This window comes from Consotaella aegiceratis, from assembly GCF_036541425.1.
Classification (GTDB): domain Bacteria; phylum Pseudomonadota; class Alphaproteobacteria; order Rhizobiales; family Rhizobiaceae; genus Consotaella; species Consotaella aegiceratis.
Map to the genome: position 1 here is coordinate 1 of NZ_JAZHFT010000019.1, position 57,671 is coordinate 57,671.

Below are 57,671 nucleotides of genomic sequence, written 5' to 3' on the forward strand. Positions count from 1 at the left end.
CAGTCGGCCATCGACCCGCAGACGACGAGGAGCAGGATCTCCGGCAATGGATGATAAATCCGCCGGACGTCGCGCGGATCCTCGATCTCGCCGAAATGCTCCAGCAGAACAGCCAGACGCGACTTGGCGCCCAGGGCATCGGCAGTAGGCGACATGGCGGCGGCTCCTCGAATCAACCGCCGCCATGGAATCAGTCTCTGCGCAACCCGTCACCCAATGTCATTTGAGTTCGGAGCCCTGGTGGTAACGATGCACAACTTGATTCAGCAAACCGTTTGAGTATTGTATAGCCAATGTTAAAGAGTGGCGGTTGAGGGGCCGCTGCTGATTTTGATGTGCAGCTTTTGGGGGACAGCGATGAGTGGCAGAACACTCACACGGGCCGATCTCGCGGAAGCGGTATTCCGCAAGATTGGATTGTCGCGGACCGAGTCCGCTCATCTCGTCGAAACCGTTCTCGAGGAGATCTGCGGGACGATCGCTCGCGGCGAATCCGTGAAGATCTCGTCGTTCGGCTCCTTCGTCGTGCGCGACAAGAACGAGCGGATCGGCCGCAATCCGAAGACTGGCGAGGAGGTCCCGATCTCCCCCCGGCGCGTAGCGGTGTTCAAGCCGTCCAACGTGATGAAAGAGCGGATCCTCTCGGCGCATTGCCGGCGCCAGCCCACGCAGAGCGCGCAGGCCGAGCCGCTGGAAACCATGAAGGCGGCGGCCGAATAGGCCGCTCGTCGTTTCCAGCCCATGGCCGATAAAAGCGTCGACGCGTTTCGCACCATCAGCGAAGTAGCAGAGAGTCTGGAGCTCCCGCAGCACGTCCTGCGGTTCTGGGAAACGCGCTTCCAGCAGATTCGTCCTCTGAAGCGGGGCGGGGGCCGCCGCTACTATCGGCCCGAGGATGTCGAACTTCTGAAGGGCATCCAATACCTGCTCTACGACAAGGGCTTCACGATTCGCGGCGTACAGCGGATCCTGCGTGAAAACGGCAATCGTTTCGTCATGGCGATCGGATCGGGTGATCTGAGCGGTCTTGATTCGGCCCAGGGCGAACCCTCGCCGGCGACACCACCGCCGCCGGAAGCGGACGACACGCACGTCGAGGACATCGACCTGATCGTCGGGGAGACGCCCGTTTCGCGTCCCGCCTCCGCCGCGCCTCGGGCGCGCGAACCGCGAGTCGGCGATGACATCGGTCCTTTGTCGCGCGAGGAGACGGCAAGTCTCAACGACGTGGTTCTGGAGCTTCTCGAGTGCAAGCGCCTGCTCGATCAGGTGCGATAGCGTCGGAACGATCGCGGCTGTGGCTCAAGGCGATCCCTGCGATGATGTCGGCATAACCGCGTTCGCCGCAGCGAGGTCGGATTGGCCGAACAGATGCTGGGCGAGTTCCAGGCTTTCGAACCTCGGCCGATAGAGGGCGATGGTCGAAGGTCTATCGAACGAATCCCACTCTTCTTACAAATCTGACAAATCTGACAAACTGCGCACCGTCCATCACCTTTCGAGCGCCGAATCATTTCGGCGCTCGACGTTCATGGCAGTTGCCGGCTCGTCAAAACCGTTTGGACAGCTTGGCGGCGAAGGATTGGTCGTGTGAATCGCCGTCCAACCCAAGACCCGGCCGATAGTCGAAACCGATGTTCCAGCCGTTGTCGAACTGGGCGTCCAAACCGAGCCCGACGCTGAGTCGATCCCGGCTATAGGCGTCCTCGTCAACGCTGAAGGGGAGGCTGCCGGTATCGGCGTAGCCCGCCGGAACGGAACTCGAGCCTTCGAAGTCGTGGCTAAATTCCAGCTGGCCGTGTGGGGTCAACACCCCGCCGTCGAATGCGAAATCGGATTCCATTCGCATGCCCAACAGGCCCGCGAAGGTCTCAACGGACGCCTCTCCGAACGAGAGATTGTCGCTGCCGCCATGGGTTTCCGTGAAGCTGTCGAGCCTGGTGTAGGAGCCTTCCAGGCCGAAATACGACGCAAACAGAAAAGTATCGGTGCGATGCTCGTAAGTCGCGGTCAGGGAGCCGAAGACCTGATCGCCCGGACGACGCCCCTTGGCAAAATCGCCGGTTCCGGTGATGAAGCGGCGGCTTTCGAAATCGAGAGCGCTGTAGCCGACGAGGCCGTCGATGAACAGGCTGGCGACCGGTTGATAGCTGGCATAAAGCGCGCCGCTGTAGGCCGTGGCTCGGCTTCAAGTGCCGTTATCCTTGATGTCGGCGCGGTCGCGCCCGTAGCCAAAGCCGATACCGTCGACGAATTGCGGCGAGAAGCGATAGTCCACGCCCAAGCTGACGCCGACCATGGTCTGTTCGAGATCGATGCGGCCCGAATCGTTGTTGCCGAAATTGACGAAACCACCCGCCCAGAACACGGCGGTGCTGGCGGGGCACAGTCCCGGCGCGACCATCGGTATAAATGGGGCGCCATCGGTTGGATAACAGAAGGCAGCGAGACCGGCGGCGGGGATCGGCGCGTCTTCCAGGAAGGCCAACGGGTCCGTCGGCGCGTCCGGGACACCGATCGAGATGTCCGTTGAGTTTCCTTGACGCGTTGCTTCGTCGTGCGTGCGTTGCAGACGATCGCGGAAATTGCGCTCGACCGTTTGGATTACTCCGCGCCGCGGCAATCGCCCCGCTGCCGGCGAGCTTCGCTGAGGACGTCGTGCAATCGGCCCCGCAAAGTCTCGACGTGCTGCATGTTGTCGATCGGCGTGATCGACCGCTCAACCTCGCGGATAGCGGGCAGCGGTACGTCCGCCCCGTAGTGCGCATAATGCGAAACGACAGACTCGAGCAGCCCATCGAAATCGGTGGGTGTCACCCGAAGATGCAGCGTTGGGTTTGTCCGGAAAAAGCCGCGTAGTTCCTGATTGATCCGGTCGACAATCGGCAGGAGCCGTTCGTCCTGCTCGAGCCTCACTTCCGGCGCGCGCAGACGGTCGCGCTCGGCAAGAACTGATTCCGAAGGCTGTCCGTCGACGGCGGCGACAACGCGTCGGAAGAGCTCGGAGCCGAAGGACACTGTCCGGTCCCAGGTCCGGGCGGCAGGCACGAAGAAGAAGCCGAGTTCGCGGATCAGACGAGCGGGAAGCGGAGTCGCCGTCTTCAGTCGCGGCGCCTTGATTCCAGAAGCTCGAGGTTCGCCGCCACCCAAGCAAGGTACTCGCGGATGGCATCCTCGTTCCTGGTGCAATGGCCCCACTTTCCGATCCGCGTGACGGTCAGAAAACCCGCTTGTCGTAGGATGTCGATGTGACGGCTCGCTGTCGGTGGCTTCACGTCGATGGCCCGCGCGATGAGAGACATGCAGACGCCCTCCGTGCCGGGGTCCGCCGACCACTGGTCCGGAAAGTTCGCATCCGGGTCGGCCAGCAGACGCAGGATGGTCATCCGAACCGGGCTCGACAGCGCCCTGATCTGCGCCTCTCTGTCCATTGCAAGGGTCTGTTTGTCCATGAGGCTTCTCGGCGACGGCTCCATATGGACGACACATAGCACATTGACGAAGCGTGCGGCTCGATTCTACATTTAGCGAAATGACTATTTGTTGTGACGCGTTCAATCGCTGGAGGCCCCGTGCGAACCAAACTGGAAGAGCCGAAATTCCTACCGATACTAGCGCTCGTTGGAGCGGCCTTTATCGGTGCGATCATGGGCGTCTTCGCCAGGGAACTGGCCCAGGGCCTTACCGTGGTCGAGCAGGTCGCGCTTCGCTCGCTCCTGGGAGCGGCGGTCCTGCTCTGCATCTGCTGGCGGGTCATCGACCTTGGCAAAATCCGCACGGCACCGCGCCAGGACCTGTATCTGACCACTGCCCGCGCCGTGGCGATGTTCGTCGTGGCGATCTCGCTCGGCACGATCGCCTTTGTGGAGGGCAACTATGCCTCGGTCGCGATCGTCATGGCCCTGCCGACCCCTGCCGTTCTGAGCATCGTCATGTTCGGCGAGCGGATGTCGGTGCGCGATAGCATGTTTGTCGCTCTCGCCTTCACGGGCGCGGCCCTGACGATTCTGGCCGGAACTGGACTCGGAACGGGGATCGGTCTGACGCTCGACGGGCCGCTACTCTGTGCGCTGGTAGCGACATTGTTCATGTCCTGGGGCATCCTGTCGCGAAAATGGCAGTCGCCCCATCTGACGAATTACGAGACGACCTTTCTCATGCTCCTCGTGGCAGGGCTCGTCATGGCGATCGCGGCTGCCGGGTGGTGCCTATGGACGGGGCGCGTGCCAGGTCTGTCGCTCTACTTGCTCGGCGTCGGGACGGTCGCGGGGCTGGCCAATATCGGTTTCCTTCTCGCCACGAATTACGCGATCCCGCAACTGAGAGGTGTCGTCACGAACAATTTGCTCGCCCTTCAACCCGTGTTCGGGGCCGTCGTCGGTGTCATAATGTTCGGAGAGGTTCCGACAGCTTTCGGCCTCGTCGGTTGCCTGTTCATCCTCGTCGCTGTCCTGGCCATCGCCAATCCGACGCTTCTGTCCCGCCGAGGCGCAGTCGCGAATATGACGGGTCGCTGATCTATGTCGACAAAAAATACATGGAGATTCGCGACCTATGTCCGATCAGGAACCGGGCAAGCGAAATCGAACAGAAAGGCTTGAAAGCATGATCATCTCCTATGGCACGCATCATCCGACGATCGATCCGGATGCCTGGGTGGCGCCAGACGCGACGGTATCTGGAAACGTCACGATCAGCGCCATGCTGAAAGGGCTTGCGCAGAAAGCCCATATTCTCTAGGGAAATCTCCTGTCGGAGCGTGGCGCAGCCTGGTAGCGCACCTGAATGGGGTTCAGGGGGTCGGAGGTTCGAATCCTCTCGCTCCGACCATTTTCACCCAATATCTTAGAGCGGTTTCTTGCGATCCTGCATGAGCGGGCCGCATTCTGTTCGCCGGGGGGCGACGCGCTTCCGGCCGCTTCGGGGGCTCCGTTCGGCGAACGATCGGTGCCCCGGTCATTTCGCACTACTATTGCCCGGGCCTTATCGAGAACAACGGATGGAGCGCTGCTCGGTGTACCGACGGGGCCGGAGATCGCATCAGTTTTCCGGAAGGCCGGTGCGCGTCTTTCGTCCGAAGCTAATCCCTCGGCCAGATCTTCGGCGCATCGAGGTGGTGAGCGTCGGCTTGCGTGCGGCCTTCGATTCGCCCGACGATGGTTTCCGCAAGCCAACGCCCGGCAAACCGGAAATCCTCATGCGCGGTGTCGATGGCCGGCCGGAACTTGCGAATGAGGTCGGAGGATTCCTTGACCACGACATCAAAGTCGCGGCTCAGTTCATAACCGGCGCTTTCCGCTCCCGCGCTGACGGAAAGGGCCGCGGTCGCGCCGGCACAGACGAAGCCGTCGGGGCGCCGGCGCGAGCCCATCATCCGACAAATCTCGTCCTGGATCTGCTCGTGCGGGCTGTCTGCGTGGATCCGCCGCACCGGGACGTCGACCAGGTCGTGGCGCTCGATCGCCCTGGCAAAGCCCGTCGTCAGGTGCTGGGCGTAGGTGAGGTTCATCGGCGGCGCGAGCAGCGCCAGTCGATGCCGCCCCAGCGAAACGAGACGCTCCACCGCGTTTTCTGCATAGCGCTCGTTGTCGAAGTCGAAATAGGGATGGGTGATACCCAGGTTTGTCCGGCCATGAGTGGCGAAGGGAAAACCGCGCTCCTCCAGATAGCGGGCGCGAGTGTCCTGCAATTCGGTGCTGTTGAAGATGATGCCGTCGGCCGAGCCGGTCTCGACCACGGTTCGCACCGGAAGGAGCAGGTCGCTGTGCGCCTCGTAAGGCATGACGATCAGCTGGTAGGCCGTTGCGGACAGATATTCGGAGACGCCCGATATGAGCTGGGAGTTGATGCCCATCTCCTCCGTCTCCAGCGACAGGATCAACGCCACGACATGCGTTCGCCCGGTGCGCAGGCGCACGCCGGCGCGGTTCGGCCGATAGCCGATCTGTTCGGCGACCAGCCGGACGCGGTCCTTGGTCGCCTGTCCGATATCGGGCGCGTCGTGCAGGGCACGCGAGACCGTCGTCACGCCGAGACCGGTGAGCTGAGCGATGGTTTTCAGGGTCGGCCGCGCCTTCGGATCGGCACCACCGCCTGATTGTACCCGTCGTCGGGGGCGACGTGCCGTTCTGCGTCCTAATGTCTCGGTCATGAGCCACCTATATCGAAACAGATGGCGAAAATTCCAAAGGAAAACGGTCTTGGATCGCGACCTCCTTCATACAGCCACTGCTGCACGCTCTGACTCGCCGTCGCTCATGGCAGAATCTTTGATGGTGCAATGAACATATTGTTCTAATCATTTGTGAAAAAATCATTTTTCCAAATTCTGCCGATCTCTTTGAAGCGCATCGCGCAACTCTAGACGGTTTCCCCGAAGAACTGAACGAGCTCTTGCGAATTTCATTTGGCTCCGTTAGCTTCTCACCTGTAACGATTTAGTTTTTAAGGGGCTTTGTCAATCGGACGAGCCTGTGGACGGCGATGCCGCCACACACCATGGTTGAGATAGCGTGTGCTCGTGACCGTAACGTTCCGAGCTTGTGATTGTTTGGTCGCGGCGAAGGGGGCGTCCGGTCGAGAGACAGAGACGGGTGGCTTGGTCGCCCTCATGACGAGCGGCTTCAGGAGGAAGCCGTCTGCGACGCGTGACGCGGACAACAACGGGATGGGCTCGCCGAACTTGACTGGTGTCGGCGGACGGGCAGGGCGACCTCTTCGTGGGGAAGGGTGCCCTGGCAACGGGAGAAAAGGAGGATTCCAGGTGTCATCGATGCAAGCTTCGCGCGGCCGCAGAGCCGTACGAGCCGCCGGTTTGATCACGGCGACCGCGGTGATCGCGGCGACGGCCTTGGTCGCCATGGCGCAGACAGGCGGCTATCCGCGGAACGAAACGCTCTATTCCAGCGGGACGCAGTGGGGCAACATCGTCGGGTTCAACCCCTATGTCAGCAACTACGCCGCCGGAACGATCGGGCTCATCAACGAGACCCTCTTCCGCTACGACCCGGTCAAGGACGAGTATATTCCCTGGCTGGCCACCAGCGGTGAATGGACCAGTTCGAACGTCTACAAGCTGACGATCCGGGACGGCGTGAAATGGAGCGACGGCTCCGACTTCACCGCCGAGGACGTGAAATGGAACATCGATCTCGGCCGCTTCCCCACCATCTGGTGGAGCAACCTCTATGACAGCGCCGAAAGCGTCGAGACGGACGGCAACACCGTCACGGTGACGTTCAAGGACACGCCGGCCTACCAGGAATGGCAGAACGCCGTCTGGAACATGCCGATGGTGCAGCCCGCGCAGTGGAAAGACCACGCCACGGAGCAGGAGGTCGCCTCGTGGTCGCCGGAGGCCCCGATCGGCACCGGCCCCTACGTGCTCGACGAGAATGGATACGACCCGACGACGCGCGTCGTGTGGAAGAAGACTCCGGACGGCTGGTGGGCGTCGGAGGCCGGGCTCATCCCCGATCCCGAGCCGAACTATATCATCGACCTGGTGAACAGTTCGAACAACGTGGCGCTCGGCCTGCTGCTCGCCGGCCAGGAGGATCTCAACAACAACTTCCTGCCCGGCGTTGCCACGCTGGTGAAGGGCGGTTACGGGCTCAAGACCTATTACGACGAGCCGCCCTACATGCTGTCGGCGAACACCGCCTGGCTGGTCCCCAACATGACCAAGGCCCCGACCAACGACGTCGCCTTCCGCCGGGCGCTCGCCTATGCGATCAACATCGATCAGATCGTGCAGGTCGACTACGGCAACCTCGTCCTGCCGGCCAATCCTACCGGCCTTCTGCCGACCTGGGACAAGTATATCGACCAGGACGCGGTCGAGAAGTACGGCTTCAGCTATGATCCCGAACAGGCCGAGCAGATCCTGAAGGATGCCGGCTACACCAAGGGGGCGGACGGCTTCTATCAAACGCCTGACGGCAAGCCGATCGATCTCGAGCTCATCGTGCCCTCGGGCTGGTCGGACTGGATGCAGGCGTCGCAGATGATCGCGGCCGACGCCAAGGCCGTCGGCATCAAGATCACGCCGCGCTCTCCCGACTTCAACACCTACCAGTCGCATCGCAATACGGGCGAATACGATCTGGTGATCGACAACGCTGCCCAGATCAGCGATACGCCGTACACCTACTATCGCTACCTCTATAAGCAGCCCATCCTGGACGCGCAGACCAATTACAACTTCTCGCGCGTCAAGGACGACGAGGCCTGGGGGCTTGTCCGGGAGCTCAACCAGACGCCGCGTGACGACGCCGAAAAGATGCAGGAACTCGTCGGCCAGCTGCAGACGAGCTTCATGCAGGAGCTGCCGCAGATTCCGCTCTGGTACAACGGTATCTGGGCCCAGATGGGCACCACCACCTGGACCGGCTGGCCCGCCGACGGCGGCGACCAGCAGTTCATCCCCTGCATGTGGGGCGGCTACCTGCAGATGACGGGCATCGACACGATCGCCCACGTCGCGCCGATCTCCGGCCAATAACGATCTCCGGCGCCTGCGCTCGTCCTGCGGGGCGAGCGCCGGCTACCCGCCCATGCAGATGCTGCCGGAGGCTCGCCCATGCTGCGTTATCTCGCCCGCAAGCTCCTCACTTATCTTCTGACCTTCATTTTCGCCGTCACCATCGATTGGGCGATCCCGCGCTTCATGCCGGGCAATCCGATCGACGCGCTAGTTTCGCGGATCGCCGTAAAGCCCGAGGCCAGCCAGGCGCTTACGTCCTTCTACATGGAGGCGTTCAACCTCGATGCTCCGTGGTGGGAGCAGTATCTCAGTTTCTGGGGCGCGCTGTTACACGGCGATCTGGGGCGGTCCATCATGCTGTTTCCGACCCCCGTCGCGACGCTGATCGGCCGCGCCATGCCCTACACGCTCGGCCTTCTGCTGCCGGCGATCCTGCTGTCCTGGTATGCCGGCAACCACGTCGGGGCGCTGGCGGCGCGGCGCAAGATCCTCGACAACACGGTGCTGCCGACCGGGTACGCGCTGACGGCCACGCCGTACATGTGGCTCGGGATCCTTCTCGCCTGGCTGTTCGGTTCGGTCTGGAGCATCTTCCCGCTTGCCTTCGGCTATGACCCGTCGCTGCGTGTCGGCTGGACCTGGGAGTTCGTCGGCAGCGTGATCATCCATTGGGTGCTGCCCTTCGCATCGCTCTTCATCGTCGCCTTCGGCGGCTGGGCGATCGGCATGCGCAACATGATCATCTACGAGCTGGAATCCGACTACGCCAACTATCTGGAGGCGCTTGGCGCGCCGCAGCGGCTGGTCCGCAAATACGCCTTCCGCAATGCCATGCTGCCGCAGATCACCGGCCTGGCGCTGCAATTGGGCGCCGTGGTCGGCGGCGCGCTGGTGACCGAGATCGTGTTCTCCTATCCGGGTCTCGGCTGGCTGGTGCTCAGCGCCATCCAGAACGAGGACTACTTCCTGATCCAAGGCATCTTCCTGTTCATCATCGTCGGCGTGCTGCTCGCCAATCTGATCGTCGACATCGTCTACGTCATCGTCGATCCGCGCACCCGTATCGGCCTCCAAGGAGAAGCCTGATGACCAGCGCCGACCAGCCGCACCACGGCGCGACCTACGAGATCCTCTATTTCGCGCTGCGCAATCGCAAGCTGATGATTGGCATGAGCATCTTCCTGCTGCTCTTGCTGGTCGCCATCGTCGGCCCGGGCTTGGCGAAGTTCGAGCCCTTGGCTTATGGCGCCGTGCCGGGCCAGCCGCCGACGCAGGAGCATTGGTTCGGCACCACGCTGTTCGGCCAGGACGTGTTCTCGCAGTTCGTCTACGGGCTCCGGGCGAGCTTTATCGTCGGCGTGCTCGGCGGCGCGACGGCGGCGATCGCCGGCATGTTCGTCGGCTTCGTGGCCGGCTATCGCGGCGGCCTCGTCGACGACGTTCTCAACATGCTGACCAACATCGTCCTGGTCATTCCCACCTTCGCCGTGCTGCTGGTGGTAGCCGCCTATCTGACGGTGAGAGGCCTCGGCACCGAGGCGCTGTTCATCGGCCTGACCTCGTGGCCGTGGGCGGCCCGTGCCATTCGCGCCCAGACCTTCTCGCTGACCTCGCGCGAGTTCGTCAACATGGCCAAGCTGAACGGGCAGGGGAGCCTCAAGATCATCTTCGGCGAGATCGCGCCGAACATGAGTTCCTACCTGGTGATGACCTTCATCCTGTTGTTCGGCAACGCCATCCTGATCGCGGCGACGCTCGACTTCATCGGCCTGGGGCCCACCGACACCATCTCGCTCGGTCTGATGATGAACTATTCGGTGATGAACGCCGCTCTGCAGCTCGGCCTGTGGTGGTGGTTCGTGCCGCCAGGCCTGGCGATCACGGCGGTGGTCGGTTCGCTCTACGTCATGAATGTCGGCCTCGACGAGGTGTTCAATCCGAAATTGAGGGAGCTCTAGGCCGATGCTGTCCGTTTCCGACCTGACCATTCACTACCGCTCCCTGGCCGGCCCGGTCCAAGCGCTCGACGGCGTCACCTTCCAGGTCGCCGACGGCGAGATCATGGGGCTCGCCGGCGAGTCCGGCTGCGGCAAGTCGACCCTCGGCAAGAGCCTGATCCGTCTCGACGAGCGCATGGAGTACGTTACCGGCAGCGTGTCGCTGGACGGCTCCGCCATGCCGGTGTGGGACGACGCGGCGATGGTGCCGTTCCGCTTCCACGACGTGTCGATCGTTCCGCAATACGCCATGAGCGCGATGAACCCGACGCGCAAGATCGGCCGGATGATCCACGAACTGCTGGAATCGCGGGGTGTCAGCTATGCCGAACTGCGTCCGGAACTGGAGCGTCGGCTGGGCCTTTTGGGGCTCGCCCCCGACGTCCTCGGCATGTACCCGATCGAGCTGTCCGGCGGCATGAAGCAGCGGGTGGTGATGGTTTTGTCGACGCTGCTCGATCCGTCGTTGCTGATCGCCGACGAGGTGACGTCGGCGCTCGACGTCGCCTCGCAGAAGAAGGTTGCCGGCGCTTTGGTCGAGTTTCGCGACCGGGGCTACGTGAAAAGCATGATCGTGGTGACGCACGATCTCGCCATTCTGGCGCAGATCGCCGACTCGATCCTGATCATGTACGCCGGCAAACTCGCCGAGAAGGCGCCGACCCGGACGATCGTCGAGAGACCCGCGCACCCTTACACCAAGCTGCTGCTTGGTTCGCTGCCCGAGGTGGGCATCCGGTTTGAGGAACAGCGGCTTCCGGGGATCGCCGGCCGGCCGCCTTCGCTGCTCAACCCGCCGACCGGCTGCCGCTTTCGCGACCGCTGCCCGCTGGCTTTCGACAAGTGCCTCGAAGAGCCGCCCTTCGCCGAAATCGGGCCGAACCACTGGGCCGCATGCTGGAAGGCGGATCGCCATGCTGAAGCTTGAAAACGTCTCCAAGATCTTCTGGACCGGCGCGTTCGGCGGCAAGAAGCTCAAGGCGGTGCGCGACGTGACCTTCGACGTGCGGCCCGGCGAGGTGATCTCGCTGATCGGCGAAAGCGGCAGCGGCAAGACGACCGTGGGACGCATGATCCTGCGGCTGAGCGCGGTCAGCGAGGGCCGGATCACCTTCGATGACACCGACATCTCGACGCTGCACGGCAGCGCCGTGAAGGACTATTACCGCAAGGTGCAGGGGGTCTTTCAGGACCCGTTCAGCTCGTTCAACCCGATCTTCAAGGTCGGCCGGCAGTTCCGCACGGTCCGAGCCGAGTATTTTCCTAAGCTGGACGACAGGGCCTGGCAGGACAAGCTGCGGACCTCGCTGAACGCCGTCGGCCTGGAGCCGGACGCACTGCGCAAATATCCGCATCAACTGAGCGGAGGACAGCTCCAGCGGCTGTTGATCGCCCGCGCGCTTCTGCTCGACATCAAGCTTTTGGTGGCCGACGAGATCATCTCGATGCTGGACGCCTCGACCCGCATCGACGTGCTCAACCTGCTCGGCGACCTCAAGTCGCGCGGACTGAGCATCGTCTTCGTCACCCACGATCTGGCGCTCGGCAACTATATCAGCGATACGATCGTCATTCTGCGGCGCGGCGCGGTGGTCGAGATGGGAGCGACCGACAAGGTGTTCGGCGATCCGCGTCATCCCTATACGCAAATGCTGCTCGACTCGGTGCCGCAGCTGCATGAGCGCTGGGACACGGAGGATCTCAAGCGGGGTCCGGCCGAGACCGACGGCGATGATGCGGAAACCGGCGGCGACGAGCTTGTCATGATCGAGGAAGGGCATTTCGCGGCCGTGCACTGACGGGCGACGGCGCCTGGCGGCGCATCGTCGGTGCGCCATCGGCTCCGCCAAGTCGGCGCCGCCAGCGAGCGGGTCCGCTGGCGGATCGGTCACCGAACTGTCCGATCGAACAATTGTCTTTTTGGGGGAATTTCATGCTCGATCTCTTAGGCGACTGGACGCTCGCCGACGCCGATGGCGAATTCCGCGTGCCGATGCAGCTGCCCGGCGACGTGCATTCCGCCCTGCTGGAAGCGGGCGTCCTTCCGGATCCTTTTCAGGGCCGCAACGAGTACGATGCGCGCTGGGTGTCGGAGCGGGACTGGACGCTGTCGCGCACCTTCACGCTGGGCGATGGCGAGGAGCCCGGGCTCCTCGCCATCGACGGGCTCGACACAGTAGCGGAAGTCCGGATCAACGGCCAGGTCGTCCTTAAGGCAGCCTCGAGCTTCCGCGAGCACGTCGCCGCCGTCGCCGATGCGCTCCAGGCCGGCGAAAACCGGATCGAGATCGTGCTGAAATCGGTGGTCCGGTCTGGCGCGGAACTGCGTGCGGCCCAGCCCTATCCGGTGCCCTTTCACGCCCGCAACTCGCCGATCGCCAACGGCAACATGCTGCGCAAGCCGCAATGCGATTTCGGCTGGGACTGGAACATCGCTCTGGCGCCGGTTGGCGTCTACGGACGCGTGGCGCTGGTCGGCGAAGAAGGCGAGATCGGCACGGTCATGGTCCGACAGAACCATGAGGGGGCAGGCGTCAGGCTTTCGATCGACGCGTCGTTGCGCGGCTTTGCCGCCGAGGTCGCCGATTATGACATCGAGATCGCCGGCACGCGGACGAACGGCTGGGTGGACCTTTCAGCCGGTGAGGGCCGGCTGACGGCGGCGCTGGAGATCGAGGCTCCGGAGTTGTGGTGGCCCAACGGCTCGGGGCCGCAGACGCTGCATGAGTTGCGGGTGAGGGTGGGCAAGGCTGTCTGGACGCAGCGTATCGCCTTGCGCGACCTGAAACTGGTGAGCGAGCCCGACGATGTCGGTCGCAGCTTCGGTTTTCGTATCAACGGCAGCGACGTCTTCGCGCGCGGCGCCAACTGGATTCCCGCCGACGCTTTGCCGGGCCGCATCTCGCCGGAAAAGACGCGCGCGCTGCTTCAGTCGGCCGCCGACGCCAACATGAACATGATCCGGGTCTGGGGCGGCGGGCGCTACGAGCCCGACTGGTTCTACGAGATCTGCGACGAACTCGGCCTGATGGTTTGGCAGGACTTCATGTTCGCCTGCAACCTCTATCCGTCGACCCCGGATTTTCTGGCCGAGGTGGCGCGCGAGGCCGAGTACCAGGCGGCGCGGCTTGCCCATCGCGTAGCCTTGTGGTGCGGCGACAACGAGCTCATCGGGGCGCTGACCTGGTTTCCGGAATCGATCGAGAACCGCGACCGTTATCTGGTGGCCTACGATCGGCTGAACCGGACCCTGGAAACCGCACTGCTGAAGACGCTGCCGGAGGCCAATTGGTGGCCATCCAGCCCATCGCCGGGGCCGATGAGCTTCGGCGATGCCTGGCACGATGATTCGTCCGGCGACATGCATTTCTGGTCGGTGTGGCATGAGGGGCGCGACTTCGAGCACTATCGCGACGTGAAGCCGCGCTTCTGCTCCGAGTTCGGCTTCCAGTCCTACACCTCGATGAATGCGATCCGATCCTTTGCCGACGAGGAGGACATGAACATCGCCTCGCCGGTGATGGAGAGCCATCAGAAGAACCAGGGCGGCAATGCGCGGATCGTCGAGACCATGTTCCGCTACTTCCGCTTTCCCAAGGACTTCGAGACCTTCGTCTGGCTCAGCCAGGTGCAGCAGGGCGTGGCGATCAAGACCGCGGTCGAATACTGGCGCAGCCTGAAGCCGCACTGCATGGGCGCGCTCTATTGGCAGCTCAACGACACCTGGCCGGTGGCGAGCTGGTCGAGCCTCGACTATGGCGGTGGCTGGAAGGTGCTGCACTATCTGGCGAAGCGCTTCTTCGAGCCCGTCGCCGTGATGGCGATCCCCGGCAGTGACGGCACGCTCCGTTTCTCTGCGGTCAACGACACGCGCGAGGCCGTCTCGCTCGATTTGGATCTGCTGGCCGTCGCCCTCGATGGCACCAGCCGGTCGCTGCCGTCCGCCCAGGGCGACGTCGGGCCTGACGCGGCGGTGACGCTCGCCGAGCATCCGGCCGGGTTGCTTCAACCGGGCGAGGTTCTGATCTATCGCTGGCGTGCCTCGAACGGCACGAGCGGCAGCGAGCATTATGCGCCGCAGCGCTACAAGGAGCTGAAGCTGCTGCCGCCGAAGCTTCGGATGACGACGGCCGTCGTCGGCGACTCTCTCCAGGCCACCGTCAGCGCCGAAGCGCTGGCGTTTTTCGTCACCCTGGAGGCAAACCGGCCGGGCCGGTTTTCCGATAACGCGGTCACGGTCCGTCCCGGCGAGGACGTCACGCTGACCTTCACTCCGATCGATGGCGACACGGCCGGGATCGAACTCACGGTGCGCGACCTTTATTCGAGCTTCGCGACGGCTGGATAAGGGCGCGTCGGCCCGCTATGGCAAAGACGATGGCAGCAAAACAGACTTCGGCCGACTGATTGATTTGATCGGTGCTGTTAGGTTGCGTTAGGTGCGTTGGAGGCAAGGATGAGCACACTCAAATTTCCCGACGGCTTTCGATGGGGGACGTCGACGGCCAGCTACCAGATCGAGGGTGGGGCGCCCGACGACGGGCGCGGAGCGAGCATCTGGGATACGTTCTGTGCGGTTCCCGGCAAGGTCGAGAACGGGGACAACGGATCGGTCGCCTGCGATCACTATCACCGCTACGAGGAAGACCTGGATCTGATGAAGGGGCTCGGCGTCGGGATCTATCGCTTCTCGATCATGTGGCCGCGCGTGCTCCCGGACGGTGTCGGCGCCACCAATCCCAAGGGGCTCGATTTCTACGACCGCTTGGTCGACGGACTGCTGGCGCGCGGCATCGAACCGTGGCCTTGCCTCTATCATTGGGATCTGCCGCAGGCGTTGCAGGACAAGGGCGGTTGGATGAACCGCGACGTCGTCGGCTGGTTCACCGACTATGCCGAACTGATGGCCAAGGCAATCGGCGACCGGGCCAAGAATTGGGTAACCTTCAACGAGCCGAACGTCGTCGCTTATGTGGGCCACGAGGACGGCCGCCACGCTCCGGGGATCACGGATCCGCGCGCGGCGATGCGTGTGGTCCATCATCTCAACATGGCGCACGGCAGCGCGGTTCGCGTGTTCCGGGCCGCGACGCCGAATGCGGGTGCCGGCTTCGTGCTGCCGGTGCACGTCGCACGGCCGCTGCCGCAGTATCGGGAGCGCGACGCCCATCTGGCCCCGTTGTTCGAGGACAAGTGGAACGGCGCTTTCCTCGATCCGGTGTTCAAGGGCCGCTATCCGGCTTCGCTGGAAGATCGGCTGGCGCCGCATGTGCAGCCGGGCGACATGGAGATCATCCATCAGCCGGTCGACTTCCAGGGCGTCAACCACTACTTCCCGTCCTACATTCAGCAGGCGGAGGGACCATCGGCCTGGCCGTTCCGGCATGCCGCGCCGCCGACCTGGTTCCGTCGCACCGAGATGGGGTGGCCGATCGACGGCGAGGCCTTCCGGCAGGCTCTGATGATCATCAAGGAGCGCTGCGGCAATCCGCCGGTCTACGTGACCGAGAACGGCGGTGCCTTCATCGATATCGCCGATGCCGACGGCACCGTGAACGACCAGGATCGGATCGCCTACTACCACGAATATCTGAGCGCGCTGATCCGGGCGGCGAACGACGGTGCCAATGTCCGCGGCTTCATGCCGTGGTCACTGCTCGACAATTTCGAATGGGCGCTGGGCTATGGCAAGCGGTTCGGGTTGGTGCGGGTCGACTACGAGACCCAGAAGCGCACGCCGAAGGCATCCTATACGTTCTTCCGTGACGTGGTCACCTCCGGGCGCTTGCCGGAACTGGCACCGGCCTCATAGGCGGCCGTGCGAGGCAGGCGGGCCATTCGATCGATCCCTTGCCGGCGAGAATTGTCGGCGAGGGGTAAAACCCACGGTCTCAACCCATGCTCAACGGCCCGTTGAGACTGTTCTGGCTGTCGATTTGATCGGGCCAACGCTTCGACCGCTATTTGCCTCCCGGCATTCCTTCAATTCGAAGGCGATTATCGGGGAGAGCCGGGCGCGAGCGAATTTGCTTCTGTCGAAGGGGATTCCCTCACACGACCGCAGCGGTGGCATCCAGCCGTTTGGCTGGTTGCGGGGCAGGGCCGGCGGACTGCCGTTCCACGATATGGGACGTCAGGTGAAGACGCATCGGGGTGCTGGGCCTGCCCGAGGATTCCACGCGGTCGCGGAGAAGATGCACGCTCATGGCGCCGATATCGAAGCCCGGCATCTTCACCGTGGTCAATTGCGGCAGGATCTGCTGGGCGGCCGAAAAATCGCCGAAACCAACGACAGACGCATCCTCCGGAATGCGGTAGCCGCGCGCCCTCAATTCAGAGATGACGGTCACCGCAATTCCATCATGGGCGCAGAAAAACGCCGTCGGAAACGCGTCTGCGGTCCCGAGCCGGTCGAGCGCCTGGGCGAAGCTTTGGTCGTCCGGCCACGTCATGTCGCGCAGCCGCACGTCGTCGAGCATTTCCATCACCTCGCGTAGTCCATAGAGGCGCTCCATCCGGCCCCGATAGCGCGTGTCGCCGTGGACATAGGCGATGTCGCGATGGCCGAGGCGAAGCAGGTATTTCGCGACGGCCGATCCGGCTTCGCAGTCGGTGCCGCCGATCTGGTCCACCGGCTCCAGAGGTTCGAGCCAGCCGTTGCGAACCAGAGGCTTTCCGGAGGCGCGAGCACGCGCAACGGCGCGGGGGTCGTGCGGCCCGACCATCAGCAGGCCGGCGCTATCGTGGATGAAGGCGTCCAGTTCGTCCGGATCGTGGGTCCAGTGGATCCGCACCGATAGCCCCAGACGCTGCGCCTCGCGTTGGGCGCCGCTCTGGATCTGCATGTAGAGTTCACTGTTGATGGCCTCGGTGTCGTCGAACACGATGCCGAAGGTGGTGCGCCCGGCCGGTGCCGGCTTCTTGTAGCCGAGCCGGGCGGCGGCTTCGCTGACGCGGACGCGCGTCTCTTCGCTGACACCGCTTTTGCCGGCGAGCGCGCGGGACACCGCGAATTTCGACAGTCCGGTTTCCGCCGCAATGGACTTGAGCGTTACGCGACTCACCCTGGTCTCCTTAGAAGCGACGGCCGCACGCATCCACCGATGGGTCGGGACAATGGTCGATCAGCCGCTCGCAGATCGACGATCGGATCCCGCGAAATAGTTCGACAATAACGCTTTATCTAACAAAACTGATATTACAAGCCTATTGTATGCCGAATGGGATGGGAACGATATTTCGGCATTTTGGGAGGAATGCATGATCAACAGAAGAACTCTGTTGGTGTCGAGCTCTGCCTTGGCCGGCACCTACGTTCTATCCGGCTTGCCGGCGTTTGCTGTCGAGCCGAAGGAAAGCACGTCGCTGAAGGCCAAGGTCGATTCCGGCGAACTGCCGCCGATCAACGAGCGTCTGCCGGAAAAGCCGTTGGTGATCACGCCGACCGATCGGCCGGGCCAGCAGGGCGGCGTGTGGAAGCATGCGCTCGTCGGCGGTGGCTCGCTGTCGATGCTGTTTCGCTACCAGGCCTACGAGCCGCTGGTCCGCTTCACGCCGGACTGGTCCGGCGTCGAGGCGAACGTTGCCGAATCCTACGAGGTGAGCGCGGATTCGACCGTCTACACCTTCACGCTGCGCAAAGGGATGAAATGGTCCGACGGCGAGCCCTATACCACTGAGGACGTCCGGTTCTGGTATGAGGACGTGTTCCTGGATCCCGATGCCGGGCTCGGCGGGAGCGGGCAGACCTTCTGGTATGCGGGAGGCGCAGTCGGCGAACTCGAAATCGTCGACGAGCAGGTCTTCAAGGTCCATTTCAAGGAGCCGAACGGCTTCTTTGCACAGCAGCTCGCCTGGGCCAACCAGGACCAGGTCACCCGTACGCCGGCGCATTACCTCAAGCGCTTCCACATCAAGTACAATCCGGACGCCGACACGCTGGCTCGCGAACAGGGCGTCGACAGCTGGGTGGCGCTGTTCCAGCGCGAATGCGGCGTGTCCGAGGACAACGTCTACTTCCAGAACTCGAAGCGTCCGACGCTCAACGCCTGGCAGTTCACCGTCGCGCCGGGTGAAAGCACCCAGCAGGCGATCGCCGAGCGCAATCCCTACTACTTCAAGGTCGACACCGAAGGGACGCAGCTCCCCTATTTCGACCGCATCGTCTACCAGATGGTGGCCGACCCTCAGGTCCTGCTTTTGAAGACGCTGCAGGGCGAAATCGACATGATGGACCAGTACATTGCGACGCCGGCCAACAAGCCGGTGCTCTACGACGGCCAGGAAACCGGCAACTTTCATTTCTATACGCTCAAGGAGACCGCGGCCAACGTCATGGTCTTCCAGCTCAATCTCAACCATGACGATCCAGTGAAGAACGAGCTGTTCAACAATCGCGAGTTCCGGCAGGCGCTGTCGATCGCGGTGGATCGCCAGGCTCTCATCGACGCGGTGTTCGTGGGGCAGGGGGTGCCGGCCCAGCCGTCGATCCGCGAGGACGATCCGCTCTATCTGGAGCGGCTGGCCAAGCAGCACACCGAATACGATCCAGAGGGCGCCAAGGCGATCCTCGACAAGATCCTTCCGGAGATGGACGGCGACGGCTATCGCCTCGACAAGACCGGCAAGCGGCTGACGATCATCTTCGAGATCGACCAGGCGCGGCCCACCTTCCTCGACATGTTTCAGCTGATCATCCCAATGTTCCAGCAGATCGGCATCGATGCGCAGATGCGCACGATGGACCGTTCGTTGTGGGAGACGCGGGTGCGCAACGGCCGCGACTTCGATGCGACCGCCCATCAGTTCGGCGCCAACAGCGGCATCGCGGCGATGCTCGATCCCCGCTATTTCGTGCCGTTCAACAGCAACTCGATCTACGCCCCGGGCTGGGCGCTCTACTTCATCGATCCGGCCAACGAGAACGCCATCGAGCCGCCGGAGGACGTTAAGGCCCAGCAGCAGCTGTACAAGATGCTTCTAGCAACCGGCGATCCGGCCCAGCAGCAGGATCTGATGCGCCAGATCCTCGAGAAGGCGGCCGACCAGTTCCTGGTGTTCGGTGTGAGTCTGCCGCCGGACGGCTACGGCGTGGTGAAGAACGACATGGTCAACACCATGGACGTCATGCCGAATTCCTTCGGCTGGCCGACCCCGGCGCCGTCGCGGCCCGAGCAGTTCTTCAAGGCCTGATCCCAGCCTTCGCCGACAACAATCCTCTCCCGTGTCGGTTCGCTTCGGCGAGCCGGCATCGGGAGCGTGCGACCTCAACTCAAGAGACCCGGACATGCCCGACGCCAATGTGGACCACGCCCTCAACCTGCGGACACCCGAGTGGTACCGATCGGCCACCCGCTGGACGCAGCTGACCCTGGCCGAGGACGATCCGGTCAAGTTCGATCCGGGCTTCTGGATCGACGTATTCAAGCGCACTGGTTCGAATGCGACCTGCCTCTCGGCGGGCGGTTACATCGCCTATTATCCGAGCAAGGTGCCGCTGCACTATGTGAGCAAGTTCATCGGCGACAGCGATCCGTTCGGAGCGCTGGTCGACGGGGCGCGCGCGCTCGACATGCATGTGATGGCCCGCGTTGACCCGCATGCCATCCATCAGGACGCCGCCGACGCGCATCCGGAATGGATCGCCGTCGACAAGGACGGCCACCCGCGCCGGCACTGGGCGTTTCCGGACGTCTGGGTGACGTGCGCTTATGGCGACTACAACAACGTCTTCATGCCGGAGATCGTCAAGGAGATCGTCCGCGACTACGACGTTGACGCGGTCTTCGCCAACCGCTGGCAGGGCCACGGCGTCTGCTACTGCGAGTCCTGCAAGACGCGCTTCAAGGCGGCGACCGGCTATGAGCTGCCGCGCGAAGCCAACGCGCATGATCCTGTCTGGCAGGCCTGGGCCGGCTGGCGGCGCGGCGTGCTCACCAAGATGGTCATCGACTGGGACGACGCGGTCAAGGCGATCAAGCCGCATGCGAGCTTCATTCCGAACATGGGCGGCGCCTCGCTGATGGAGTTCGACATCTCGCTGATCGAGCGCCACTGCCCGTTCCTGGTGGTCGACCACCAGGGCCGACGGGGTGTCGAGCCGGTCTGGATGGCGGGGCGCAACGGCAAGCGCATGCGCGCCACCTTTCCGGAACGGCCGGTGATCCTGATCACGTCGATCGGGCCGGAGGAAGAGTATCGCTGGAAGGATTCCGTTACCACCGGCGCCGAGATCGAGACATGGATGGGCAACGGCACGGCGCACGGCCTGTTGCCCTGGTTCACCAAGTTCAACGGCGTCGTCCCGGACGAGCGCTGGGTGCAGCCGATCGCCAACGGCTTCCACCTTCACGCCCGGCTCGAAGCGATGCTGGGCCAGACCCAGGCGACGGCCGAGATCGCCATCATCGATCCCACCACGACCCTGCGTCATTGGTCTTCGGAGTCCCGCCAGAAGGCCGAAGCCGACGATTTCGGCTTCTATCACGCGTTGGTCGAGGCCCGGCTGCCCTTCGAGTTCCTGTCCGACCAGACGATGACGCCAGAAGCCCTGGATCGCTTCAAGCTGGTCGTTCTGGCCAATGCCGCTTGCCTGTCGGACGAACAATGCCAGGCGCTGCGCGACTACGTGGCGCGGGGCGGCAGCGTCGTCGCCGCCTATGCGACGTCGACCTGCAACGAGAACGGCGAGCCGCGCGAGGATCTCGGCTTGGCCGACGTGTTCGGAGCCAAACTCCTGGCGCCCGTGCGCGGCCCGGTGAAGAACACCTATGTGGCGCTCAACGGCCGTCATCCGGTCAACGAGGGCTACGACGGCGCCCGCCGCATCATCGGCGGCACGCATCTCCTCAGCGTCGAGGCGGCGCCGGGCGTCGAGGCGCCCTTCCAGTTCGTTCCCGACTTTCCCGACCTGCCGATGGAAGAGGTCTATCCGCGCGAGGAGCCGCGCGGCGCGGCCGTGCTCGCCCGCCAGACGCAGGCCGGCGGCCGCGTCGTCTACATCCCCTGGGATGTCGGCGGCGTCTTCTGGGAAGTGCTCACCTCCGACCATCAAAGACTGATCGCCAACGCGGTGCGCTGGGCGCTGGGCAAACCGCCGAGCGTCGAGGTGACGGGGCGCGGCGTGCTCGACATCGCGCTACGCGAGAACGCCGACGGGCTCGCCGTTCTGATGTTCAATCTCAGCAACCCGATGATGCTGAAGGGACCGACGCGGGAATTCTATCCGGTCGGACAACAGACCGTCTCGGTCAGGCTGCCGCAAGGCAAACGCGTGTGCTCGGCGCGGCTGCTGGTCGGCGGGCAGGACCTTCCCGTCGAGATCAAGGACGGGACGGCGACCGTCGAAATACCGTCGATCGATCTCCTCGAAGCAGTTCAGTTCGAATGGGAAGACGATCTCTGACGAGATCGCCGGGAGGACCCCATGATCAGATATATCGTCAAACGGCTGATCTACATGATCCCGACGCTGTTCGGGATCTCGCTGATCTCGTTCTTCATCATCCAGTTGCCGCCCGGCGACTATCTGACCTCGATGATCGCCCGGATGCAGGACACCGGGCAGGTCGTCGATCCGGTGGAGATCGCGCGGCTGCGCGAGATCTACGGCCTCGATGACCCGATCATCGTCCAATACTGGAAATGGATCACCGGCATCCTGCTGCACGGCGACTTCGGCTATTCGTTCGACTGGAATAGGCCCGTTTCGGAGCTGATCTGGGAGCGCATGGGCTCGACGCTTGCCGTCTCGATCTGCGCGCTCCTGTTCGTCTGGGCGGTGTCCTTGCCGATCGGCATCTATTCGGCCGTGCGCCGGCATTCGATCGGCGACCATGTGTTCACGTTCTTCGGCTTTCTCGGTCTCGCCATCCCGAACTTCATCCTGGCGCTGACGCTGATGTACGTGTCCTACAAGTATTTCGGCCAGAGCGTCGGCGGGCTCTTTTCACCGGACTATGTCGACGCGCCCTGGTCCTTCGCCCGGTTCGGCGACCTGCTGGCCCATCTTTGGATCCCGGTGATCGTGATCGGCACGGCCGGCACGGCATCGCTCATCCGCATCCTGCGCGCCAACCTCACGGACGAACTGAACAAGCCCTATGTGGTGACGGCCCGGGCCAAGGGTCTGCCGGAACATCAGGTGATCCTGCGCTATCCGGTGCGGATCGCGCTCAACCCCTTCGTCTCGGCGCTCGGCTGGGTGTTGCCGCATCTCATCTCGGGCGTCACCATCACCGCGATCGTGCTCAATCTGCCGACGGCGGGGCCGCTGCTGCTGCGCGCCCTGGTCTCCCAGGACATGTACCTGGCGGGCAGTTTCATCCTGCTGATGGGCGCCCTGACACTGGTCGGCATGCTGATCTCCGATCTGCTCCTCGCGCTTCTCGATCCTCGCATCCGGTTCAACTGAGATGACGGTAGAGCCTTTCATCGACAGTCCCGTCGAAGACAAGCCGGCGATCAGCCCGCTCGAGCAAGGCCAGGCGGTGCGCGCCGCCGCGGTTGCCGGCCAGTGGACGCTGATCTGGCACAAGTTCTCGCGCGACAAGGTCGCCATCTTTGCCGGATGCGTCATCGCTTTCTTCTATTTCGTCGGCGCCTTCGCGGAGTTTCTGGCGCCCGGCCTGCCGCAGGAAGCGCGACCGCAATACACCTATGCGCCGCCGCAGAGTGTCGCCCTGTTCGCGCCCGGACCCGACGGGGACGAGGTCTTCCTGCCGCACGTCAAAGGCTACTCGGTGGAGGTCGATCCGGTGGCGCTGCGCCGCACCTTCGTGGTCGACGACACCAAGGTGATCCCGATCGGATTCTTCGTGCGAGGCCCGGCCTATGATTTCTGGGGGCTGTTCCGCACCGATGTCCACCTGATCGGGCCGCTCGATCCGAACCAGCGGATCTTCCTTCTCGGCACCGACAAGCTCGGCCGCGACCTGCTCACCCGCCTGATCTACGGCACGCGCGTATCGATGTCGATCGGCCTCTTCGGCGTCACGCTGAGCCTGATCATCGGCGTCGTTCTCGGCAGTCTGTCCGGGTTCTACGGCGGCTGGGTCGATCTGCTGATCCAGCGTATCATCGAGGTGGTCAGCGCCATGCCGACCATCCCGCTCTGGCTGGGTCTTGCCGCCGCCGTGCCGCTCACCTGGTCGCCGCTGCAGGTCTATCTGATCATCACCATCATCGTGTCGCTGCTCGGCTGGACGGGGCTGGCGCGCGAGGTGCGCGGACGCTTCTTTGCCCTGCGCGGCGAGGATTTCGTTACCGCGGCCCGGCTCGACGGGTCCAGCGAGCGGCGGATCATCTTCCGCCACGTCCTGCCGTCGCTCACCAGCCACGTTCTGGCCGTGGTGACGCTGGCGCTGCCGACGATGATCGTCGCCGAGACCGCGCTGTCCTTCCTCGGCGTCGGCCTGAAGCCGCCGGTGGTCTCCTGGGGCGTGCTGCTGCAGGACGCGCAGAACATCCGCACGGTCGCCACGGCGCCCTGGCTACTGATCTGGCCGGGCGGGGCGGTCGTCATGGCGGTTCTCGCCTTCAACTTCCTCGGTGACGGACTGCGCGATGCAGCCGACCCCTATGAGCAATGAGGAGGCCGCGATGACGCAAACCTTCGAAACCACGGCCGAGCCGATGGCGAGCTCCAGCGAACCGGTGCTGAGGGTCGAGAATCTCAGCATCGACTTCCACCTGCGCACGCACATCCTGCACGCGGTCCGCAACGTTTCCTTCGACCTCTATCCCGGCCGCACTCTTTGTCTGGTCGGCGAAAGCGGCTCCGGCAAGTCGGTGACGGCGCGGGCGCTCTTGCGCATCATCGACAAGCAGGCGGTGGTCAGCAGCGGGCGCATCCAGCTCAACACCCGAGGGCAATCGATCGAGATCAGCGAGCTCGGCACCAACAGTCGCGAGATCCGTGCGGTCCGCGGCGGCCGGATCGGCCTGATCTTTCAGGAGCCGATGAGCTCGCTCTCGCCGGTGCGCACCATCGGGGCGCAGATCATCGAGGCGCTGCGGCTGCACCGCAAGCTCGACAAGCGCGCGGCGAGACAGGAGGCGATCGAGCTCCTGCGCCAGGTCGAGATCATCAATCCCGAGCAGATGGTCGACCGCTACACCTTCGAGTTCTCCGGCGGAATGCGGCAGCGAGCGATGATCGCGATGGCGCTCGCCTGCGATCCCGACATCCTGATCGCCGACGAGCCGACGACGGCGCTCGACGTCACCACCCAGGCTGAGATCATGGATCTCGTCAAGCGCCTGCAGGCGTCGCGCGGCATGGCGATGCTGCTGATCACCCACGATCTCGGGATCGTCGCCGAGGTGGCCGACGAGGTGGCCGTGATGCGCTTCGGCCGGATCGTCGAACATGGGACGGTCGACGACATTTTCTACAATGCGAAGAACCCCTATACGCGGCAGCTTCTGAACTCGACCGTCAAGCTGGGGCAGGGTGGGCGATCCGCCGCCGCGCTGCAACCGGAACGCCGAGCCATCCTGTCGGTGCGCGACCTCACCAAGGTCTATGGCGCCGCGTGCAGTTGGCTTGGAAAGCACGACGACCAACTGACGGCCGTGGCGGCGGCGAATTTCGACCTTCTGGAAGGCGAGAACCTCGGCATCGTCGGCGAAAGCGGTTCGGGCAAGACGACGCTCGGCCGCCTAGTACTGCGCGTCGTCGAGCCGACCGCCGGCCGCGTCGTCTTCCGCCCGGAGCCGGAGCGCGACGAAGACGTCACCGCGATGACGAAACGTCGGTTGATGGATTACCGCCGGCAGGTCCGGCTGGTGTTTCAGGATCCGTTCGCCTCGCTCAATCCGCGCATGACGGTCAAGCAGATCGTCGGCGATCCGATCTTCGTCTCGGGCCTCGCCCGCGGCCGCGTGCTGGAAGAGAAGGTGGCCGATCTGATGGAACTCGTCGGCCTCGATCCGGCGACCATGGAACGCTATCCGCATGCCTTTTCCGGCGGCCAGCGCCAGCGTATCGGCATCGCCCGTGCGCTCGCGCTCGACCCGAAGATCATCATCGCCGACGAGGCGACCTCGGCACTCGACGTTTCGATCCGGGCGCAGATCCTGGACCTGCTGCTGGATGTCCAGAAGCGCCTCAACCTGAGCTGCATCTTCATCTCGCACGACATTTCGGTCGTTCGGTACTTCTGCGACCGGGTGGCCGTCATGCATCGCGGCAAGATCGTCGAGTTGGGGAGCGTCCAACAGATCTGCGACCACCCGCAGGAGCCTTACACGCAGAGCCTGATCTCGGCCGTCCCCCATGCCGATCCGCGCAACAAGCGCATGCTGCACCGTACGAAATTCGTTGCCTGAGGAGGGGTCTGGTGCCCAAATTCGCCGCCAATCTGTCGATGCTCTACACCGAGTTCGCCTTCATCGACCGCTTCGCGGCTGCCGCCGGGGGCGGCTTTCCGGCCGTCGAATATGTCAGCCCCTACGAACAGTCGGCCGAGGATGTCGCCGAGGCGCTGCGGGCGAACGGTCTCGTCCAGGCGCTGTTCAATCTGCCCGCCGGCGACTGGGCCGGCGGAGAGCGGGGTATCGGCTGCCTGCCGGACCGCGTGGATGAATTTCGTGACGGTGTCGGAAGGGCGATCGCCTATGGCAAGGCGCTGGGCTGCGCCAAGATCAACTGTCTGGCGGGGATCACGCCGAAGGACAGCGATCCGAAGAAGCTCGAAGAGGTTCTCGTCGCCAATTTGAAGTTCGCGGCGCCTCGGCTGGCGCAGGCCGGGATCAAACTGCTGCTCGAACCGATCAACCTGCGCGACATCCCCGGCTTTTTCGTCTCGCATACCGACCATGCGGAAGCGATCCTGGAGGCGTGCGGCTCGGACAATCTGTTCATCCAATACGACATCTACCACACCCAGGTGATGCAGGGCGATCTGATCCCGACCTTCCAGCGGCTGCAGAACCGGATTGCGCACATCCAGCTCGCCGACAACCCGGGCCGGCACGAGCCAGGCACGGGCGAGATCAACTACCCCTTCGTCTTCGCCGAGCTCGACCGGCTCGGCTACGACGGCTTCATCGGTTGCGAATACAAGCCCGCCGGCACGACCACGGCCGGAGTCGGCTGGATGAAACCTTATCACTGAGCGACGCCGATCAGCCGGACCGCGTCTCTCCGGCCGAAGCATCGCCACGCCAACGACGATTTAGGACCGGGCCGCACGGTCGGCACGGGGCAAGCAAGGCTGTGCCGAGGAGCACGACAGGACCATGAGCAAGACCGAACTCCAGGTGCCTTTCGGCGCGGTCTATTTCCGCAAGTCAAATCCGCCGCGAGAGGACTGGGAGCGCGACTACGGCATCGCCGCTGAGGACGGGCTCAACGTCTTTCGCCACTGGTTCATGTGGAGCGCCATCGAGCGGGCGCCGGGCGTCTATGACTGGGAGGAGTACGACCGTCAGCTCGATCTCGCCGCCGCCAACGGTATCAAGACGATCGTCGCGGAGCTAACCCATACGGCGCCCGACTGGGCTTTGCGCAAGTTCGCACAGGCGCGGCAGCGGTATGCGGATGGCCGACCGGCGGCCTCGATCATGGGCGTGTCGGCCGCAACCGGCGGCTTTTCCGAAAGCGGCGGCGGGGGGCTTCTCACCTTCAACTGTCCGGAGGCTTGGGAGGCGGCGAAAACCTTTCTGACGACGATGGCGGAGCGCTACAAGGGCCATCCCGGCCTGCTCGGCTACGACGTCTGGAACGAGTGCAACTACTCGCCCCGCATCGACTACAGCGCCTTTACCGCGGCGGCGTTCCGCGACTGGCTCAAGGCGAAATACGGCTCGCTCGAGACCTTGGCTAAGGCCTGGTATCGCTATTCCTATGCCGAGTGGGAGGATATCGAGCCGCCGCACCAGACCGCGCCCTATCCGGAATGTCTCGACTGGCTGCAGTTCAAGCGCGACAACTTCTATGACCAGATGCAATGGCGGATCGACGCGATCCGGGCGGTGGATCCGGATTGCCTGATCGCCGCCCACGGCGTCGGCGGCGCCATTCCGGATATGGCGGCACGCGGCTGCGACGACTGGCGCGCCGCCTCCAAGGTGCAGGTCTACGGCTATACCTGGATTCAGGCGCGCAAGGGCAACCAGCCCTGGCGAAGCTGGTATGCCGCCGACCTCAATCGCGCGGCGGCGCGCGGCAAGCCGTTCTGGCATGCCGAGCGGCAGGGAGGACCGTTGTGGATGCAGCCGCAGGTCGTCGGACGCGACAAGGAGGACGGGCGCATTCCAGAGCCGGAGGATATCCGGGTCTGGACGATGACGTCATTCGCCGGCGGCGCTCGGGGAGTGCTGAACCTGCGCTATCGGCCGCTGCTCGACGGTCCGCTGTTCGGCGCCTTCGGCTCCTACGACATGGACGGCTCGCGCACCTCGCGGTCCGACATGGCGAGCGATCTGGCGAAGTGGGCCAACGCGCCGGAGCAGAAGCCGCTTTTCGCCGCCCGGCCGATCCGCGGCGAGATCGGCATCCTCGTGGTGCCGGAGGTCCAGGAGTGGGACTATCTGCTCAGCTACGAGGGCAAATACGACACCTACGCCGCCGCCATGTGGGGCGCCTATCGCGGCTTCTTCGACAATGGCTTCCAGGCGGACTGGGTACACGCCGACGACATCGACGGCCATGATGTGCTCTACTTCCCCTATCCGATCATGCTGACCGCCGCGCGGGCGAAGAAGCTGGCCGATTGGGTCGAGGCCGGCGGCACGCTGATCGCCGAGGCCTGTCCCGGCTATTTCGGCGATCGCGGCAGAGTCGGCACCGTCCAGCCCAATCTCGGACTGGATGCGGTGTTCGGCGCACGAGAGGACCACGTCGAGTTCATGCCCGATATCCGCGACCGCATCCGTTTCAACATGGATGGCCTGTCCGTGCGCGGCGGCGGCTTCCTGCAGGCCTACCGCTGTGCCGGGGGGACGCCCTATGGCTGGTTCGACGACGGCCGCCTGGCCGTGGTCGCCAATTCCTTCGGCAAGGGACGCACGCTGCTCGTCGGCACCCATCCGTCGGTCGGCTACTATCGGTCGAGCGAACCGGCGAACCGGCGCTTCTTCGCCGAATGCGCCGCCTATGCCGGCAAGATCCAGCACGTGCAGACCAACAATCCGCAGGTCCAGATCCGGGTGCATCGGGAGGAGGGGCGGACGTTCCTCTGGTTCATCAATCCGACACGGCAGCTTCAGACCGGACATCTCGCGTTGTTCGGTTCGCAGAATGCCGTTGTGCCGGGCCGGGTGCACTGGGCGGAAGAGGGCGCGGTTTTCGACGGTCGGCGGTTCTGCGTGCCCGCCCGCGACGCGCTGATCCTGGAAGTCGAACCGCGATGACGGCGTCCGAGGCACGTTGGCGACCAAGGCGGGGGTTTCGCAGGAAGCGGTGTTCGACGCGATCAAGGGCGGGCTCGCCGGCTCGACGGTGATGAACGCCAAGGTGCCGATGATCCTCGTGGGCAACTTCAAGCCGGGGTTCCGCATCGACCTGCACGTCAAGGACCTGCAGAACGCGCTCGACACGGCGCATGCGCTGCACGTGCCGGTGCCGCTGTCGGCGGGGATCATGGAGATCATGCAGGCGCTCAAGGTCGACGGCGAGGGCGAGAGCGACCACAGCGCGGTGGCGCGCCACTACGAGAAGCTAGCCAAGGTCGAGGTGCGCCGATAGGGGCGGCCGGGTCGGCGCGAATTGCGCGGCGGCCGGGCGGGGTGCAGCGGCGCTGCGCCGGGCATCCTGGCGGGCGACCACCTGCCTGGCGACCCATCGGGCTGCCGCCCCCACGGCATCGGCTTTTGGGGGCGTCATCTTCGGGACGGAGCCCGAGGATCCAGGACCGTCGGAATTTCGATCGCCAAAAGGACAAAGCGGCCATAGCGTTCAGCGACGCAAAGGCTGGATCGCGGGCGGCGAACCCCTCTGATGCGGGATCCAACGCGGGGGCGAGGGTGCCTGCGCATAGCCGCGTGACGGATCGCAGACGACCGGTCCCTGCGAACGGATGTGATCAGCGATATCGGCCGATATCTCAGCTGCCGCCGCAAAGCGATATACTAGGATACGAATATGTTGCCAGTGTCTTCGTGACCCTCTAATGATCGGAACACGTTCGTTCGATCATCATGGAGAGTATCATGAAGCGTCTCGACGGCAGCTTCCTGGACGGCCGTTCGCGTCCGACGCCGCGGATCTTGCAATGGGGCGAGGGCAATTTTTTGCGCGCCTTCGTCGATTGGAAGATCGACCGGCTGAACGAGGCGGCCGGAAGCGATTGGGGCGTCGTCGTGGTGCGGCCGATCGCAGGCGGACTGCCGTTTACGCTGAACGAGCAGGAGGGCGTCTATACCGTTTTGTCTCGCGGCGTGAACGACGATGGCGAGCCGGTATCGGAAGCGCGCAAGATCGCCTGCGTGCGCGAGGAGAAGTCCTCGCACGACGACTGGGCCGGAGTGCTCGCCCTGGCCCGTGACGAGGCCATCACCGTCGTCATCTCCAACACCACGGACGCCGGTATCGCCTATGTGCCAACGGTCCAATACGACGACGCACCGCAGGCGTCGTTCCCGGGCAAGATGACGCGCTTCCTGCACGAGCGTTGGAAAGCGTTCGACGGCCAGGCCGACGCCGGCCTGCAGATGATCGCCTGCGAGTTGATCGATCACAATGGCGATGAGCTGCGCCGCATCGTGCTGCAGCATGCCAGGGAATGGGGGCTGGAGCCGGCCTTCATCGAATGGGTGGAGACGGCCAACGCCTTCTACAATACGCTGGTCGACCGCATCGTGCCGGGCTATCCGCGCGCCGAGGCCGAAGCGTTGCAGAAGGACCTCGGCTATGAAGACAAGTTCATGGCCGCCGCCGAACTGTTCCACTTCTTCGTCATCGAAAAGAAGCCGGGCATGCCCGAACTGCGCCTGCCGCTCGCCGAGTACGACGAGGGCACGATCGTTGTCGAGGATGCAACGCCCTACAAGGCGCGCAAGGTGGCGATCCTCAACGGCGCGCATACGGGACTCTGCGCCCTGGCGCTGCTGGCCGGCGTGGAGACGGTCGGCGAGGCCGTGACCGACGAAGCCGGCGCCCGCTTTTTGGATCGGCTGCTGAACGAGGAAGTGATCCCCTTCCTGACTTTGCCGAAGGAGGAGTTGGAGGCCTTCGCGGCCGCCGTGCTGCGGCGCTTCCGCAACCCCTATATCCGGCACCTCTGGTACGACATCAGCCTCAACGGCATCGTCAAGTATCAGACGCGCAATCTCGATCGCCTGGTGGCGTATCAGGAGAAATTCGGCAAGCCGGCGCCGCTCAACACGCTGGCGCTCGCCGCGTGGCTGGCGTTCTATCTCGGGCAGTTCGAGGGAGCCGAGAAACTGCCGCCGCGCGATGCAGACGTCATCGTCAACCGTATCCGCGAGATCGGTGCGCTCGACGACGGCACGGCGGACGGCCTGGACAAGATGGTCGCGGCCTACCTCGGTGAGGCCGCCTTCTGGGGCCGGTCGATCGACGATCCGAAGCTGCGCGCAGCCGTGGCGGAGGATTTCCGCTACCTGACCGAGGGACCCTTCAGCTTCTCCCGCCTCGCCGCTTTTATTGAGAAAGCCTCATCGGGACGGCCCTGGCAATGAGCAGCACGATCCGGATCGGCGGGCCGACGCTGCTTTCCACCACCTATCCCGACAAGCCGCAACGCAGCGGTTGACGGCATAGACCGGCAGGCCTTATATCGCCGTCACCCCCGGCGGCGCTTCGGCGCCGCTCCGGTCGGGCGCGTAGCTCAGCGGGAGAGCACTACGTTCACACCGTAGGGGTCACAGGTTCAATCCCTGTCGCGCCCACCATTTTTTAGCTGCCGCACTGCTGTCGGACGAGACAGCCCTATGGGCCGCGCCGATTACCAACGATTGCTGGAAGCCCGCGACCTCGGCATCGTGAGATGCCGGTGCATGGTTGCGGCTTTTCATCGACAGCGCCTCGATTCACAGCTAGATCGTGGGCGGCATCGATGGGGAGGGCAGGAGGTTTGCATGTCGGTCGATCTGAAGGATATGGCTGCGCGCGGTGCGGCGCAGCGGGTCGAACCGGGTATGAAGCTGGGGATCGGCACCGGGTCGACCGCCGAATACTTCATCCGGGCGCTCGGTGAGCGCGTGGCATCCGGCCTGTCGATCCTGGGAGTTCCGACCTCGCGCCGCTCGGCCGAACTCTGCATGGAGCTGGGCATCCCCCTTTCGACGCTCGACGAAACGCCGCGTCTCGACCTGACCGTCGACGGGGCCGACGAGATCGATCCTTGTCTGCGCCTGATCAAGGGCGGTGGCGGTTCGCTGCTGCGCGAGAAGATCGTCGCGGCCGCCTCGGCGCGGATGATCGTCATCGCAGACGCCTCGAAGCGCGTGGACACGCTGGGTGCGTTTCCCTTGCCGATCGAGGTCGACGGCTTCGGGCTCACCGCGACGCGCCTGGCCGTGGAGGCCGTGGCCTCCCGGCTCGGGCTCACTCAATGCGACATCGTCCTGCGCAAAAAGAATGGCGAACACTTCGTCACCGACGGCGGCCACTTGATCCTGGACGCATCTTTTGGCCGCATTCCCGATCCAGACGCATTGTCCAGCGTTCTTCACGACATCCCGGGCATCGTCGAGCATGGACTGTTTCTCGGACTTGCCACAGCCGCGATCGTTGCCGGCGAGCAAGGCATCGAGGTCCTCGGCTCATAGTCTTCAACGGTGATCGCTCGCGTCTCACTTGCGAAGTGACCTGCCGATTCGATAGTGCAACCGGCACCGCTTCACGTCCGAACGATGGAGATTCTCGAATGCCTGTCCGCAAAACGATGCGCCGCGTCGCCTTTGCCACCGTCGCGCTCGCCTTGAGTTCGGCAACGCCGCTCTACGCACAGGATGCCAGCGACGCTCAAATCGCAGCCGCCAAGCAGGCGATCACGGCGATCCACGCCACGGACCGCTTCGACGTGATCCTGATGAACGCCGCGACCCAGATCAAGGGCAATCTCATTTCGCGCCATCCCGATCTGCAGAGCCAGATCTCCGATATGGTCGACGAGAAGGCGCTCGAGCTGGCGCCGCGCCGCGCCGACCTGGAAAACGAGGTGGCGCGGGTCTATGCCAAGCTCTTCAGTGAGGAGGAACTGCGCACGATCGCAGAGTTCTATAACTCCGAAGCCGGCAAGAAGCTGCTCGAAGAAGGGCCGATCGCTACCCGCGAGATGATGCAGGCCGCCGAGGTTTGGACGAACGGCATCGTTCGCGATCTGCAGAAGGCGACGACCGAAGGTGTCGAGAGCATGGCCAGCGGCAATGCGGATCAAGGCGCACAGTCTTCGCAATAGACGGACATGACCTCAAACCACGGTCTGCGGGAGTCTCCACGCCGCGTGGGCCGAGCCATGGAGGCGGCGTGGCGGAAACAACCTACGACTTCGACCTTTTCGTAATCGGTGGCGGCTCTGGCGGCGTCAGGGCGGCCCGGCGGGCGGCGATGCTCGGCCATCGGGTGGCGATCGCCGAGGAATACCGATACGGCGGCACCTGCGTCATCCGCGGCTGCGTGCCCAAGAAGCTGTTCGTCTATGCCTCGCAATTCGCCGAATCCTTCGAGGATGCCGCCGGTTACGGCTGGAGCGTCGGCAAGCGGCGGTTCGACTGGAGCGCGCTGGTCGCCGCCAAGGACAACGAGATTGACCGCCTGGAGCGGATCTATCGCTCCAACCTCGAAAAGGCCGGCGTGATGCTGCTCGGCTCGCGTGCCGTTCTCGAGGGACCGCACGAGATCCGCATCCTGGAGACCGGCAAGGTGGTGACGGCCGACAAGATTCTCATCGCCACCGGCAGCCGTGCCAATCCGCATCCGGGGCTGCCGGGCGCCGAGCACTGCATCACCTCCAACGAAGCCTTCCACATGCACCGCCTGCCCAAGGCAGTGGCGATCCTCGGTGGCGGTTATATCGCCGTCGAGTTTGCCAACATCTTCCTCGGGCTGGGGGTCGAAACGACGCTCGTCTACCGCGGCAAGGAGATCCTGCAAGGCTTCGACGACGACCTTCGCCACGCGCTGCACCAGGCCATGAAGAAAAAGGGCGTGCACATTCGCTGTGAGGACACCTTCCGGGAGGTCGTCCAAAAGCCGGACGGCCGCTTCGAGGCGCACCTGGCGGGCGGCGATATCGTCGATGCGGACGAGGTGATGCTGGCCATTGGCCGCAAGGCCAACACCGAGGATCTCGGCTGCGACAAGGCGGGCGTCGAACTCGATCCGCGCGGTGCGGTGATGGTCGACGACTATTCCAAGACCAGTGCTGACAACATCTGGGCCGTCGGCGACGTTACGCATCGCATGCAGCTGACGCCGGTGGCGATCCACGAGGCCATGTGCTTCGTCGACACGGTGTTCGGCGGCAAGCCGACGAAGCCGGACTACGACAGCGTTCCGACGGCGGTGTTCTCGCAGCCGGAGATCGGCACGGTGGGACTGACCGAGGCCGCCGCTGCAAAGGCCTATCCCGAGATCGAGATCTATCGGACGAGTTTTCGTCCGATGAAGAACACGCTGTCCGGACGCGACGAGACCATGCTGATCAAGCTCGTGGTCGATGCTGCGAGCCGGCGGGTGATCGGAGCCCATATTCTCGGTCCTGACGCCGGCGAGATGAGCCAGATTTTGGGCATCGCGGTGAAGGGTCGGCTGACGAAAGAGCAGTTCGACGCGACCATGGCGGTGCATCCGACGGCGGCCGAGGAGATTGTGACCATGTACGAGCCGAGCTATCGGCTGAAGGATGGCGAGCGGGTCGAGACGTGAGGCGCGGCGCCGTCCGCTCCGAGTTCCCCTGGACGAACTGGTTCCTGACGTTCCCATGCTCATTCACGACGATCATCCTGACTTCGACGGCCTGATCGCGGCTGGAGACGTGGTGGCCTATTTCGGCTATGGCTCGCTGGTGAACCGGCGGACGCTGCGCACGAAGTTCCTGGGCATCCGGAGAGCGAGTGTTCGCGGCTGGCGCCGGTTCTGGCTGCCGCGCGGTGTCCCGCCTGTGGCGCTGCTTTCGGTCAAGCCGGACGGCGACCACGTGACCCAAGGTGTGGTCGTCTACGATCGGGCCGACCACCTGCCCGCCGTCGACGAGCGGGAAGCCGGCTATACGCGGCGCCGCGTCGATCCGGCCGCCGTCGACATCGAAGCGCTGCCTGCGCCCGATGTGCCGCTTTTCATCTACGAGGCCAATCGCAACGAGCCGGATGCTGCCGACCTGGATTGCCGGATCCTTCAGTCCTACCTCGACGCGGTGCTGCAGGGCTTCCTCGCCCTCTATGGAGAGGACGGCGTCCGGCGCTTCGTGGATGAGACGGAAGGCTTCGAAGCAAAGGTTCTGTGCGATCGCGCCGCGCCCCTCTACCCGCGTTCGGTCGAGATTGGAGCGCAAGAAGGCGAACTCTTCGATGCGCTGGTCCAAGATCGTGGAGCGACGTTCGTCAGCGCCGCATAGGCCTACCCCAGGCCGTCCACGATCAGCCGAATGGAAAGGGCGGAACGCCGGGCGGTCTTGGCAAGGCCCGGCTTCCGTCAGCGCCTTCAGTCATGCGATCGCCAGTGCGGATATCAGCTATCGGACTCGGCTGTACCTCTTCTTCTTTGCCGGGGAAGTAGCTTTCCGGCCCGATGTCTGCTGCATACAATAAAGCTGCCGTAACGACGAAATGAGCCGCCCGAGGCGAATGGGACTGTTCTTATCTGCAATGGGTGCATACGTGCCATGTCATGGGCGCAACGCTTTGGTATGGTGGCTGCGGAATGGCAACTATCCTGATGATTTTCCTGTAGAAAGCCGATCTGGAATACTAGATTGTCAATAGACGAAAATGTCGCACAATTATCTGGGCTAAGCTTGCAACCTTTCAGGTGCTAACGCATTCTTACGACATCGAATGTTCGCCAAAGGAGGCAAGCCATGCAGAGCAGCGAAGTCGTGAAACTTTCTCCCGAGCATCGCGCCATCCTGACCAAGGCGGCTTTGGCCGGTAAGACCGTTCAGGTCGAACGGTCCGGGACGGCTTCGGTACAGCGCGCCAACTAGGCGCCTTTCGTACCTGCGAGCAAGCACTCAGACGCCCCGCTTCGGCGGGGCGTTTGCTTTTCAACTGGCTGATTTGCCGGAAAAATCGGTGCCACGAAGGTCTCCCCGACCTATCAGGTGACAAGCCGTCGCGCAGCCCCTATAAGCCACCAAAAAACCGATGATGCCTTCAAGCCGGCGCGGGTGAACGATCCGCGGCGGCCCTTGAGGCACAGCATCCTGGGGAGACCGTCATGGCCAAGGACTGGACGCCGAGGAGTTGGCGCGACAAGCCGATCCAGCAGGCGCCCGACTATCCCGATCCGGCTGCGCTGGAAAGCGTCGAAAAGCGGCTTGCGAGTTATCCGCCGCTGGTTTTTGCCGGAGAGGCACGCAAATTGTCGCGCGCTCTGGCGGCGGTGGCGGAGGGCAAGGCCTTCCTGCTTCAGGGCGGCGATTGTGCGGAGTCCTTTGCCGAGCACGGGGCCGACAACATCCGCGACTTCTTCCGCGTCTTCCTGCAGATGGCCGTGGTGATGACGTTCGCGGCGGCGTCCCCGGTGGTGAAGGTGGGGCGCATCGCCGGCCAGTTCGCCAAGCCGCGCTCGTCCGGCAGCGAATCTCGCGACGGTGTGGAACTGCCGTCTTATCGCGGCGACATCATCAACGGCATCGACTTCGACGAGGCGTCGCGCGTCCCCAATCCGGAACGCCAGGAAATGGCATACCGGCAGGCGGCGGCGACCTTGAATCTGCTGCGCGCATTCGCCCAGGGCGGCTACGCCAACCTGGAGAACGTGCACACTTGGATGCTCGGTTTTCTCTCCGACAGTCCCCAGGTCACCCGCTATCGCGAATTGGCGGACCGGATCTCGGAGACGATGAGTTTCATGCGGGCGATCGGCATCACCTCCGACGCTCACACGCCGCTGCGCGAGACCGATTTCTTCACCAGTCACGAGGCGCTGTTGCTGGGCTACGAAGAGGCTCTGACACGCGTCGATTCCACGTCCGGTGACTGGTATGCCACCTCCGGCCACATGATCTGGATCGGCGACCGGACGCGCCAGCTCGACCACGCGCATGTCGAATATTGCCGTGGCGTGAAGAACCCACTCGGCCTCAAATGCGGGCCGTCGCTGGCCCCCGACGATCTGCTGCGTCTGCTCGACAGGCTCAACCCTGCGAACCAGGCCGGACGGATGACGCTGATCACGCGCTTCGGTCACGACAAGGTGGAAAGCCATCTGCCGAAGCTGATCCGCGCCGTCGAGAGGGAAGGGCGCAAGGTGGTCTGGTCGTGCGATCCGATGCACGGCAATACGATCACCCTCAACCGCTTCAAGACGCGGCCGTTCGACCGAATCCTGGCCGAGGTCAAGGGTTTCTTCGACGTCCATCAGGCCGAGGGCACGCATCCCGGTGGCCTTCATGTGGAAATGACCGGCAACGACGTGACCGAGTGCACCGGAGGGGCTCACGCGCTGTCGGCCGACGATCTGTCCGACCGCTACCACACCCATTGCGATCCGCGGCTCAACGCCAGCCAGGCGCTTGAGCTGGCTTTCCTGGTGGCCGAGCTCTTGAAGAGCCACCGAACGGCATCGAGCCGCCAGGCTGCCAATTTCTAGGCGCGGCGGAAGCTCAGGCTTCGGGCCGACAACGAACGACCGGAAAGGGCGGCGCGCTCGACCAAGACGCGCCGCCCTTTGCTTTTCACGATAGGGCTGATGGCGTCGACGCTCCGTGATCGCGATGACGGTGAACACCCCGTTCGCCCATCGCCCGACTAATGGGGAGGGATCGGAGGGCCTATTTTTGAGGGTAAAGGAGTTCCCTCATGGCCCGGCTTCCCACTCTGTTTCTCTCCCACGGCTCGCCCGACATCGCCATCGCCGAAACGCCGGCAACGGCGTTCTTGAGAATGCTCGCCGATCATCGGCCGCGCCCCGCCGCCATCGTCGTTGCTTCCGCTCATTTCGAAAGCGGCCGTCCCTCGGTCACCGTCGACGCGCAGCCGGAGACCATCCACGACTTCGGCGGTTTCGATCCTCGGCTCTACGAGATGCGCTATGAAGCGCCGGGAAACCCGGCGCTGGCCGGCGAGATCCTGACGCATCTCCGCGCCGCCGGCTTCGACGCCGCAGGCCTGGCCGGTCGCGGCTTCGATCATGGTACATGGATCCCGTTGAGCCTCGCCTATCCCGCGGCCGATATTCCGGTCGTGCAGGTGTCGGTCGATCCTCAGGGCGGTCCGGAGCATCACGTTCGGCTCGGCGAGGCGCTGGCATTTCTGCGCGATCGGGACGTCCTGCTGGTGGGATCGGGCTCGTTCACCCACAATCTGCGCGAGGCCTTCGGCAACATCCGCAGCGGCCGCCGCGAGGCCGAGACGCCGGCATGGGTTTCGGCCTTTGCGGATTGGATGACGGATCGGATCCTGGCGCATGACCTAGCGGCAGCCATGGACTATCGTGCCCAGGCACCGTTCGCGGTCCAGAACCATCCGAGCGACGAGCATCTGATGCCGCTGTTCGTCGCTTGGGGCGCGGCCGGAGCGAAGGCGAACGCAAGGCGTCTGCACACCAGCCGCGACTTCGGCGCCCTTTTCATGGATGCCTTTGCCTTCGACTAGAAACGAATGCTAGTCGTCGGAATTCACGTCGTGGCCCGGAGGCTCGCGGCGGCCCGCCGAAATGGCTTTGAGCGGCAGCAATCGGGGACCGGTCTTGCGGTTGTTCCACCAGGACCGCCGGATGAGAGCCGGGCCCCACTGCCGCCAGGCGAACCAGGCGGCAAGCGCGACGGCGATGACGCCAAGCGTGATGCCGACCCCGCGCTCCATCAGCTCCAGATGGCTGAACACGGTTCCGATCGAATAGCCGAAGACGTAGCCGATGGTCGTGAAGATGCCGGCCCACAGCGCCGCGCCGACGAAGTTCAGAAGCGCAAAACGAACGATGCTGATGCGCGACATTCCGAGCGCGATCAGTCCGGGCACCCGCAAGCCGTAGATATAGCGGTTCACGATGACGAAGAAAGCCTGATAGCGCTCCACGAGACGCAGCGCCCTGGAGAATTTCGGCCGCGCCTTCCATCTCGCCACCCAGCGGTGGCCGGAAAAGAATCGCGCAAAGAGGAAGACCGCGAGGTCGCCGAGGAACGAGCCGATAAAGGCGAGGCCGACCATGAACTCGAACGGATAAACGCTGCGATAAGCCAGGAAGCCGCCGATGATCGCGAAGACCTCGCCCTCCAGGAAGGTGCCGGCGAAGACGATGATGGGTCCGAACTGGCTGATAAGCTGGAGGATCTCGTACACGCTGTCTCCGCGCGGTCATTCCCGGCAGCCGCGGCTGCCAAACGCCTGAATGCCGATACTCGCCTTTCGGCGGAATGCAAGGTCTGCCGCCCCGATCCGGTTAATGGAGGTCGCTTCGCCGCTTGGGCGCGAACCTTCGGTACCGGGGACGGTCAACCTTGCGTTTCTGACGAAAGAACTCCCGTGACCGTCATATGGGGTCTCACGCCCCGATGCCAACAGCTTTGACACGCGACTGCGCCGAACATGAGGCGTTGCGGCGAAAACCGTTCGGTCGTCCATTCAATTGGGTTTCCGGGACGACGCCGCCACGCCATTCGGCTATGGGAGGCAGAGACCATGCCACCGTTCTGGATTTGAGCCGCCCAATGTTCGAAACGCCGTCTCCCGATTCGGTCGCCACTCTCTGCCTGGTGCTGGGATTGCTGTTTCTCTTGCGATGCGGTCTGGTCCTGCGTCGTCTCATGGACGGCGGACAGAAGCATGGGCGCGGCCTGTGGCAGCGCATCACCAAGGCCGGCGGCTTCGGCGCCGACAACGAGCCGGAACGTCGCCTTGCCGCGCGCCAGCTCTATATTGCGGTCGTTCTCTTGTCGGCCGGCCTCGTCCTCTTTGGCTGGCGCCTCGCCACAGGCGAGGCCATCGCCATAGCGCTCTGAGACACACTCCTCCTCAGTGCGGGGCCGACGCCGATCGGGAGTCTTTCGATGCCTTCATTCCTGCGCTTCCTGGCGGACAATTTCCGCTGGCTGGCCGGCGGTTTTCTGCTCACGCTGTTTTCGTCCTTCGGCCAGACCTACTTCATTTCGCTGTCCAGCGGCGAAATCCGCCGCGCCTTCGATCTCTCCAACGGCGGCTTCGGCGCGCTTTACATGCTGGCGACGCTCGGCAGCGCGCTGACGCTGCCGGTGCTCGGACGCGTCATGGACCGCTATCCGGCGGCCATCGTGGCGGCGGGCACGATGCTGATGCTGGCGGTCGCGACGATTCTCATGGGATTTGCCGGCGGCGCGGTTATGCTGGTTCTCGCGCTCTACCTTCTGCGCCTGTTCGGCCAGGGCATGATGACGCAGACGGCGTTGACCTCGACCGGGCGATGGTTCGCGGCCAACCGGGGCCGCGCCGTGTCGCTCGTCACGCTCGGCCAGCAGGTGGGCGAGGGCATCTTTCCGTTCCTGTTCGTGGTGGCCGCCGGAGCCCTTGGCTGGCGCGGCGGCTGGTTCGCCTGCGCGGCGCTGCTCCTCGTTCTGGCGCTGCCGCTGGGCGTCATGCTTCTGAAGGTCGAGCGCAATCCGGCGGGCGATGTCGTGCCGACGAGACAACGGGCCGGACGAGACTGGACGCGCGCCGAGGTCCTGCGCGATCCGAACTTCTATGTGCTCTGCTCGGGTGTGCTGGCGCCGCCTTTCGTGGCCACGACGATCTTTTTTCATCAGGTCTATCTGACTGAACTGCGGGGTTGGCCGCTGGGCATCTTCGCCGGCGCGTTCGTGGTGATGTCCGCCACGACGGTGGTGACCACGCTCACCGCGGGTTGGCTGATCGACCGGTTCACGGCGATCCGCCTGCTGCCGACCTTTCTCCTGCCTCTCGGGCTCGCCTGCTTTGCGATCGCCTGGCTCGATCAGGCCTGGACCATCCCCCTGTTCATGATGCTGCTCGGCATCAGCTTCGGCTTCTCCTCGACGCTGATCGGCGCGCTCTGGCCGGAGATCTACGGCACGCGCGAACTCGGATCGATTCGTTCGGTGGTGGTCGCCATGATGGTCTTCGCCACCGCGCTCGGACCGGGGCTCACCGGCTGGCTCATCGACATCGGCGTTTCCTATCCATTGCAGCTCGCAGCGATGGGCGTCTACGCCTTTGCCGCCGCCGGCGCGATGGTCCTGGTCTCACGCCGCTACCGGGATCGTCGCATGATCGAAGCGATGGAATTGCCAGGCTGAGGCGAACCGGAGTAGGGAGGCGCATGACCGTCACCGTCCGCTTCGCGCCGTCTCCCACCGGCTATCTTCACATCGGCAATCTTCGGCCCGCGCTGTTCAATTGGCTGTTCGCCAAGGCGAGGGGCGGGACTTTCATTCTGCGCTACGACGACACCGACCAGGCGCGTTCGCGGCAAGAATATTCCGATGCGATCCTTCGCGATCTCGGCTGGATCGGCATCGAACCGGACCGGATCGAGTACCAGTCGCGACGGATCACCCTTTACGATGCTGCAGTCGAGCGACTGAAGGCAGCCGGCGTTCTCTACCCCTGTTACGAAACGCCGGAAGAGCTGGACGCACGGCGTCGACGCCGGCGCGTGCGCGGGCTGCCGCCCATCTACGGACGCGAGGCGTTGCGGCTGACGGAGGCGGAAAAGGCCGCCTTCGAGGCGGAGGGACGCCAGCCGCATTGGCGGTTTCTGCTGCCCAATTTCGGTGACGACGTCTTTGCACCGGTGCGCACGGAGATCGTCTGGGAAGATCTCGTGCGCGGGCCGCAGACGGTCGATCTCGCCTCGCTCTCTGATCCCGTCCTGGTACGCGCCGACGGCAGCTATCTCTACACGCTGCCTTCGATCGTCGACGACGGCGATTTGGGCGTCAGCCACGTCATCCGTGGCGACGACCACGTGACGAACACCGGCGTTCAGATCGCCATCTTCCGGGCGCTCGGCCTCGCCGTGCCCGCGTTCGGACATCACAATCTGCTCACCACCGTCGACGGCGAGGGTCTGTCCAAACGGTCGGGCGCGCTGTCGCTCGGAACGCTGCGCGAGCAGGGCTACGAGCCGATGGCGGTGGCCTCGCTCGCCGTCCAGGTCGGACTCTCCGGGGCGATCGAGGCCTTGCCGGATCTCGAAGCCCTGGCGCGGCGTGTGGACTTCGAGGCGATTTCCGGCGGGGCCTCGAAATTCGATCCGGCCGAACTCGATCGGCTCAATAGCGACATCGTGCATGCGCTCGACTACGCTGCCGTGGCCGAACGGCTGCGGGCGATCGACGTGCCGGACGGTGAGGCCGAAGCGTTCTGGCTGGCCGTGCGCGCGAACTGCGCCAAGGTCGCCGACGCCGCGTCCTGGCGCGGCATCGTTTTTGGCGAACTCGCGCAGCGACCGGATTTCGACGCCGACGACACCGCCTTCCTGCAGGAGGCCTTCGCCTTGCTGCCCGAGGACCCCTGGGACGCCGGTGTCTGGAGCGAGTGGACAGGCCGCGTCAAAGCGGCGACCGGGCGCAAGGGCAAGGCACTGTTCATGCCGCTGCGCATGGCCTTGACCGGCCTCGACCACGGGCCAGAGCTCAAGGATCTGCTGCCACTGATCGGACGGCAGCGGGCGCTCGCCCGTCACCCATAGCCCGTCTGGCCGCCGAAACGCTGGACGGGAAAGCCCGAGGCTAAGGCCTGCTGCCTAAACAGGCCTTAGCCTCGTGCCGTTACTTGCGCTCGACGGCTTCTGCCACCGCGATCGCCGCCATGTTGACGATGCCGCGGCCCGTGACGGATGGCGCCAGGATGTGAGCCGGCTTGGCCGGGCCCAAGAGCACGGGGCCGACATGCAGGGCGTCGGTCATGGCCTGCACTACCGTGAGCGTGATGTTCGCCGCATCGAGATTCGGGAAGACCAGCAGGTTGGCCTCGCCGGTCAACGTGGTGTCGGGCATCAGGCGGCGGCGCAGCGGCTCCGACAGTGCGGCATCGCCATGCATCTCGCCGTCGATCTCGAGGTCCGGGGCCTGCGCGCGGATCAATGCGAGCGCATCGCTCAGCTTGCGCGTCTGGCAGGTGTCGTCGCTGCCGAAGTTGGAATGCGAGATCAACGCCACCTTCGGCTCGATGCCGAAACGCCGAATGGCCGTTGCGGCGTGGACCGTCATCTCGGCGAGATCTTCGGCGCTCGGATCGCGCTGGACGTAGGTATCGAGGAAAAACTTCGTGCCCTGCTGTGCGATCAACGCGCTCATGGCGGCAAATTTCCGGGTCCCGTCGGCCGCGCCGAGGACCTGGATGATGTCGCGGACATGGCCGGAGAACTGGCCTTCGAGGCCGCACAGCAGCGCATCGGCCTCGCCGCGCGAGACGGCGATGGCACCGATCACCGTGGTGTTGGTGCGCACCAGGGTTCGAGCCGTGTCGGGATGCACTCCCTTGCGGCCGACCTTGGCGAAGTAGTGGTCGACATATTCGCGATAGCGCGGGTCGTCCTCGGGGTTGATGATCTCGAAATCGTCCTTCGGACGGATTCTGAGACCATAGCGCTCGATGCGTGCGGCAATGACGCTGGGACGCCCGATCAGGATCGGCTGGCCGATCGATTCTTCGAGGATCGTCTGTGTTGCCCGCAGAACGCGCTCGTCCTCGCCGTCGGAGAAGACGATCCGCTTGCCGGAATTGCGCGCGATCTGGAAGACCGGCTTCATCATCAGCTGCGACCGGAAGATGAAGCGGTTGAGCTTTTCGGTGTAGGCCTCGAAATCGGTGATCGGCCGGGTGGCGACGCCCGAGTCCGCGGCCGCCTTGGCGACGGCGGGGGCGATCTTCAGGATCAGCCGGGGGTCGAACGGCGTCGGAATGAGATAAGTCGGGCCGAAAATCGGCGTCTCGGAGCCATAGGCCTGGGCCGCCGCCTCCGAAACCTCCTCGCGCGCCAGCGCCGCGATCGCGTCGACGGCGGCCTTCTTCATCTCCTCGTTGATGGCCGTGGCGCCGCAATCCAGCGCGCCGCGGAACATGAAGGGGAAGCACAGCACGTTGTTGACCTGGTTCGGGAAGTCCGAGCGGCCGGTGCAGATCATGGCGTCCTCGCGCACGGCGCGCGCCTCGTCCGGCATGATCTCCGGCGTGGGGTTGGCGAGGGCCATGATCAACGGCCGATCCGCCATCTTGGCGACCATATCGGGCTTCAGCGCGCCGGCCTTCGAAAGGCCGAGGAAGATGTCGGCGCCCTCCATCGCGTCGCTCAGCGTGCGCGCCTCGGTCGGGCGGGCATAGAAGGCCTTGGAATAGTGCATCTCGCCGGGGCGGCCTTCGTAGACGACGCCCTTGGAATCGCAGACGAGGATATTTTCCTTGCGAGCGCCGAGCGCGACCAGAAGGTTGAGGCAGGCGATCGCGGAGGCGCCGGCGCCCGAGGCGACGATCTTGACCTCTTCCAGCTTCTTTTCGGCGAGCATGAGTGCATTGCGGATGGCGGCCGCCACGATGATCGCAGTGCCGTGCTGGTCGTCGTGGAAGATCGGGATGCCCATGCGTTCGACCAGCCGCTTCTCGACCTCGAAGCATTCGGGCGCCTTGATGTCCTCGAGGTTGATGCCGCCGAAGGTCGGCTCCAGCGCCGAGATGACCTCGACCATGCGATCGATGTCCGGCGCGTCGATCTCTATGTCGAAAACGTCGATGTCGGCGAACTTCTTGAACAGAACCGCCTTGCCCTCCATCACCGGCTTGCCGGCGAGAGGACCGATATTGCCGAGGCCGAGCACGGCGCTGCCGTTGGAGATGACGGCGACGAGGTTGGAGCGGCTGGTGTAATCGGCGGCCAGCGACGGATCGTCGGCAATCGCCAGACAGGGGGCGGCGACACCCGGCGAATAGGCGAGGGCGAGATCGCGCTGGTTTCCGAGCGGCTTGGTGGCCCGGATGGCCAGCTTTCCGGGACCGGGATAGCGATGGTAGAAAAGCGCCTGCTGGTTCAGATCGCCGCCTTTCGACGGGCTGCTTTTGTCGGTCGTAGACATGGAATTTCCCTCTCCCGCTCGCGCGGTGCCAATTGCTGTCCTCCGCAAGGCACACCGAGCCCGACTCCAGGCGGAGTCTCCCTTATTCTTTTAGCCCAACCGCGGGCGCTGGTGAAACCTCAATCGGAGGAGTGCGACGATATTGAATCGGCTTGCGTCGCAAAACTTCGAAATCCGTGTGCGGAAGGCTGCGTCATACGACTGATACGTGAATCGGGCATGGGGAGCCGCGACCAAGAAGCATAGGTGGCAGACCGATGTCCACGACGCACCAACCGAGCGGGGCGAGACATTTCCGGGCGCTCTTCATTTCCGACGTCCATCTCGGCTCGAAGGCGGCGCAAGCCGAATTGCTTGTGGATTTCCTTCGACGCCACGACGCCGAGACGATCTATCTGGTCGGCGACATCGTCGACGGCTGGCGCCTGAAGCGCAACTGGCATTTCCCGCAGCTGCACAACGATGTGGTCCAGAAGATTTTGCGAAAGGCGCGCAAGGGCAGCCGGATCATCTATATCCCCGGCAATCACGACGAATTCCTGCGCGAGTTTCTCGGCGAGCATTTCGGCGGCATCGAGGTCAAGGCGAGCCATGTCCACGAGACCGCCGACGGCCGCCGCTTTCTGATCATGCACGGCGACGAGTTCGACGTCGTGGTGCGCAATGCGCGCCTGCTCGCCTATCTGGGCGATTGGGCCTACGACGCGGCGATCGCCATCAACGTCGTCTTCAACACGGTCCGGCGCAAGCTCGGTTTTCCCTACTGGTCGTTTTCTGCCTGGGCCAAGCTCAAGGTGAAAAATGCGGTCAGCTTCATCGGCGCCTTCGAAGACGCTTTGGCGGAAGAGGCGCGACGCCAGAATTGCGATGGCGTGATCTGCGGCCATATCCATCACGCGGTGATCGGCGAACGCGCCGGCATCGAGTACGTCAACACCGGCGACTGGGTCGAAAGCTGCACGGCGGTTGCCGAGCGCCACGACGGCGCATTCGAGCTGATCCGCTGGACGGAACTGCGCGGTCCGCTCACCGCGCCGCAGGACAAGGCCGCGGCGCGCAGCCGCGAACCGGAGCCAAGGCCCGTCGCTATCGGAGAAGCGGCGTGATGCGAATTCTGATCGCCACCGATGCGTGGTTTCCGCAGATCAACGGCGTGGTGCGCACGCTGTCGAACCTCGTTGCCGAACTGCAGAAACGTGACATCGAGGTGCTGGTGGTCTCGCCGCAGGATTTTCGCACGATCCCGTGTCCGAGCTATCCGCAGATCCGTTTGGCACTCGCCCGCTCGGCGGTTCTGTCGCAGCGAATCGCGGCCTTCGATCCTCATGTCGTCCATATCGCCACCGAGGGGCCGATCGGCCTTGCGGCACGCCGGGCGACGCTCAGGGCAGGGCGGGCCTTCACGACGAGCTTTCATACGCGCTTTCCCGAATATCTGCGGCGGCGGGCGCCGATTCCCGAGCCGGTGACCTATTCCTTCCTGCGGTGGTTTCATCGGCCCGCGGCCGCCTGCCTCGTGCCCAGTGATACCGTCCGGCAGTCGCTGGCGGCCAAGGGTTTCGGCAGACTGGTGACCTGGCCGCGCGGGATCGACGAATCGCTGTTTCGTCCGCGCCAAAGCCTGGATCTCGGACTGAAGCGGCCGATCTTCCTGACGGTGTCGCGGCTGGCGCCGGAGAAGAACATCGAGGCCTTTCTCGACCTCGATCTGCCGGGCTCGAAGCTGGTCGTCGGCGATGGGCCCTCCTTCAAGGATCTGGTTCGACGCTATCCCGACGTGCATTTCGCGGGCTCCCAGACCGGCGAGAGGCTGGCGCAGTACTACAGCACCGCGGACGTGTTCGTATTCCCGTCGAAGACCGACACCTTCGGCATCGTCCTGATCGAAGCCCTGGCCTGCGGCGTGCCGGTTGCCGCCTATCCCGAACCGGGGCCGCTCGACGTGATCGCGGCGACCGGCGCCGGCCATATATCGGGCGATCTCAGAACCGCCTGCCTGCAAGCCCTGACGCTGGATCGCGCCGCTGCTCTGGAGCGTTCGCGCGCCTTCCGTTGGGAGGCTTGCGCCGACGTCTTCCTGTCTACGGTGGCGCAGCGACTGCCAGGCATCGATGCTGAGATGCTGCCGCTGGCAAGCTGATCCGGCGGTTTTTACCCGTCGATGCTGGCTCGGGATCTCCCGGCTCCGAGCAGGCTGCGCCTTTGCGGTGTTGCCGACGCACGACGCTTCCTCCAAAAAACCGCTCGCTTTGTGTCATGGTACGGCGCGTGCCATGACAGACCGTTAACGGGCTATTAAGTTCCGCAGCGAACTGCCGGCGCTCTGTGCTAAGGCGGTGCTGGCGATCGAGGATGGGGCCGTGGGGCCCGCCATCGACAACGAGGTTGAGTCCGAATGCCGAAATGCCCGACAGCGCGTTCGTATCCGTTCCTTTGCTGCGACGAAGGTCCGGGTTCCACGTGGGCGTCGGCGGTCGCTGACGATTGCGACATCCGGATCTGCCGGTCTCGTTCCGCCTTCCGGAGCAGAGCGGCTTGAGCGCGGCCGAGACGACTGATTCGTCCGTCGAGGACGCCGGCGAGCGTTTGCACCCCCTGTTTCAGCAGGTGACGCCTCCAAGCCTGACGGCCGATCGGGAGGGCGACCGGATCGTGCTTCGCCTGGCTGGCGACTGGCTGGCCCGGACCGTGGGATCCGTCGAGAAGACGGTGGCCGAGACCGAACAGGCGGAGCTCGGCAACACGCTGGTTCTGGACTGCTCGGAGACGGGCCGCATCGACACGGCGGGCGCCTATCTGGTCGAGCGCCTGTCGCGATCGCTCTCGGCCAAGGGGCGGACCGTCGAAATGGCCGGCGTCGGCCCGCATGCCGCGCTGTTTGAAGCGGTCGCCCATGCCCTGAAGCGGGAGGAGCCGCAACCGGCGCCATCCCGGCGCTTCAGCCTGACGGATGGGCTGGCGACGATCGGCGAAGCGATGTTCGTGATGGGCCGCGAGGTTCTGACGTGGCTGCACATCGTCGGCGCGTCGCTTCACGGAGCCGGCCGTCGCATGACCGGCAAGGCCAAGCTGCGGCCCGCCGCCATCGTCAATCAAGTCGACCGGATGGGGGTGAAGGCGGTGCCGATCATCGCGCTGATGAGCTTTCTCATCGGCGGGATCATCGCCCAGCAGGGTGCCTTCCAGCTGCGCTATTTCGGTGCCGAGATCTTCGTGGTGGATCTGGTCGGCATCCTGGTTCTGCGCGAGATCGGCGTCCTGCTGACGGCGATCATGATCGCCGGCCGCTCCGGCAGTGCCATCACCGCCGAGATCGGATCGATGAAGATGCGCGAGGAGGTCGACGCGCTTCAGGTGATCGGACTGAACCCGATCGGCGTCCTGGTTTTTCCGCGGCTGGTGGCCTTGACGCTGGCTCTGCCGCTGCTCACCATCCTGTCCGATCTGGCGAGCCTGCTCGGGGCGATCGGCGTGACCTGGGCCTATTCCGGAATTCCGCCGGACGCCTTCATCCAGCGACTGCGCGACGCGATCGACATTTCGACGGTTTTCGCCGGACTGATCAAGGCGCCGTTCATGGCAATCATCATCGGCCTCGTGGCCTCCGGCGAAGGTCTCAAGGTCGGCGGCAGCGCCGAGAGTCTGGGGCTTCACGTGACCGCATCGGTGGTCAAGGCGATTTTCCTCGTCATCCTGGTGGATGGCATTTTTGCGATTTTCTATGCAGCGATCGGGTACTGAACCAAACGGATCCCGGGCGGAGCCCGAAGTGGTGATCCGCGCCAGGGACGTCACCGTTGCCTTTGACGGCAAGACGGTGCTGGACGCCTTGTCGCTCGATGTCCGGCGGGGCGAGATCCTCGGCTTCGTGGGCGCCTCGGGCACCGGCAAGTCGGTGCTCCTTCGCACCATTCTGGGCTTGAACCGCAAGCAGGGCGGGACCATCGAGGTCTTCGGGGTCGACTACGACCGCGCCAGCGACGAGGATCGGCTGGCGGTCGAGCAGCGCTGGGGCGTCCTGTTCCAGCACGGTGCCCTGTTCTCCTCGCTGACCGTGTTGGAGAACATCCAGGTGCCGATGCGCGAATATCTGGACCTCTCGTCGTCGCTGATGCGCGATCTCGCCAAGCTGAAGATCGAACTTGTGGGCCTGCAGCCGGACGCTGCAGACAAATACCCTTTCGAGCTGTCGGGCGGCATGATCAAGCGCGCCGCGCTGGCCCGTGCCCTGGCGCTCGATCCCGACATCGTCTTCCTGGACGAGCCGACCTCGGGGCTCGACCCGATCGGTGCGGCGGAGTTCGACGACCTGATCCGGACGTTGCGCGATACGCTGGGCCTCACCGTCTATATGGTGACACACGATCTCGACAGCCTCTATCAGGCATGCGACAGGATCGCGGTGCTCGGTCGCAAGAAGGTGCTCGTGGAAGGGTCGCTCGAGACGATGCTCGACAGCGACGATCCTTGGGTCCGGTCGTATTTCCACGGCAAGCGCGCACGCGCCATCGTGGCGCCGGGGGCAGAGGCGGAACCAGCCGGGGAGAGCCTGTGATGGAAACAAGAGCCAACTACGTTCTGGTGGGCATCTTCACTCTTGTGGTTCTCGCTCTCGGGTTCGGCTTCGTCTATTGGTCGGCGACCTACTCGGAGAGCGGCCGACAGGTGCCCCTTCTGGTCCGCATCGAGGGATCGGTGACCGGCCTCAGCCAGGGCAGCCAGGTGCTGTTCAACGGCTTGAGGGTCGGCGAGGTGCGCGAGTTGCGCATCGATCGAAACGATCCACGCGTCGTCATCGCGACGACCATGGTGGACGCAACGACCCCGATCACGCGGTCGACCCAGGCCAATATCGGCTTCCAAGGACTGACCGGCATCGCCTTCATCGAACTGAAGGGCGGCGACGTCAGCGAGACCAACATCATCACCGAAGCGCAGTCGCAGGGCGCCTTGCCCGTCATCAAGGCGAATCCGTCGGACGTGACCGACATCCTCGCCACCGCCCGCGATATCGCCGAACGCGCCGACAACATTCTGTCGCAGTTCGAGAGCATGGTCGACGACGTCGGCCCCGCCGTGCACGAAACCGCGGCGAACATCGCCGACACGTCCGAAAACGTCCGCCGCTTCACGGCGAGCTTGGCCGCCAACTCCGACGACATCGACACCTTCCTCGCCAGCGTCGGCGATCTGGCCGATTCCGCCAATACAGTCGCCAAGCAGCTGCCCGGCGCCATCGACACCGCGCAGGGCATCCTCGAAGCGGTGGACCCGCAGGCCGTCAGCAGCACCGTCGCGGACGTTGCCGCCACCGCCCATACGCTGCGCGAGCAGTCGCAGAACATCGCAAGTGTGGTCGAAAGCGCCTCCCGGGTCGCCGACAGCCTCAACTCGGTCGGCGAGACCATCGAGGCTAATCTCGACAGCGTCGACCGCTTCCTGACCAATCTCGGACCGCTATCCGACACCGTCAGTCAGGTCGCCACCAAGGCCGACACGACGCTCGGCTCGACCAACGAGATCCTGGCGGCCGTCGATCCGGAGCGGGTCACTGCGACGATCGACAGCATCTCCAACGCAGCCCAGGGTATCTCGGATGTCGCCACGGCCGTCGGCGGGCGCCGCGACGATATCGATGCGGCGATCTCCAGCGTGGCGAATGCGACGCGCAATATCGATCAGGTGACGGCGACGATCGCCGACAAGCGAGAAGCGATCGACGGCTTCATCGATCGGTTGAGCCCCATCGCCAGCCAGGTCAGCAGCGTAGCCGAAAAGGCCGACGCCGCGCTCGGCTCGGCCAACGAGGTGCTGGCGGCCGTCGATCCGACGCGGATCACCTCGACGATCGAAAACATATCGAGCGCGGCCTCGAACGTCTCCGATGTCGCTTCGGCCGTGGGTGCGCGGCGCGACGATATCGATGCGGCGATCACCAACGTGACCAGCGCGACGCGCAGCATCCAAGAGCTGTCGGCAATGCTGGCAGGCAACCGCGAGCAGATCGACAATTTCATCGCCCGGCTGCAGCCCATCGCCGACAACGTGACGGAAGCCAGCACGCGGTTGAACGACACGCTGGAATCGGCCAACCGGATCGTTTCCTCGATCGACAGCAACCAGGTGTCGGCGACCGTCGACGACGTTGCCGGTCTCGCCGCATCGCTCAACGAGAAATCGGGGGAGATCCAGTCGATCATCGACGGCGTCAACATCACGGTGCGCACGCTCGATACGGCGCTCACCGGGTTCAACGGGACCCGGTTGCGTGTCGACGACATCCTGGCCGCGATCGACCCGAACACCATCAACAAGGCGGTCGACAACGTCTCGTCGGCGACAACCAACGTGGCCGACGCAGCGGACTCCATCGCTCAGGTGGCCGACAGCATCAACGCGCGGCGCGACGACATCAACGAGGTCATCACCAACGTCCAGGAGATGAGCGCCAAGCTGAATGCCGCGTCGGACCGCGTCGACGGACTGCTGGCCTCGCTCGACAATCTGCTCGGCAAGCAGGGCGAGGGCCTGAGCAACGACGTTCGTTCCACACTGACCGCCATCCGCGAGACGGCGTTGTCGCTCAAGTCGCAGATCACGCCGATCGCCGGCAACCTGCAGACCTTCACCGGAACCGGGCTGCGCGAGGTCCAGGGTCTGGTCCGCGACGTCACCCGTTCGGTCAATCGGATCGAGGAAGCGGTCACCAGCTTCTCCGACAATCCCAGCCGCATCATCTATGGCGGCGACACCGTAAAACAGTATGACGGGCGAACGCGGCGTTGAGGCGCCGCGTCGACCGGAACGGCGGGGCCAGCGGGCTCGCCGCGACAGCAAGGGGACGACTATGAATACGGCCGTCAGATCAGGTCTCATCGCGGCGATGTCGCTGGCGCTCGGCTCCTGCGCCGCGCTGGGACCATCCGAGGCGCCGCCGGATACGTTCGAGATATCCTCGCCCGAGCCGCCCCAGAACGCGACCTCGCGAAGCCGCGCGCAGATCCTGATCGCCGAGCCGACGGCCCTGCGCACTCTCGATAGCGACAACATCCTCGTCAAGACGACGCCTTATACGGTCGAATATCTGGCCGGTGGACAGTGGAGCGATCGCCTGACGCGCATGGTCCAGCTGCGGATGCTGCAGGCCTTCGAAAACAGCGGACGGGTGGGCGCCGTCGGCGTGCCCGGGCAGGGCTTGGCGATCGACTATCAGATCGTAATGGAGCTTCGGCGTTTCGAGATCGCAGTCTGGCAGGGCAATCAGGCCGTCATCGAGATTTCGGTGAAGGCGCTGAACGACCGGGACGGCCAGGTGAGAGCGAGCCGGGTGTTCCAGACGAGCGAGCCTGTCCAGGGCGGCAGCAACGAGGAACGGATCGCGGCCATGGATCGCGCCTTCGACCGCATTTCCCACCAGATCGTCGACTGGGCGCTGGCCGCCTTCTGATCCACCGGACCGGTCTTCGCTCGACTGGTCTGCCTCAACCCCTATCAAACACGAAACCCGCCGAAGCTGCTTCGGCGGGTTTCGTGTTTTGATGCGCAGGCTCCAGTGGCAGAGCCTGCGCGCGCTTGGTTATGTCCAGCCGGCCTCAGCCGAAGCGGCCGGAGGCATGGGCGAGCATCGTGTAGACCTTGCCGGTATCGGAGGCCAGATAACCCCGCGTCACGCTGTTGTCGGGATCGTTCCGCGCGATGTCGGCGAGCAGTTGCTCGAAGTCCGACAGGTAGCGGTCGACGGACGTGCGGAACTCCGGATCGCCCTGATACTTGCGACGGATCTCGTCGAACGTCTGCTGTCCCTTGAGCGTATAGAGCCGGCGAGTGAACACGTTGCGCTCGCCGTTGCGATAGCGCTCCCAGAGGTCCATCGACGCGTCGTGATCGATCGCCCTCGCGATGTCCACCGACAGCGAATTCAGGGAATCCACCACGTGCTCGGGCGAACGGTCCTCACGGCTCGGCTGTGTCGGACCGTAGAGCGCGCCGACGCTCGGCCGCTCGGCGCGCGACGGCTGGACCGGACGTGGCGCAGACGGCTCGTCCTCGTCCCGCGATGCGCGGCGGAGCAGGTCGGAGACCCAGCCGCCGCTGGACGACGGGCGCGGCCCCATCGGACCCGTCGGCCGGGCGAAGCGCCGCTCGGCCGGGGACGCGCCGGTCTCGGCGGTACCCGTGCCCGTGTCCCGGAGATTGCGGGCGAGGTTGCCGTCGCTCATGAACGAGCCGGCCAGCCGCGCTTCGTTCGAGGCGCTTTCCTCGTCGGCCGCCTTGGTTTCGGAAACGGCGCGCGCCGCCGTCTGATCGTCCGGACGCGCTGCCGGCCGAAGCGCCGAGCGAGCCTCGGCCCGGACCTCCTTCTCCGCCACGGGCAAAGCGGGTCCGTCGCGCCGTGCGCCGACGTCGAACGCGCGGCCTGACTGCGAAACGATCTCGCTCAGGTCGCGCAGCGCGCGGATCTGGTCGGCGACCGCCCGGCGCATGGCCGCAGAGCCTTCCTTGATCTCTTCCGGAAGTTCGAACACGCCTTGCTTGACGTCGCCGCGCGTGGCCTCCAGCTCCCGCCGGATCTCTGTCGCGGCACGACGAACCTCCTCGGTGGCGTCGTCGAAGCGCGACGTGGCGTCCTCGATCGCCGACTGCACCGCCTCGCGGATGTCGCTGGCCATGCCGTGCGAGCGCTGCGAAACGGCCTCCATCTGCTCTTCGAGGCCTTGAGTGGCGCTGGAGAAGCGGGTGGTCGCCTCGCCGATCGCGGTTTCCACCGCCGTCCGGATCGCCGCTGCGACGGTTTCGGAGCGCTCGGTGATCGCCTGCATCTGCTGTTCGGCTGCCTCGGTGGTGCCAGAGAAGCGGCTCGCCGCCTGTTCGGCCGCAGCCTGGACGGCGTTGCGGATCGATTCGGCGACTTCGTTCGCACGCCGCGTGACGGTCTCCATCTGGCTTTCGACCGTTTCGGTGGTCGTGCCGAACTGGCTCGTGGCGTCGTCGACCGCCGCCTGAACCGCCCGCCGGATGGCGTCGGCCAAGGTGTTGGTGCGCTGGGTGGCGAGTTCGATCTGGCCGTCGAGATCCTTGACGGCTTCGTTGAACTGGCTGCCTGCGTCGTCGATGGCGGAGCGGATCGACGTACGGATGTCCTCGGCCGCAGTGCGCGAGCGCTCGGCCGTGGCCTGCACCTGCTTGTCCGCTTCCTCCAGCGCCGCGCCGACGTCGGCCGACACTTGCGAGGAGAGAAGCCGCGAACGCTGCTCGGTCCGGTCGAACAGGCCGTTCATCACCTCTTCGAACGAGCGCATCAGCCCGCCGATCTCCTCCGACCGGGCGACCAGACCCGCAGACAGCTCTTCCAGGCCGCTGCGGCGGTCTTCGAGCGTCGTCTGCAGCGACTGCTGCGCAGTATCGATCAGGCCCACGGCCTGCGTCAGCATCGCGCCCTGCTCGTCGAACCGGCCCGCGATGGACGAGACCTTGTCGAAGGCCGAGAGCGACAGACGATCAAGCTTTTCGATGTTGTCGTCGAGGCGAGTCGAGGAGAGGGTGATCGCCTCCGCCGCCTTTTCGGCGCTCGCGGTGAAGCGGCCGCTGGTCTCCTGCAACACGCCGTCGATGGCGCCGAGATTTCCGGACGTCTCTTCCACAAGGCCGCGCAGCGAGCTGCTGGTCTGGGCGAGGCGGCCGACGAGCGAACCAATGTCGCGCGCCAACTGTTCGCGCATTTCGGACACGGCGCCGACGGCGGTCGCGGTCTTTTCGTCGAGCGCCAGCATGAGTTCGGAGGACGAGTCCATGAGCTCGGTGCGAGCCCGGTCGGCCTCGGCGCGGATGGCGCCGGAGACTCCGGCAAGTTGGGAGGCCAGTTCGCCGCCTTGCACGACGATCGCCTCACGGGCGCTTTCGGCATCGCGCAGAAGCACCGAAGAGGCATCGGTGACCTCGTCGCGCAGCCGGCCCGCCACCCCGAACATTTCGCTGCGCACCGTATCGGCCGCGCTTTCAAGCTCGGTCCGGATCGTTGCCGTCGCGGTGTCGAGATCGCCGCGCATGGAGGCGGACGACGAGCCGAGCAAGTCGGCCAGGTGCGACGAGAGATCCGAGAGATCCTCGGAGAACCGCGCCGCGCGCTCTTCCAGAGAGGAGGCCGCCCGTTCTGTCTCCGAGCGGATCGAGAAGGATGCTCCGGAGAGCCGCTTGGCGAAGGCGTCGGTGTTTTCGCGCAGGGCGTCGCGGGCCAGTTCGGTGCGTTGACGCATGGCCTCCGCGGCAGCTTCCACCTGCTCGGCGATGATCTCGGCGTCGGCGACGAACCGCTCGCGGGTGTCGCTGCCGGCATCACGCAGCCGATCGACCGCCGTCGTCAACTCGCCCACGATACCTTCGACCTGCCGCGCCAGTTCGCGCCGGGTCTCCATGGCATCGCCGTGCAGCTGCTCGGCAAAGCCCGAGAGGCCGTGGACCATTTCCTCGGCAACCTGCTTGAGCTGGTCGCGCGCCGTGTCGGCTTCCGAGCGCATGGCGATCGAGGCGCCGCTGATCTGCGTGATGAAGGCCGTGCTTTCGCCGGCCAGGCTCTCACGCGCACCTTCGGCATCGACGCGCATTTGTTCGGAAATTCCGGCGATGCTGTCGGCAAGCGCCCGAGCCTCGTCGGAGAAGCGTTCGCGCGTGCCTTCCGACAACGTCTGGATCATCTCGGCCGCGCGGGCGATGCTTTCGGCCAGACGCTCGCCTTCCGTGGTGAGTTCGCCGCGGGCCGTCTCCGACTTGAGCCGCAGATCCTCGGCGATCGTCGCCAGCCGCTCGGACAGGCGATCGGACTCCGCCGCGATGTTGGTGCGGGCCGCCTCGCCGGAGGCCTGGAAGATGTCGCCGATACCGTCGACGCTGGAGGCAAAGCGATGCGTTTCGTTCTCGAGATTCTGGCGAGCGACTTCGGCGCCGGCAACCATCGCCGCCGTCGCTTCCGTGATCGTCTCGCGCAGGGTTGCCGCCGTCGCGGCAGCCCGCTCGTTGAGCGTCCGCTCGATATTGCCGAGACCACGCTCCAGTGCGTTGCTGATCGCCGTGGTGCGGTCGGCCAGGGCCATGGAGAGCGTGCTCGTTCCACTATTCAGCACGTCACCAACGCCGTCGATGCTCGCCTCGATGGTCCGCCGGACGTCGTCGGCGCGATCGCCGAGCGTGGCCGCGACAGAGTGCGACACGTCCTCGATGATGCCGGCCAGGCTATCCCGCCGCTCGGTCAGCGCCTCGTTCAGCCGCCGATCTGCGCCGTCGAGATTGTCGACGAGAGTGCGGATCTGCGCCTCGATATTGGCGGTGATCGCCGAGCCGCCCCGGCTGATTTCGCCGGCGAGGCGCTGGCTGCGTTCGTCGAGACCGGAGAGCAGGCTGCCTTCGGAGCCGTCGACGATCTCATGGATCGCGCGCATGCGCTCGTCCAGGCCGTCCAGCAACAGCGCGCGCGCCTGCTCGACGATCGAACGAAGCGCCAGAGCCTTGGTCTCCAGGGTCTCGTCGAGACGAACCGTGGTGTCGCGCATCGCCATGTCGAGGCGCTCGGTGCGCTGGTCGATCCCTCCGAGCAGCGCCGTGCTCGCGCCGTCCAGCGAAGCATGGATGTGCGACAGGCGCTCGTTGAACTCGTCGCTGAGAAGCTGCTGAGCCGCCTCGACCGACGACAGCAGCGCGTTCGTCTGCTGTTCGAAGTAGGAGCGCATGGCGTCGAGCTTCTGGTGGAGATTGTCGCCGAGCAGGCCCTGGGCGGCTTCGACGGCCTCGGCCACCGCCTGCGACTGGCGCGACAGATCGCCGGTGACCTGCGACGTGCGTTCCGCCAGGTCGGCCACCAGATTGCGGCTGCGCTGGTCGAAGCCGGCGAGCAGGGCGCCCTTCGCCTGATCGAGCAGATGCTGGATCGCTGCGATCTGATCGGCCATCGAACTGGTGAGCGCGAGGCGCGACTGCTCGGTGGTGGCGTGGAGCTGGTCGGTCCGGCTTGCGAGACCGTCGATCAGCCGTCCCAGAGCCGACTCGACCGCGGTCAGCATGGTCGCCGCGTTGGTGTCGACGATCTGGCCGAAGCTCGCCGAGCGCTCGTCCAGCGCGCGGCCGAAGGCGTCGATCCGATTGTCGAGCGCTGCCGCCAGACCCTGACGGCTTTCCTCGGTGAGCGCACGAATGCGATGGACACGCTCGTCGATCAGCGTGCGCAGCTGTCCATGCTGCTCGTCGAGACCGCCCGCCAGCGCGGCGCGGGTTTCGTCGAGGACCGACTGGACGGTCGTCAGACGGTCGGAGATCTCCGCGGCGAACGTGCCGGTGTGTCCGTCGAACGCGTCGAGAAGGTTGGCCATTCTGTCGTCGACCACGCCACCGATCATGTCGGCGCGCTCGCCGAGCAGGTCCGACAAGGCCGCGATCCGCTGATCGAGGCCGTCCGCGATGCTGCCCTGTACCGTCTCGATATGGTTTTCGAACGAGATGCCGCGCTCTTCCAGCAAGCCGGCGAGCGTCTGCGTCTTGTCTTCGATGCCGGCGACGAGCGACGTTTCGGCGCCCTGCAGGAGATCCTGCATATAACGAATGCGATCTTCGAGGGCGGCCGCGATGGTTTGGCCGCGCTCGTCGAGGTCGCTGATCATGCTCTGATGCGTGAAGGCGATCGAGGCCTCCAGTTCCTGGGATCGGCTGCCGAGCGCGTCGGAAACGGCGCTCAGGCGGCCGTCGACCACCTGGGCGAATCCGTCCAGGCCTTCCGAGACCGCGCGCTCGATCTCCTCGCGGCGCGCCTGCATGAGCTCGTCGAAGCGACCGCCCGCATCGGACAGCGAATGATCGAGCGAGATGAGCTGGTTGCGAAGCGCGGCGACGCGCTGGTCGACGGTGGTGCCGATCGCCTCCGACTGGCCATCCATCAGGGTTTCGATGGTGCGCACGCCCTGATCGAGCGCGGTGCGCAGTTCCGCCGTCCTCTCATCGAGGTTGACGGTGAACACCTTCGACCGGCTGTCGAGCAGAGAGCTCAGCGTGCCGATGCGCTGGTCCAGA

At 64.6% G+C, this 57,671-nt stretch carries 45 protein-coding genes, 2 tRNA genes and 1 pseudogene (1 of these 48 running past the window's edge); 38 read left to right on the top strand and 10 right to left on the bottom strand.

Features of this window, described 5'->3' with window-relative positions; translation table 11 throughout:
- Positions 1–155: transposase family protein (locus SMD10_RS13725; RefSeq protein WP_331685070.1), on the bottom strand; the 155-nt coding region annotated here is incomplete at its 3' end.
- A gap of 202 nt (positions 156–357) precedes the next feature.
- On the opposite strand from SMD10_RS13725, the gene SMD10_RS13730 reads away from it, so the two are divergent.
- Complete coding sequence (locus SMD10_RS13730) at positions 358–720, top strand: integration host factor subunit alpha (protein ID WP_331686277.1); 363 nt, start codon at positions 358–360, stop codon at positions 718–720.
- Between the two features lie 21 nt (positions 721–741).
- Positions 742–1,278, top strand: a complete 537-nt coding sequence (locus SMD10_RS13735) for a MerR family transcriptional regulator (protein WP_331686278.1) — start codon at positions 742–744, stop codon at positions 1,276–1,278.
- Between the two features lie 271 nt (positions 1,279–1,549).
- On the opposite strand, the pseudogene SMD10_RS13740 reads toward SMD10_RS13735, so the two are convergent.
- From SMD10_RS13740 to SMD10_RS13750, 3 genes and pseudogenes are all read right to left on the bottom strand, one after another.
- Positions 1,550–2,404 (bottom strand): annotated as a pseudogene (locus SMD10_RS13740) (autotransporter outer membrane beta-barrel domain-containing protein).
- A 200-nt stretch (positions 2,405–2,604) separates the two neighbouring features.
- Positions 2,605–3,150, bottom strand: coding sequence for a hypothetical protein (locus tag SMD10_RS13745; protein WP_331686279.1), 546 nt, complete (start codon positions 3,148–3,150; stop codon positions 2,605–2,607).
- Positions 3,102–3,452 (bottom strand): ArsR/SmtB family transcription factor, encoded by a 351-nt coding sequence (locus tag SMD10_RS13750; RefSeq protein ID WP_331686280.1) that lies wholly within the window; start codon positions 3,450–3,452, stop codon positions 3,102–3,104. The genes SMD10_RS13745 and SMD10_RS13750 overlap by 49 nt, the downstream gene beginning before the upstream one ends.
- A 120-nt stretch (positions 3,453–3,572) precedes the next feature.
- Here SMD10_RS13750 and SMD10_RS13755 point away from each other — a divergent pair, with 120 nt between their 5' ends.
- The 3 genes from SMD10_RS13755 (at position 3,573) to SMD10_RS13765 (ending at position 4,830) form a co-directional block, all read left to right on the top strand.
- The gene (locus SMD10_RS13755) at positions 3,573–4,517 is read left to right on the top strand and encodes a DMT family transporter (protein ID WP_331686281.1); all 945 of its coding nucleotides are present in this window, start codon (positions 3,573–3,575) and stop codon (positions 4,515–4,517) included.
- Positions 4,518–4,554: 37 nt separating this feature from the next.
- Positions 4,555–4,740: a hypothetical protein gene (locus SMD10_RS13760; RefSeq protein WP_331686282.1), complete on the top strand. Its 186-nt coding sequence runs from the start codon at positions 4,555–4,557 to the stop codon at positions 4,738–4,740.
- A 13-nt stretch (positions 4,741–4,753) separates the two neighbouring features.
- Positions 4,754–4,830: transfer RNA gene (locus SMD10_RS13765), tRNA-Pro, on the top strand.
- Positions 4,831–5,080: 250 nt separating this feature from the next.
- Here the strand turns inward: SMD10_RS13765 and SMD10_RS13770 are convergent.
- The gene (locus SMD10_RS13770; RefSeq protein WP_331686283.1) at positions 5,081–6,151 is read right to left on the bottom strand and encodes a LacI family transcriptional regulator; all 1,071 of its coding nucleotides are present in this window, start codon (positions 6,149–6,151) and stop codon (positions 5,081–5,083) included.
- 663 nt (positions 6,152–6,814) lie between these two features.
- Between SMD10_RS13770 and SMD10_RS13775 the strand changes: the two genes are divergently transcribed.
- The 7 genes from SMD10_RS13775 (at position 6,815) to SMD10_RS13805 (ending at position 16,294) form a co-directional block, all read left to right on the top strand.
- Positions 6,815–8,503 (top strand): ABC transporter substrate-binding protein, encoded by a 1,689-nt coding sequence (locus SMD10_RS13775; protein WP_331686284.1) that lies wholly within the window; start codon positions 6,815–6,817, stop codon positions 8,501–8,503.
- Between the two features lie 78 nt (positions 8,504–8,581).
- Positions 8,582–9,571: an ABC transporter permease gene (locus tag SMD10_RS13780; protein WP_331686285.1), complete on the top strand. Its 990-nt coding sequence runs from the start codon at positions 8,582–8,584 to the stop codon at positions 9,569–9,571.
- Positions 9,571–10,443 (top strand): ABC transporter permease, encoded by an 873-nt coding sequence (locus tag SMD10_RS13785; protein ID WP_331686286.1) that lies wholly within the window; start codon positions 9,571–9,573, stop codon positions 10,441–10,443. Before SMD10_RS13780 ends, SMD10_RS13785 begins: the two co-directional genes overlap by 1 nt.
- Before the next feature lie 4 nt (positions 10,444–10,447).
- Positions 10,448–11,410, top strand: coding sequence for an ABC transporter ATP-binding protein (locus SMD10_RS13790; RefSeq protein ID WP_331686287.1), 963 nt, complete (start codon positions 10,448–10,450; stop codon positions 11,408–11,410).
- The gene (locus SMD10_RS13795) at positions 11,397–12,281 is read left to right on the top strand and encodes an ABC transporter ATP-binding protein (protein ID WP_331686288.1); all 885 of its coding nucleotides are present in this window, start codon (positions 11,397–11,399) and stop codon (positions 12,279–12,281) included. The genes SMD10_RS13790 and SMD10_RS13795 overlap by 14 nt, the downstream gene beginning before the upstream one ends.
- Before the next feature lie 134 nt (positions 12,282–12,415).
- Positions 12,416–14,830, top strand: a complete 2,415-nt coding sequence (locus SMD10_RS13800; protein WP_331686289.1) for a beta-mannosidase — start codon at positions 12,416–12,418, stop codon at positions 14,828–14,830.
- 108 nt (positions 14,831–14,938) lie between these two features.
- Positions 14,939–16,294: a GH1 family beta-glucosidase gene (locus SMD10_RS13805; protein ID WP_331686290.1), complete on the top strand. Its 1,356-nt coding sequence runs from the start codon at positions 14,939–14,941 to the stop codon at positions 16,292–16,294.
- A gap of 238 nt (positions 16,295–16,532) precedes the next feature.
- Here the strand turns inward: SMD10_RS13805 and SMD10_RS13810 are convergent, their stop codons facing one another.
- A complete protein-coding gene (locus SMD10_RS13810) occupies positions 16,533–17,546 on the bottom strand; it encodes a LacI family DNA-binding transcriptional regulator (protein ID WP_331686291.1) in 1,014 nt (337 codons plus the stop codon).
- 196 nt (positions 17,547–17,742) lie between these two features.
- Here SMD10_RS13810 and SMD10_RS13815 point away from each other — a divergent pair, with 196 nt between their 5' ends.
- The 10 genes from SMD10_RS13815 to SMD10_RS13860 all read left to right on the top strand — a co-directional run bounded on the left by SMD10_RS13815 (position 17,743) and on the right by SMD10_RS13860 (position 31,341).
- Complete coding sequence (locus SMD10_RS13815) at positions 17,743–19,674, top strand: ABC transporter substrate-binding protein (RefSeq protein ID WP_331686292.1); 1,932 nt, start codon at positions 17,743–17,745, stop codon at positions 19,672–19,674.
- 94 nt (positions 19,675–19,768) lie between these two features.
- A complete protein-coding gene (locus tag SMD10_RS13820; protein ID WP_331686293.1) occupies positions 19,769–21,886 on the top strand; it encodes an alpha-amylase family protein in 2,118 nt (705 codons plus the stop codon).
- 21 nt (positions 21,887–21,907) lie between these two features.
- Positions 21,908–22,894, top strand: a complete 987-nt coding sequence (locus SMD10_RS13825; protein WP_331686294.1) for an ABC transporter permease — start codon at positions 21,908–21,910, stop codon at positions 22,892–22,894.
- A 1-nt stretch (position 22,895) separates the two neighbouring features.
- Positions 22,896–24,071 (top strand): ABC transporter permease, encoded by a 1,176-nt coding sequence (locus SMD10_RS13830; RefSeq protein ID WP_331686295.1) that lies wholly within the window; start codon positions 22,896–22,898, stop codon positions 24,069–24,071.
- Positions 24,072–24,081: 10 nt separating this feature from the next.
- Positions 24,082–25,812 (top strand): ABC transporter ATP-binding protein, encoded by a 1,731-nt coding sequence (locus SMD10_RS13835; protein ID WP_432757242.1) that lies wholly within the window; start codon positions 24,082–24,084, stop codon positions 25,810–25,812.
- An 11-nt stretch (positions 25,813–25,823) separates the two neighbouring features.
- Entirely contained in the window at positions 25,824–26,600 is a 777-nt protein-coding gene (gene hyi / locus SMD10_RS13840; RefSeq protein ID WP_331686296.1) for a hydroxypyruvate isomerase, read from the top strand.
- A 124-nt stretch (positions 26,601–26,724) separates the two neighbouring features.
- Positions 26,725–28,839 carry a beta-galactosidase gene (locus SMD10_RS13845; protein WP_331686297.1) on the top strand — a complete coding sequence of 705 codons (2,115 nt, stop codon included), beginning with the start codon at positions 26,725–26,727 and terminating at the stop codon, positions 28,837–28,839.
- A 16-nt stretch (positions 28,840–28,855) separates the two neighbouring features.
- Positions 28,856–29,173: an NAD-binding protein gene (locus SMD10_RS13850; protein WP_331686298.1), complete on the top strand. Its 318-nt coding sequence runs from the start codon at positions 28,856–28,858 to the stop codon at positions 29,171–29,173.
- A 464-nt stretch (positions 29,174–29,637) separates the two neighbouring features.
- The gene (locus SMD10_RS13855; protein ID WP_331686299.1) at positions 29,638–31,128 is read left to right on the top strand and encodes a tagaturonate reductase; all 1,491 of its coding nucleotides are present in this window, start codon (positions 29,638–29,640) and stop codon (positions 31,126–31,128) included.
- Between the two features lie 138 nt (positions 31,129–31,266).
- A tRNA-Val gene (locus SMD10_RS13860) sits at positions 31,267–31,341 on the top strand.
- Here the strand turns inward: SMD10_RS13860 and SMD10_RS13865 are convergent.
- The gene (locus SMD10_RS13865; protein WP_331686300.1) at positions 31,312–31,464 is read right to left on the bottom strand and encodes a hypothetical protein; all 153 of its coding nucleotides are present in this window, start codon (positions 31,462–31,464) and stop codon (positions 31,312–31,314) included. The two genes, SMD10_RS13860 and SMD10_RS13865, sit on opposite strands and share 30 nt — an antisense overlap.
- 63 nt (positions 31,465–31,527) lie before the next feature.
- Here SMD10_RS13865 and rpiA point away from each other — a divergent pair, with 63 nt between their 5' ends.
- From rpiA to SMD10_RS13900, 7 genes are all read left to right on the top strand, one after another.
- Positions 31,528–32,220: a ribose-5-phosphate isomerase RpiA gene (gene rpiA, locus SMD10_RS13870; RefSeq protein ID WP_331686301.1), complete on the top strand. Its 693-nt coding sequence runs from the start codon at positions 31,528–31,530 to the stop codon at positions 32,218–32,220.
- A gap of 98 nt (positions 32,221–32,318) precedes the next feature.
- A complete protein-coding gene (locus SMD10_RS13875; RefSeq protein WP_331686302.1) occupies positions 32,319–32,852 on the top strand; it encodes a DUF2059 domain-containing protein in 534 nt (177 codons plus the stop codon).
- 68 nt (positions 32,853–32,920) lie between these two features.
- The gene (gene gor / locus SMD10_RS13880; RefSeq protein ID WP_331686303.1) at positions 32,921–34,321 is read left to right on the top strand and encodes a glutathione-disulfide reductase; all 1,401 of its coding nucleotides are present in this window, start codon (positions 32,921–32,923) and stop codon (positions 34,319–34,321) included.
- A 55-nt stretch (positions 34,322–34,376) separates the two neighbouring features.
- Positions 34,377–35,009: a gamma-glutamylcyclotransferase family protein gene (locus tag SMD10_RS13885; RefSeq protein WP_331686304.1), complete on the top strand. Its 633-nt coding sequence runs from the start codon at positions 34,377–34,379 to the stop codon at positions 35,007–35,009.
- Positions 35,010–35,471: 462 nt separating this feature from the next.
- A complete protein-coding gene (locus tag SMD10_RS13890; RefSeq protein WP_331686305.1) occupies positions 35,472–35,597 on the top strand; it encodes a hypothetical protein in 126 nt (41 codons plus the stop codon).
- Between the two features lie 233 nt (positions 35,598–35,830).
- A complete protein-coding gene (locus tag SMD10_RS13895) occupies positions 35,831–37,207 on the top strand; it encodes a class II 3-deoxy-7-phosphoheptulonate synthase (RefSeq protein WP_331686306.1) in 1,377 nt (458 codons plus the stop codon).
- 209 nt (positions 37,208–37,416) lie between these two features.
- Positions 37,417–38,211, top strand: coding sequence for a DODA-type extradiol aromatic ring-opening family dioxygenase (locus tag SMD10_RS13900; protein ID WP_331686307.1), 795 nt, complete (start codon positions 37,417–37,419; stop codon positions 38,209–38,211).
- 9 nt (positions 38,212–38,220) lie between these two features.
- Here the strand turns inward: SMD10_RS13900 and SMD10_RS13905 are convergent, their stop codons facing one another.
- A complete protein-coding gene (locus SMD10_RS13905) occupies positions 38,221–38,898 on the bottom strand; it encodes a DedA family protein (protein ID WP_331686308.1) in 678 nt (225 codons plus the stop codon).
- 368 nt (positions 38,899–39,266) lie between these two features.
- Here SMD10_RS13905 and SMD10_RS13910 point away from each other — a divergent pair, with 368 nt between their 5' ends.
- Genes SMD10_RS13910 through gltX form a run of 3 tightly spaced genes read left to right on the top strand, consistent with a single transcriptional unit; the run spans position 39,267 to position 42,241 of the window.
- Positions 39,267–39,557 (top strand): hypothetical protein, encoded by a 291-nt coding sequence (locus tag SMD10_RS13910; protein ID WP_331686309.1) that lies wholly within the window; start codon positions 39,267–39,269, stop codon positions 39,555–39,557.
- Between the two features lie 48 nt (positions 39,558–39,605).
- A complete protein-coding gene (locus tag SMD10_RS13915) occupies positions 39,606–40,844 on the top strand; it encodes an MFS transporter (protein ID WP_331686310.1) in 1,239 nt (412 codons plus the stop codon).
- Positions 40,845–40,867: 23 nt separating this feature from the next.
- Complete coding sequence (gene gltX, locus SMD10_RS13920) at positions 40,868–42,241, top strand: glutamate--tRNA ligase (RefSeq protein ID WP_331686311.1); 1,374 nt, start codon at positions 40,868–40,870, stop codon at positions 42,239–42,241.
- A 79-nt stretch (positions 42,242–42,320) separates the two neighbouring features.
- Here the strand turns inward: gltX and SMD10_RS13925 are convergent, their stop codons facing one another.
- Positions 42,321–44,621 (bottom strand): NADP-dependent malic enzyme, encoded by a 2,301-nt coding sequence (locus SMD10_RS13925; RefSeq protein WP_331686312.1) that lies wholly within the window; start codon positions 44,619–44,621, stop codon positions 42,321–42,323.
- 257 nt (positions 44,622–44,878) lie between these two features.
- Here SMD10_RS13925 and SMD10_RS13930 point away from each other — a divergent pair, with 257 nt between their 5' ends.
- From SMD10_RS13930 to SMD10_RS13955, 6 genes are all read left to right on the top strand, one after another.
- Positions 44,879–45,727: a UDP-2,3-diacylglucosamine diphosphatase gene (locus SMD10_RS13930; RefSeq protein ID WP_331686313.1), complete on the top strand. Its 849-nt coding sequence runs from the start codon at positions 44,879–44,881 to the stop codon at positions 45,725–45,727.
- Positions 45,727–46,761 carry a glycosyltransferase family 4 protein gene (locus SMD10_RS13935; protein ID WP_331686351.1) on the top strand — a complete coding sequence of 345 codons (1,035 nt, stop codon included), beginning with the start codon at positions 45,727–45,729 and terminating at the stop codon, positions 46,759–46,761. Before SMD10_RS13930 ends, SMD10_RS13935 begins: the two co-directional genes overlap by 1 nt.
- Positions 46,762–47,156: 395 nt before the next feature.
- On the top strand, positions 47,157–48,362 hold the full coding sequence (locus SMD10_RS13940) for an ABC transporter permease (RefSeq protein ID WP_432757243.1): 1,206 nt from the start codon (positions 47,157–47,159) through the stop codon (positions 48,360–48,362).
- A complete protein-coding gene (locus SMD10_RS13945) occupies positions 48,343–49,176 on the top strand; it encodes an ABC transporter ATP-binding protein (RefSeq protein WP_331686314.1) in 834 nt (277 codons plus the stop codon). The genes SMD10_RS13940 and SMD10_RS13945 overlap by 20 nt, the downstream gene beginning before the upstream one ends.
- Positions 49,176–51,407, top strand: coding sequence for an MlaD family protein (locus tag SMD10_RS13950; RefSeq protein ID WP_331686315.1), 2,232 nt, complete (start codon positions 49,176–49,178; stop codon positions 51,405–51,407). The genes SMD10_RS13945 and SMD10_RS13950 overlap by 1 nt, the downstream gene beginning before the upstream one ends.
- 61 nt (positions 51,408–51,468) lie before the next feature.
- Positions 51,469–52,068: an ABC-type transport auxiliary lipoprotein family protein gene (locus SMD10_RS13955; protein ID WP_331686316.1), complete on the top strand. Its 600-nt coding sequence runs from the start codon at positions 51,469–51,471 to the stop codon at positions 52,066–52,068.
- A gap of 145 nt (positions 52,069–52,213) precedes the next feature.
- Here the strand turns inward: SMD10_RS13955 and SMD10_RS13960 are convergent, their stop codons facing one another.
- Positions 52,214–57,671, bottom strand: the 3' portion of a protein-coding gene (locus SMD10_RS13960; RefSeq protein ID WP_331686317.1) for an apolipoprotein A-IV repeat region-like domain-containing protein. It continues 1,571 nt past the right edge of the window; the window shows 5,458 of its 7,029 coding nt (coding positions 1,572–7,029); its start codon lies beyond the right edge, outside the window; it ends in the stop codon at positions 52,214–52,216.

Coding starts and splice junctions, on each gene's coding strand:
- SMD10_RS13730 (WP_331686277.1), top strand. CDS start 358: ATGAGTGGCAGAACACTCACACGGGCCGATCTCGCGGAAGCGGTATTC.
- SMD10_RS13735 (WP_331686278.1), top strand. CDS start 742: ATGGCCGATAAAAGCGTCGACGCGTTTCGCACCATCAGCGAAGTAGCA.
- SMD10_RS13750 (WP_331686280.1), bottom strand. CDS start 3,452: ATGGACAAACAGACCCTTGCAATGGACAGAGAGGCGCAGATCAGGGCG.
- SMD10_RS13760 (WP_331686282.1), top strand. CDS start 4,555: ATGTCCGATCAGGAACCGGGCAAGCGAAATCGAACAGAAAGGCTTGAA.
- SMD10_RS13770 (WP_331686283.1), bottom strand. CDS start 6,151: ATGACCGAGACATTAGGACGCAGAACGGCACGTCGCCCCCGACGACGG.
- SMD10_RS13780 (WP_331686285.1), top strand. CDS start 8,582: ATGCTGCGTTATCTCGCCCGCAAGCTCCTCACTTATCTTCTGACCTTC.
- SMD10_RS13785 (WP_331686286.1), top strand. CDS start 9,571: ATGACCAGCGCCGACCAGCCGCACCACGGCGCGACCTACGAGATCCTC.
- SMD10_RS13790 (WP_331686287.1), top strand. CDS start 10,448: ATGCTGTCCGTTTCCGACCTGACCATTCACTACCGCTCCCTGGCCGGC.
- SMD10_RS13795 (WP_331686288.1), top strand. CDS start 11,397: ATGCTGAAGCTTGAAAACGTCTCCAAGATCTTCTGGACCGGCGCGTTC.
- SMD10_RS13800 (WP_331686289.1), top strand. CDS start 12,416: ATGCTCGATCTCTTAGGCGACTGGACGCTCGCCGACGCCGATGGCGAA.
- SMD10_RS13805 (WP_331686290.1), top strand. CDS start 14,939: ATGAGCACACTCAAATTTCCCGACGGCTTTCGATGGGGGACGTCGACG.
- SMD10_RS13815 (WP_331686292.1), top strand. CDS start 17,743: ATGATCAACAGAAGAACTCTGTTGGTGTCGAGCTCTGCCTTGGCCGGC.
- SMD10_RS13820 (WP_331686293.1), top strand. CDS start 19,769: ATGCCCGACGCCAATGTGGACCACGCCCTCAACCTGCGGACACCCGAG.
- SMD10_RS13825 (WP_331686294.1), top strand. CDS start 21,908: ATGATCAGATATATCGTCAAACGGCTGATCTACATGATCCCGACGCTG.
- SMD10_RS13830 (WP_331686295.1), top strand. CDS start 22,896: ATGACGGTAGAGCCTTTCATCGACAGTCCCGTCGAAGACAAGCCGGCG.
- SMD10_RS13835 (WP_432757242.1), top strand. CDS start 24,082: ATGACGCAAACCTTCGAAACCACGGCCGAGCCGATGGCGAGCTCCAGC.
- SMD10_RS13845 (WP_331686297.1), top strand. CDS start 26,725: ATGAGCAAGACCGAACTCCAGGTGCCTTTCGGCGCGGTCTATTTCCGC.
- SMD10_RS13855 (WP_331686299.1), top strand. CDS start 29,638: ATGAAGCGTCTCGACGGCAGCTTCCTGGACGGCCGTTCGCGTCCGACG.
- SMD10_RS13865 (WP_331686300.1), bottom strand. CDS start 31,464: ATGAAAAGCCGCAACCATGCACCGGCATCTCACGATGCCGAGGTCGCG.
- rpiA (WP_331686301.1), top strand. CDS start 31,528: ATGTCGGTCGATCTGAAGGATATGGCTGCGCGCGGTGCGGCGCAGCGG.
- SMD10_RS13875 (WP_331686302.1), top strand. CDS start 32,319: ATGCCTGTCCGCAAAACGATGCGCCGCGTCGCCTTTGCCACCGTCGCG.
- SMD10_RS13885 (WP_331686304.1), top strand. CDS start 34,377: ATGCTCATTCACGACGATCATCCTGACTTCGACGGCCTGATCGCGGCT.
- SMD10_RS13890 (WP_331686305.1), top strand. CDS start 35,472: ATGCAGAGCAGCGAAGTCGTGAAACTTTCTCCCGAGCATCGCGCCATC.
- SMD10_RS13895 (WP_331686306.1), top strand. CDS start 35,831: ATGGCCAAGGACTGGACGCCGAGGAGTTGGCGCGACAAGCCGATCCAG.
- SMD10_RS13900 (WP_331686307.1), top strand. CDS start 37,417: ATGGCCCGGCTTCCCACTCTGTTTCTCTCCCACGGCTCGCCCGACATC.
- SMD10_RS13910 (WP_331686309.1), top strand. CDS start 39,267: ATGTTCGAAACGCCGTCTCCCGATTCGGTCGCCACTCTCTGCCTGGTG.
- SMD10_RS13915 (WP_331686310.1), top strand. CDS start 39,606: ATGCCTTCATTCCTGCGCTTCCTGGCGGACAATTTCCGCTGGCTGGCC.
- gltX (WP_331686311.1), top strand. CDS start 40,868: ATGACCGTCACCGTCCGCTTCGCGCCGTCTCCCACCGGCTATCTTCAC.
- SMD10_RS13925 (WP_331686312.1), bottom strand. CDS start 44,621: ATGTCTACGACCGACAAAAGCAGCCCGTCGAAAGGCGGCGATCTGAAC.
- SMD10_RS13930 (WP_331686313.1), top strand. CDS start 44,879: ATGTCCACGACGCACCAACCGAGCGGGGCGAGACATTTCCGGGCGCTC.
- SMD10_RS13935 (WP_331686351.1), top strand. CDS start 45,727: ATGCGAATTCTGATCGCCACCGATGCGTGGTTTCCGCAGATCAACGGC.
- SMD10_RS13945 (WP_331686314.1), top strand. CDS start 48,343: ATGCAGCGATCGGGTACTGAACCAAACGGATCCCGGGCGGAGCCCGAA.
- SMD10_RS13950 (WP_331686315.1), top strand. CDS start 49,176: ATGGAAACAAGAGCCAACTACGTTCTGGTGGGCATCTTCACTCTTGTG.
- SMD10_RS13955 (WP_331686316.1), top strand. CDS start 51,469: ATGAATACGGCCGTCAGATCAGGTCTCATCGCGGCGATGTCGCTGGCG.